Origin of the sequence: Pseudoalteromonas citrea, assembly GCF_000238375.3 — a bacterium.
Lineage (GTDB): Bacteria > Pseudomonadota > Gammaproteobacteria > Enterobacterales > Alteromonadaceae > Pseudoalteromonas > Pseudoalteromonas citrea.
The window spans coordinates 865,074-922,744 of record NZ_AHBZ03000027.1 but is presented as its reverse complement, the minus strand read 5'-3'; the positions used below and the strand labels follow the sequence as shown (position 1 = coordinate 922,744).

The 57,671-nt window shown below is 40.2% G+C and carries 59 protein-coding genes and 1 pseudogene (1 of these 60 only partly in view); 22 read left to right on the top strand and 38 right to left on the bottom strand.

Annotated elements, in window-relative coordinates; translation table 11 throughout:
- Positions 1–775, bottom strand: partial view of a winged helix-turn-helix domain-containing protein gene (locus tag PCIT_RS21985; protein ID WP_010367824.1) — the 5' end (the start) only. The gene continues 1,352 nt to the left of window position 1, outside the view; 775 of the gene's 2,127 nt are visible here — the first part of the coding sequence; its start codon is at positions 773–775; its stop codon lies beyond the left edge, outside the window.
- 253 nt (positions 776–1,028) lie between these two features.
- On the opposite strand from PCIT_RS21985, the gene PCIT_RS21980 reads away from it, so the two are divergent.
- Entirely contained in the window at positions 1,029–1,883 is an 855-nt protein-coding gene (locus PCIT_RS21980) for an alpha/beta hydrolase (RefSeq protein WP_010367823.1), read from the top strand.
- Between the two features lie 173 nt (positions 1,884–2,056).
- On the opposite strand, the gene PCIT_RS21975 is transcribed toward PCIT_RS21980, so the two are convergent.
- Positions 2,057–3,223: a murein transglycosylase domain-containing protein gene (locus PCIT_RS21975; protein WP_010367822.1), complete on the bottom strand. Its 1,167-nt coding sequence runs from the start codon at positions 3,221–3,223 to the stop codon at positions 2,057–2,059.
- A gap of 227 nt (positions 3,224–3,450) precedes the next feature.
- On the opposite strand from PCIT_RS21975, the gene PCIT_RS21970 reads away from it, so the two are divergent.
- Entirely contained in the window at positions 3,451–4,812 is a 1,362-nt protein-coding gene (locus PCIT_RS21970; protein WP_010367821.1) for a hypothetical protein, read from the top strand.
- Between the two features lie 622 nt (positions 4,813–5,434).
- Here PCIT_RS21970 and arsH read toward each other — a convergent pair.
- The gene (gene arsH, locus PCIT_RS21965) at positions 5,435–6,169 is read right to left on the bottom strand and encodes an arsenical resistance protein ArsH (RefSeq protein WP_084622630.1); all 735 of its coding nucleotides are present in this window, start codon (positions 6,167–6,169) and stop codon (positions 5,435–5,437) included.
- Between the two features lie 157 nt (positions 6,170–6,326).
- Between arsH and PCIT_RS21960 the strand changes: the two genes are divergently transcribed.
- Both PCIT_RS21960 and PCIT_RS21955 read left to right on the top strand, forming a co-directional pair.
- On the top strand, positions 6,327–6,635 hold the full coding sequence (locus tag PCIT_RS21960) for an ArsR/SmtB family transcription factor (protein ID WP_010367819.1): 309 nt from the start codon (positions 6,327–6,329) through the stop codon (positions 6,633–6,635).
- A 150-nt stretch (positions 6,636–6,785) separates the two neighbouring features.
- Positions 6,786–7,478: a VC0807 family protein gene (locus PCIT_RS21955; RefSeq protein WP_010367818.1), complete on the top strand. Its 693-nt coding sequence runs from the start codon at positions 6,786–6,788 to the stop codon at positions 7,476–7,478.
- Between the two features lie 174 nt (positions 7,479–7,652).
- Here PCIT_RS21955 and PCIT_RS21950 read toward each other — a convergent pair whose 3' ends face one another.
- From PCIT_RS21950 to PCIT_RS21910, 9 genes are all read right to left on the bottom strand, one after another.
- The gene (locus PCIT_RS21950; RefSeq protein ID WP_010367817.1) at positions 7,653–7,928 is read right to left on the bottom strand and encodes a hypothetical protein; all 276 of its coding nucleotides are present in this window, start codon (positions 7,926–7,928) and stop codon (positions 7,653–7,655) included.
- 128 nt (positions 7,929–8,056) lie between these two features.
- Positions 8,057–8,461: a DUF1801 domain-containing protein gene (locus tag PCIT_RS21945; protein WP_010367816.1), complete on the bottom strand. Its 405-nt coding sequence runs from the start codon at positions 8,459–8,461 to the stop codon at positions 8,057–8,059.
- Positions 8,462–8,886: 425 nt separating this feature from the next.
- Positions 8,887–9,510, bottom strand: a complete 624-nt coding sequence (locus PCIT_RS21940) for a LysE family translocator (RefSeq protein ID WP_010367815.1) — start codon at positions 9,508–9,510, stop codon at positions 8,887–8,889.
- Positions 9,511–9,821: 311 nt separating this feature from the next.
- Entirely contained in the window at positions 9,822–11,153 is a 1,332-nt protein-coding gene (locus tag PCIT_RS21935) for a serine hydrolase domain-containing protein (RefSeq protein ID WP_273542027.1), read from the bottom strand.
- 409 nt (positions 11,154–11,562) lie between these two features.
- Entirely contained in the window at positions 11,563–12,513 is a 951-nt protein-coding gene (locus PCIT_RS21930) for a GlxA family transcriptional regulator (protein WP_010367813.1), read from the bottom strand.
- 88 nt (positions 12,514–12,601) lie between these two features.
- Positions 12,602–13,141 (bottom strand): isochorismatase family protein, encoded by a 540-nt coding sequence (locus PCIT_RS21925; protein ID WP_010367812.1) that lies wholly within the window; start codon positions 13,139–13,141, stop codon positions 12,602–12,604.
- A 610-nt stretch (positions 13,142–13,751) separates the two neighbouring features.
- Positions 13,752–14,285, bottom strand: coding sequence for a GNAT family N-acetyltransferase (locus PCIT_RS21920; RefSeq protein ID WP_010367809.1), 534 nt, complete (start codon positions 14,283–14,285; stop codon positions 13,752–13,754).
- Positions 14,286–14,775: 490 nt separating this feature from the next.
- Complete coding sequence (locus tag PCIT_RS21915; RefSeq protein WP_010367807.1) at positions 14,776–15,114, bottom strand: hypothetical protein; 339 nt, start codon at positions 15,112–15,114, stop codon at positions 14,776–14,778.
- A gap of 469 nt (positions 15,115–15,583) precedes the next feature.
- Positions 15,584–16,144, bottom strand: coding sequence for a hypothetical protein (locus tag PCIT_RS21910; protein ID WP_010367804.1), 561 nt, complete (start codon positions 16,142–16,144; stop codon positions 15,584–15,586).
- 425 nt (positions 16,145–16,569) lie between these two features.
- Between PCIT_RS21910 and PCIT_RS21905 the strand changes: the two genes are divergently transcribed.
- Positions 16,570–17,301 carry an AAA family ATPase gene (locus tag PCIT_RS21905; RefSeq protein WP_010367802.1) on the top strand — a complete coding sequence of 244 codons (732 nt, stop codon included), beginning with the start codon at positions 16,570–16,572 and terminating at the stop codon, positions 17,299–17,301.
- A 287-nt stretch (positions 17,302–17,588) separates the two neighbouring features.
- Here PCIT_RS21905 and PCIT_RS21900 read toward each other — a convergent pair whose 3' ends face one another.
- From PCIT_RS21900 to PCIT_RS21885, 4 genes are all read right to left on the bottom strand, one after another.
- Positions 17,589–18,071 carry a GNAT family N-acetyltransferase gene (locus tag PCIT_RS21900; protein WP_040696642.1) on the bottom strand — a complete coding sequence of 161 codons (483 nt, stop codon included), beginning with the start codon at positions 18,069–18,071 and terminating at the stop codon, positions 17,589–17,591.
- A 141-nt stretch (positions 18,072–18,212) separates the two neighbouring features.
- Positions 18,213–18,644 carry a hypothetical protein gene (locus PCIT_RS21895; RefSeq protein WP_010367799.1) on the bottom strand — a complete coding sequence of 144 codons (432 nt, stop codon included), beginning with the start codon at positions 18,642–18,644 and terminating at the stop codon, positions 18,213–18,215.
- A 172-nt stretch (positions 18,645–18,816) separates the two neighbouring features.
- Positions 18,817–19,410 (bottom strand): Crp/Fnr family transcriptional regulator, encoded by a 594-nt coding sequence (locus PCIT_RS21890; protein WP_010367797.1) that lies wholly within the window; start codon positions 19,408–19,410, stop codon positions 18,817–18,819.
- A 138-nt stretch (positions 19,411–19,548) separates the two neighbouring features.
- Entirely contained in the window at positions 19,549–20,091 is a 543-nt protein-coding gene (locus PCIT_RS21885; RefSeq protein ID WP_157592778.1) for a hypothetical protein, read from the bottom strand.
- A 262-nt stretch (positions 20,092–20,353) separates the two neighbouring features.
- Between PCIT_RS21885 and PCIT_RS23190 the strand changes: the two are divergent.
- From PCIT_RS23190 to PCIT_RS21875, 3 genes and pseudogenes are all read left to right on the top strand, one after another.
- A pseudogene (locus tag PCIT_RS23190) lies at positions 20,354–20,536 on the top strand (IS110 family transposase); the annotation flags it as partial.
- A gap of 487 nt (positions 20,537–21,023) precedes the next feature.
- A complete protein-coding gene (locus tag PCIT_RS21880; protein WP_010367793.1) occupies positions 21,024–21,215 on the top strand; it encodes a signal recognition particle protein in 192 nt (63 codons plus the stop codon).
- A gap of 251 nt (positions 21,216–21,466) precedes the next feature.
- Positions 21,467–22,387, top strand: coding sequence for an IS5 family transposase (locus PCIT_RS21875; protein ID WP_192992837.1), 921 nt, complete (start codon positions 21,467–21,469; stop codon positions 22,385–22,387).
- Here the strand turns inward: PCIT_RS21875 and PCIT_RS21870 are convergent.
- From PCIT_RS21870 to PCIT_RS23365, 3 genes are all read right to left on the bottom strand, one after another.
- Positions 22,384–23,915 (bottom strand): IS3 family transposase gene (locus PCIT_RS21870; protein ID WP_420492141.1). Its coding sequence is split into 2 segments (ribosomal slippage): positions 22,384–23,459 and positions 23,459–23,915, totalling 1,533 coding nucleotides; the frame shifts between segments, so codons are not numbered across the junction. The genes PCIT_RS21875 and PCIT_RS21870 overlap by 4 nt on opposite strands.
- A gap of 6 nt (positions 23,916–23,921) precedes the next feature.
- A complete protein-coding gene (locus PCIT_RS21865) occupies positions 23,922–24,332 on the bottom strand; it encodes a hypothetical protein (RefSeq protein WP_010368079.1) in 411 nt (136 codons plus the stop codon).
- Positions 24,325–24,741, bottom strand: coding sequence for a Hachiman antiphage defense system protein HamA (locus tag PCIT_RS23365; RefSeq protein ID WP_192992843.1), 417 nt, complete (start codon positions 24,739–24,741; stop codon positions 24,325–24,327). Before PCIT_RS23365 ends, PCIT_RS21865 begins: the two co-directional genes overlap by 8 nt.
- A gap of 442 nt (positions 24,742–25,183) precedes the next feature.
- Between PCIT_RS23365 and PCIT_RS21855 the strand changes: the two genes are divergently transcribed.
- The 3 genes from PCIT_RS21855 to PCIT_RS21845 are packed head-to-tail and all read left to right on the top strand — an operon-like array spanning position 25,184 to position 26,351.
- Positions 25,184–25,417: an HlyD family efflux transporter periplasmic adaptor subunit gene (locus PCIT_RS21855; protein ID WP_021032370.1), complete on the top strand. Its 234-nt coding sequence runs from the start codon at positions 25,184–25,186 to the stop codon at positions 25,415–25,417.
- Positions 25,414–25,638, top strand: coding sequence for a hypothetical protein (locus PCIT_RS21850; RefSeq protein WP_010364234.1), 225 nt, complete (start codon positions 25,414–25,416; stop codon positions 25,636–25,638). Before PCIT_RS21855 ends, PCIT_RS21850 begins: the two co-directional genes overlap by 4 nt.
- A gap of 44 nt (positions 25,639–25,682) precedes the next feature.
- Positions 25,683–26,351: a hypothetical protein gene (locus tag PCIT_RS21845; protein WP_010364235.1), complete on the top strand. Its 669-nt coding sequence runs from the start codon at positions 25,683–25,685 to the stop codon at positions 26,349–26,351.
- A 171-nt stretch (positions 26,352–26,522) separates the two neighbouring features.
- Here the strand turns inward: PCIT_RS21845 and PCIT_RS21840 are convergent, their stop codons facing one another.
- Complete coding sequence (locus PCIT_RS21840; protein ID WP_010364236.1) at positions 26,523–27,068, bottom strand: hypothetical protein; 546 nt, start codon at positions 27,066–27,068, stop codon at positions 26,523–26,525.
- 5 nt (positions 27,069–27,073) lie between these two features.
- A complete protein-coding gene (locus PCIT_RS21835) occupies positions 27,074–27,391 on the bottom strand; it encodes a hypothetical protein (protein ID WP_010364237.1) in 318 nt (105 codons plus the stop codon).
- A gap of 737 nt (positions 27,392–28,128) precedes the next feature.
- Between PCIT_RS21835 and PCIT_RS21830 the strand changes: the two genes are divergently transcribed.
- Positions 28,129–28,299 (top strand): hypothetical protein, encoded by a 171-nt coding sequence (locus PCIT_RS21830; protein ID WP_157592871.1) that lies wholly within the window; start codon positions 28,129–28,131, stop codon positions 28,297–28,299.
- On the top strand, positions 28,277–28,456 hold the full coding sequence (locus PCIT_RS21825) for a hypothetical protein (RefSeq protein ID WP_010364238.1): 180 nt from the start codon (positions 28,277–28,279) through the stop codon (positions 28,454–28,456). Before PCIT_RS21830 ends, PCIT_RS21825 begins: the two co-directional genes overlap by 23 nt.
- Before the next feature lie 301 nt (positions 28,457–28,757).
- Here the strand turns inward: PCIT_RS21825 and PCIT_RS21820 are convergent, their stop codons facing one another.
- From PCIT_RS21820 to PCIT_RS21800, 5 genes are all read right to left on the bottom strand, one after another.
- Positions 28,758–29,303 (bottom strand): hypothetical protein, encoded by a 546-nt coding sequence (locus PCIT_RS21820; RefSeq protein WP_040697924.1) that lies wholly within the window; start codon positions 29,301–29,303, stop codon positions 28,758–28,760.
- 1 nt (position 29,304) lies between these two features.
- A complete protein-coding gene (locus tag PCIT_RS21815; RefSeq protein WP_010364240.1) occupies positions 29,305–29,622 on the bottom strand; it encodes a hypothetical protein in 318 nt (105 codons plus the stop codon).
- Positions 29,623–29,984: 362 nt separating this feature from the next.
- Positions 29,985–30,959 (bottom strand): transposase, encoded by a 975-nt coding sequence (locus PCIT_RS21810; RefSeq protein WP_010364241.1) that lies wholly within the window; start codon positions 30,957–30,959, stop codon positions 29,985–29,987.
- A 152-nt stretch (positions 30,960–31,111) separates the two neighbouring features.
- On the bottom strand, positions 31,112–31,621 hold the full coding sequence (locus PCIT_RS21805; protein ID WP_010364242.1) for a hypothetical protein: 510 nt from the start codon (positions 31,619–31,621) through the stop codon (positions 31,112–31,114).
- A gap of 138 nt (positions 31,622–31,759) precedes the next feature.
- Positions 31,760–32,632: a hypothetical protein gene (locus PCIT_RS21800; protein WP_010364243.1), complete on the bottom strand. Its 873-nt coding sequence runs from the start codon at positions 32,630–32,632 to the stop codon at positions 31,760–31,762.
- Positions 32,633–32,932: 300 nt separating this feature from the next.
- Here PCIT_RS21800 and PCIT_RS21795 point away from each other — a divergent pair, with 300 nt between their 5' ends.
- Positions 32,933–33,904 carry an integron integrase gene (locus PCIT_RS21795; protein ID WP_010364245.1) on the top strand — a complete coding sequence of 324 codons (972 nt, stop codon included), beginning with the start codon at positions 32,933–32,935 and terminating at the stop codon, positions 33,902–33,904.
- Positions 33,905–34,108: 204 nt separating this feature from the next.
- Here PCIT_RS21795 and PCIT_RS21790 read toward each other — a convergent pair whose 3' ends face one another.
- From PCIT_RS21790 to PCIT_RS21745, 10 genes are all read right to left on the bottom strand, one after another.
- Positions 34,109–37,243 carry an amino acid adenylation domain-containing protein gene (locus PCIT_RS21790; RefSeq protein WP_010364247.1) on the bottom strand — a complete coding sequence of 1,045 codons (3,135 nt, stop codon included), beginning with the start codon at positions 37,241–37,243 and terminating at the stop codon, positions 34,109–34,111.
- 100 nt (positions 37,244–37,343) lie between these two features.
- The gene (locus PCIT_RS21785) at positions 37,344–39,107 is read right to left on the bottom strand and encodes a carbamoyltransferase family protein (RefSeq protein ID WP_010364249.1); all 1,764 of its coding nucleotides are present in this window, start codon (positions 39,105–39,107) and stop codon (positions 37,344–37,346) included.
- Between the two features lie 49 nt (positions 39,108–39,156).
- A complete protein-coding gene (locus tag PCIT_RS21780; RefSeq protein WP_010364252.1) occupies positions 39,157–39,897 on the bottom strand; it encodes a DUF1796 family putative cysteine peptidase in 741 nt (246 codons plus the stop codon).
- Positions 39,894–40,994, bottom strand: a complete 1,101-nt coding sequence (locus PCIT_RS21775) for a glycosyltransferase family 2 protein (protein ID WP_010364254.1) — start codon at positions 40,992–40,994, stop codon at positions 39,894–39,896. Before PCIT_RS21775 ends, PCIT_RS21780 begins: the two co-directional genes overlap by 4 nt.
- Before the next feature lie 12 nt (positions 40,995–41,006).
- Positions 41,007–42,644 (bottom strand): ATP-binding cassette domain-containing protein, encoded by a 1,638-nt coding sequence (locus PCIT_RS21770; protein WP_010364256.1) that lies wholly within the window; start codon positions 42,642–42,644, stop codon positions 41,007–41,009.
- Positions 42,641–43,318 (bottom strand): glycosyltransferase, encoded by a 678-nt coding sequence (locus PCIT_RS21765; RefSeq protein ID WP_010364258.1) that lies wholly within the window; start codon positions 43,316–43,318, stop codon positions 42,641–42,643. Before PCIT_RS21765 ends, PCIT_RS21770 begins: the two co-directional genes overlap by 4 nt.
- Before the next feature lie 8 nt (positions 43,319–43,326).
- Complete coding sequence (locus PCIT_RS21760; RefSeq protein ID WP_010364260.1) at positions 43,327–44,502, bottom strand: radical SAM protein; 1,176 nt, start codon at positions 44,500–44,502, stop codon at positions 43,327–43,329.
- A complete protein-coding gene (locus PCIT_RS21755) occupies positions 44,492–45,589 on the bottom strand; it encodes a glycosyltransferase (RefSeq protein WP_010364262.1) in 1,098 nt (365 codons plus the stop codon). Before PCIT_RS21755 ends, PCIT_RS21760 begins: the two co-directional genes overlap by 11 nt.
- Positions 45,590–45,591: 2 nt before the next feature.
- Positions 45,592–46,200, bottom strand: coding sequence for a GNAT family N-acetyltransferase (locus PCIT_RS21750; RefSeq protein WP_010364264.1), 609 nt, complete (start codon positions 46,198–46,200; stop codon positions 45,592–45,594).
- A gap of 231 nt (positions 46,201–46,431) precedes the next feature.
- Entirely contained in the window at positions 46,432–46,890 is a 459-nt protein-coding gene (locus PCIT_RS21745) for a winged helix-turn-helix domain-containing protein (protein ID WP_010364266.1), read from the bottom strand.
- 1,396 nt (positions 46,891–48,286) lie between these two features.
- Here PCIT_RS21745 and PCIT_RS21740 point away from each other — a divergent pair.
- The 5 genes from PCIT_RS21740 (at position 48,287) to PCIT_RS21720 (ending at position 50,929) form a co-directional block, all read left to right on the top strand.
- On the top strand, positions 48,287–49,009 hold the full coding sequence (locus tag PCIT_RS21740; protein WP_010364267.1) for an SDR family NAD(P)-dependent oxidoreductase: 723 nt from the start codon (positions 48,287–48,289) through the stop codon (positions 49,007–49,009).
- Between the two features lie 333 nt (positions 49,010–49,342).
- Entirely contained in the window at positions 49,343–49,567 is a 225-nt protein-coding gene (locus PCIT_RS21735) for a DUF4177 domain-containing protein (protein WP_010364269.1), read from the top strand.
- Positions 49,560–49,784 (top strand): membrane protein insertion efficiency factor YidD, encoded by a 225-nt coding sequence (gene yidD, locus PCIT_RS21730; RefSeq protein ID WP_010364270.1) that lies wholly within the window; start codon positions 49,560–49,562, stop codon positions 49,782–49,784. The genes PCIT_RS21735 and yidD overlap by 8 nt, the downstream gene beginning before the upstream one ends.
- A 10-nt stretch (positions 49,785–49,794) precedes the next feature.
- Positions 49,795–50,166, top strand: coding sequence for a TM2 domain-containing protein (locus tag PCIT_RS21725; RefSeq protein WP_010364272.1), 372 nt, complete (start codon positions 49,795–49,797; stop codon positions 50,164–50,166).
- Positions 50,144–50,929, top strand: a complete 786-nt coding sequence (locus tag PCIT_RS21720) for a M48 family metallopeptidase (protein ID WP_010364274.1) — start codon at positions 50,144–50,146, stop codon at positions 50,927–50,929. Before PCIT_RS21725 ends, PCIT_RS21720 begins: the two co-directional genes overlap by 23 nt.
- A gap of 112 nt (positions 50,930–51,041) precedes the next feature.
- On the opposite strand, the gene PCIT_RS21715 is transcribed toward PCIT_RS21720, so the two are convergent.
- On the bottom strand, positions 51,042–51,713 hold the full coding sequence (locus tag PCIT_RS21715; protein WP_010364276.1) for a M15 family metallopeptidase: 672 nt from the start codon (positions 51,711–51,713) through the stop codon (positions 51,042–51,044).
- A gap of 438 nt (positions 51,714–52,151) precedes the next feature.
- On the opposite strand from PCIT_RS21715, the gene PCIT_RS21710 reads away from it, so the two are divergent.
- Positions 52,152–53,135 carry a DUF4097 family beta strand repeat-containing protein gene (locus PCIT_RS21710; protein WP_010364277.1) on the top strand — a complete coding sequence of 328 codons (984 nt, stop codon included), beginning with the start codon at positions 52,152–52,154 and terminating at the stop codon, positions 53,133–53,135.
- Between the two features lie 376 nt (positions 53,136–53,511).
- A complete protein-coding gene (locus PCIT_RS21705) occupies positions 53,512–55,101 on the top strand; it encodes an ATP-binding cassette domain-containing protein (protein WP_010364279.1) in 1,590 nt (529 codons plus the stop codon).
- Positions 55,102–55,135: 34 nt separating this feature from the next.
- Here the strand turns inward: PCIT_RS21705 and PCIT_RS21700 are convergent, their stop codons facing one another.
- Positions 55,136–56,032 (bottom strand): LysR family transcriptional regulator, encoded by an 897-nt coding sequence (locus PCIT_RS21700; RefSeq protein ID WP_010364280.1) that lies wholly within the window; start codon positions 56,030–56,032, stop codon positions 55,136–55,138.
- 97 nt (positions 56,033–56,129) lie between these two features.
- Between PCIT_RS21700 and PCIT_RS21695 the strand changes: the two genes are divergently transcribed.
- Positions 56,130–57,554 carry an MBL fold metallo-hydrolase gene (locus tag PCIT_RS21695; RefSeq protein ID WP_010364282.1) on the top strand — a complete coding sequence of 475 codons (1,425 nt, stop codon included), beginning with the start codon at positions 56,130–56,132 and terminating at the stop codon, positions 57,552–57,554.
- The last annotated feature ends 117 nt before the right edge of the window (positions 57,555–57,671 follow it).

The window sequence follows — 57,671 nt, the reverse complement described above, 5'->3', positions numbered from 1 at the left end:
TTACTGGCGTTGTGCAATCGTCGGCTTCAATATAAATAAGCTGTTTGCCATCGTGAGACAGGCTATGTTCACCATACGTGCCTAATTTATCCATAAGCGGGGTTTCTCGCCCTGTTTCAAGGTGCTTGGCCCAAATATTACTGCGGCACAGCTTTTCAGGATAACGCTGGAATATGACGTATTGACCATCCGCTGAATACACACCGCCATATTCTTTATTATCTGTTGCGGTCAATGAACGCAGCTCTGTTACCTCAAACTCAAAAGGTTTAGAGCCATTGAAGTAACCCATACTACTCAGGCTAATAAATACCCCGCACAACATAGTTAACATAAGACCAGCTGAAATACGCCGCCAAGATCTGTTACCTTTTTGCCTCTCGTTTTCCCCAGCAAGTGCGTGTGTTTCATTAGCTGATTGCTCACTGCGCTTTGTTAGTTTAGGAGTCGTTATATTTGCTTGCCAACGTACCTCACACTCCAAACTGTATCCTTGCTTGGCATGCGTTTTAATATATGACTGCGATTCAAGATTGGCACCCAGTACTTTTCTTAATTGTGCAATACTCCTTTGTAAGGTGTTTGGCGTTACAATGGTATCAGGCCACACTTCGGTCAATAACTCATCTTGACTGACCACCTGGTTAACATTTTTAGCAAGGCACGTGAGTACAGCTAAAGCCTTAGGCGGCACTGTTTGAGTTTGGTGCTCATAGGTAACTTGATTTCGAGAGAGGTCGATAAAAAAACCCCCGACCCAATATTGAACGGACATATCTACGCTTTCCAAAGGTGAATTAATATAAAAAATGCGCTATTTAAGCGAAAAATCATCCTAGCATACCGTTTGAACATTCCAAAACACAGCTTATAAATATCTGATAAATATATTATTAATTTAAATTACTGCTATATCATTCAGAAATCAGTACAACATCAGGTTTTTCCATACTTTTGGCTATACAGTCAGGTTCAACGTTAGGCCGTAAAGCATTTGTTATAATAATAGATACTCAGGAAACACCATCATGACTATACAAAAACACTTCATCCTCGTATTGAGTTATTTAATGACTCTGTTAATGATTTCAGCAACTGAAGCCAAAGAGTTTAGTTTACCCAACACCCACATAGTGCCAATTAATGACACTCAGTTAGCGCGTCAGTACGAGCTTTACATCACTTTACCTGATGGGTATAACAAAAACGCTAAAAAGCCTTACTCGGTGATTTATTACACCGATGCACCAGTTCATGTCAGCTTACTCTCAAGCGCAAGCAATTTCATATTAAACGAGACTATTTTAGTTGGGATATCATGGCAAACAAACACCACTGGCGCACTGAAAGAGCGGGGTGTGAGCGCTAGCCGTGTCCGCGACTATTCTATTAATCAATCGAGTAATGCTCAAAGACAGGCAAAATATCAATATGGCCAAGCCAGTACTCACTTAGCGTTTATAAGAAACACCGTATTTCAATACATAGAAAAAAACTACGCTGCAGACCCTAGCAACCGCACCTACTTTGGTTTTTCATTGGGAGGGTTGTTTGGGGCGTATATATTAACGGCGCACCCTGATTCCTTCAAAAACTACATTTTGGGTAGCCCAGCACTACGCGGTGATATACCCCTGCTTACAAAGCTTAGTAACAGCCATAAGCAGCTTAACGCCAATGTGTTTATTTCTTACGGTGCATTAGAATCTAAGCTCGCAGGTTACGTAAATGAGTTTATTGATGTTTTACAAAAAAGAAATGATAGCAGCTTGCAACTACATACCACTGTGGTTGATGCCGCGGGCCACAGTGACTCATTTCCAATGGTAGGCGTACGCAGTATTATGTGGTTGTCATCGTTGACCGACATAAAAGCGCATTAAAGCAATCCCCCTCACCACAGTGGTGGTATTTAAAACAGTCTTGTGATTAAAGCAGGACAAATTTGCCCGCTTTCATTGCGTTTTTACAACGTACTTAGAGAAAGCGGCGCAAAGCACAATTATGCTAGCAATGCCTATCGATCCAACCATCAAGAGTTAAAGCTAAAAAAGCGCTACAAATACTTTTGCTTCGCTTTAGTCACCTTTTCAAGATAACGACGCGACTCATCGCGAGGATGATCATAGCGCAGCTGTTTATAGACGTTAGCCGGTGATTGTTGATTAATTTTTTTGACCGCCGTAGTACGGTTTGGGTGATAAGTTTTAAACACGTTCCCCGCGCCACCATTATATGCTGAAATAATGGTGTATTCTCGGCTCAGTTGATGCTTCACCCCGGCCAAATAACGAGTATTGAGTATTTTTAAATAGGCAGTGCCAATATCAATGTTTTGCTGTGGGCTCATAAGTGTTGATTTAGTGGGTTGCCCGGCGCGATTCTTCTCCAATTTGTAAACATCGCGCCCCGCCGTTGCCGGCACAACTTGCATTAATCCGTACGCATTTGCATGACTCACCGCATATGGATTGAAGGCACTTTCGGTTTCAATAACCGCATAGATCAGTGCCGCCGAAATATTGTATTTTTTAGCCGACGCCAATACCGAATCACTGTATTTTAAGTGCCTTAAATGCTTGTGATCCGTCACTAAGTTAAACGTCACTTGCGTCATTTTCCGACCATTTTGCTGTGAGGTCGTTAAGTTATTAGCCACCAAGTAACTTGCATAGCGCTTTGCACGCCATTCATAGCGCACCACTTGACCATCTTGGTCACGTACTTGCGGATATAAAAATGGCTCACCTGATAACGTTGGCGATTGACTGGAAAATATATCTGTTTGACTGGGATCATCTGAGGTTAATAATGTTTCGAATATCGCCTGAGAGAGCTTAGGCTTTATATTCTTCGTCGCAATTGTCTCAATGGTTACTGAACCCTGAACAAAATCGACAATTGCCCGCGCTTCATAATCATTCGAATACTTCACATAACGGGTATTACTGGGTAACTCTTTATTTGACTTGCCCCATACCTGCTCAATGATTGCGTCCAAGTCGCCAAATAAACGCTGTATCTTCGCCATATCCTGATTAATAGACTGCTGACTTTTATTAATACCCTCCGCGATCACTGCAACATCATGTGGGTTCTTTTGGATCTGCTCTGCTAGCTTCTTGATTTCTTTCGCTGATTGTAAATTTAATGTGGACTGACATGCCGTTAGCCAGAATATGGCGAGCATGACAGTAATCGCCCGTATCAAACATATCTGCATAGGGTTCGCCTATATAGTAAAAGGTCATTTGTAATTTTAATATTGTGAACCATACACTTAACATTTGCGAGTGCGTCATCACATTGTATGTAATTTGCAGTTTAAATATATGTCACCACAGACTCATCCATATTATATGCACATTGTTAACCTAGTGTTTTAAATGTGAACACCCAAATTCAAGTGAATGGGTATAGCGCTAAGTTATTTCGGCAAGGAGAATACAGATGCCCGCAGATATTATGACATTGCAAGAGTTTAAAAATGCCAGTAGTCACTGGAGTCAAGTGCGTAGCAATCACAAAAACTTGGTAAAGGTCGACAATGCGATTACCTCCTACCACGCAATCGGTAAAGATAAGTTAGAGCAACGTATTGTGTCTTTAACCCTACTGAGCGAGATTGCTAAAAGCTATGCTGACGATAAACGATTATTTGTGTGGCAAGATACCAGAAGAAAACGCAAAATAAGCGCAGCCGATGCAGTTTATAACCAAGCGATCACTAAAATAAAATACTTGCAGCAAGTATTAGTCGCAGAACAGCGCCTACCTGCTTTGCTCGGAGTAGGCGACCAAACGCCAATTCAACGCGCTCATTCAGGTATGGCAAAGTGGGCAGCGGCGACCAAACAAGTACAAGGTCTCATAGAGTATATAGGTAAACCGAGTGATGGTAGACAGCTGGATCCTAAATACTGGACCGAAGCCATCGACCCACTGCATAGGCATTGGAAGAACCCGAGAAACGCCCCCATTTTTACCGCATGGACTGAAGCCCGTTATGAAAAGCATACAACCGTGCTGCCTTTTTACCGCTGGTTAGAAATGCAATCAGATGAGACTATATCAGGACTAAGTAGAGAAGGGCTCTTAAGCACCTCCTATCAAGATGCCGTCGGACGTGAGGAGTATAGGCGTTACTTTCGAGATGGGCTATTAAAGTACCTGCGTTCACCAGCCGAATTTATGCCTTGGAGCTCACAACATTCCCATACCAATTTCTGTGGTACAGGCTGGGCAATTTTTGTTTTATCGCCTGACGATAAGCTCTATACTGGCAACCATGATAGTTCAACAGGGTGGTTCCATGCGGCTTTTTTAGGCGGAAAGCCAGTCAAAGCAGCGGGTGAAATATATGTAAAGAACGGCGTTCCCTTAGTGATCACCGATAAAAGTGGCCACTATAAACCACAATTTGAGCACTTATGTGAAGCTGCAAGGGTGATGAATCGAAATGGCGTCGATGTATCACAATTACAAATATGGTGCAGATGGGTCGATCCCGTTACAGGCAAAAGCTTCGCAGGAAAAGAAGGCATGCGGGCCAACGATATTTGGTACATGGCAATTGATGCTGAACGCTACATAAATACGGGTAATCGTGGCTATGCCATGATCCAAGACTTTTCAATCAAATCAGGTTCTTGGGGGTTTATAAAAATGGCAAGCCCCAACCGCGTAAATCTGCCTGAAGCCCAACAAAGAAGCTATGACGGGGCTAAAATTACCGCAGTTGCTGAGCAGCCTAAAGGTTTTTATCGAGGGTGGTCGATTGATCGCTACTGCACAGCACCACACTTTGTGTAGTGTTGTGTTCCTGTTCATCTGAGTTATTTCGAACCTAAGTTAGTCACTATACATATGTTTTAACAATTCTTTTATTTGAGTATAAAACTATATATGAAAGAAAACTGTATTTTATTAACAGTACAATCCTCTCACCTTCTAGAATAGAGGAAGTTAACAAACTTAAAATCAACACTTGATATTCATTTAAATAATGATAAATTATCAATTGATTTAAAAAAGTAAAAGGAAATTAAAATGAAGTTAACTCTAAATAAAAAAAAGATAAAAGTACTCAACTCTAATAAAAATCAACTTCCTAACTATAACACTCCTCAAATAGCAGGTGGTGGTTACTCTCTGGAGGCTGGCTGCAGAAACACTGACCTATGTACAAACCATTGTATGACTAAGAATTATTACCATGGATGCAACACAAATGCGACAGGTTTAAGCGGTTGTTGCAAAACAACAATCTGCTAAGAATTCAATTTTAGAATTAAGAATGCAAGTGAGAATTTAGTCACTTGCATTCTTACATATACAAAAAATAATTAAGTGAAATTCATTTCATATAATTTAATTAATATTAAATATTTTTAAGCTGAAATTTATAACAGCATGTGAAATATAAAAATATGAGTTACTCACTAATACTTTCTTTTTTTAACACCTCTGCAAGCTTATTGCTTTTTTGTACTCGCTCAGAGTATCGATCAGTTAAATACCGCTTATTGTCACGAGTCAGCAATGTAAACTTCATCAGCTCTTCCATAACATCAACAATACGCTCATAGTAAGACGACTCTCGCATGCGTCCCTGTTCATCAAATTCTTGATACACTTTAGCCACTGAAGATTGGTTAGGTATAGTAAACATACGCATCCAACGGCCTAATACCCTTAATTGGTTGAGCGCATTAAAAGACTGAGACCCACCTGACACCTGCATGACGGCCAAGGTTTTTCCTTGTGTAGGCCGTATTGCTTTGATTGACAAAGGGATCCAGTCTATTTGTGTTTTCATCACACTCGACATGCTGCCATGGATCTCAGGGGAGCACCACACCATACCATCAGACCAAGTTACCCACTCTCTTAGCTCCTGTACCTTGGGGTGTTGTGCACCCTCGGTCGCGCCATGTAACGGCAATCCTTCTGGATTAAATATGTATGTTTCAGCCCCCATTTCTCTGAGTAATAGCTCGGCTTCTTCAATCACTTTTCGGCTATACGACCCTTCTCTTAAAGAGCCATAGAGTAAAAGGATTTTTGGCCTTTCACTCATTTCAGGTAAATCAAACGCTTCACCTGTTGGAGCTATAAATTCAGCTTGTTTGATATTTAATGTCTCTTGCAATAATACATTCTTATTCATAATACCCTGCTCACTCTCTTCAAATAACACATTCGATTTACCATATGTGTTTTATCATATACGATTAAACATATATGTAAAGTCATATGTGATTTGACAGATATGAAGCATCGGCGGTATAAGTGCACCATGAACTCCTAAGCAATGACAGTACCCAATGGAACCATTAATATTTTTTAAATGTTTAGCAGATGAAACTCGGCTGAAAACACTGATGTTGATCAGCTTAAAAGAGTCGCTATGTGTGTGCGATATACAATGCTGTTTAAATCTGAGTCAGCCTAAAATATCGCGTCATCTCGCCGAATTGCGAAAATGTAATTTGGTGATCTCTAGCCGTAAAGGCAAATGGATTTACTACCAATTAAACCCTGAGCTACCCGATTGGGCAAAAGAAGTACTTCAAAAAGTGACGGTAGAACAGCAACCAAATCTAAAGTCATGTTTAGCGGCCTTACAATGCTGATCTCTATGTTAGAAGATAGCTCGAGGTAAGTAAGCTACTCCAATGTACAAATATAACCAGGCAAGGCCAGCCAACTCAAACTGCTTGGCTTGTGAGTACGATTTACCGTACACTCAGCGCAATGCATCCGTTACTTGTTGAGAGGTTTTAGTGACAACACAACAAAATAAACCCACTGGTATTTTTAGCCAGCTACTGTTTAATATTATTATTCCCGTCGTCATTCTGACTCGCTTCTCCGGAGAAGCACATTTTGGCCCAACATTAGGCGTGGTCGTCGCTTTGGCTTTTCCTCTATTATTTGGGGCTTGGGAGCTAAAAAAGACGGGGAAATTTAGCTTTCTGTCCGTACTCGGCATCATCTCAGTATTGCTGACAGGTGGAATAAGCTTACTAGAGCTCGATGTAAAGTATATCGCAATCAAAGAAGCCTTGATCCCAGGCGTCATAGGCACAGCTATTATTGTTAGCCAATATACGAAATACCCGTTGCTTAAAACTTTGTTATTTAACCCCAATACCATGGACATAACTCGTATTGAACAAGCATTAGAAGCTAAAGGGAACTTAAATAAGCTGCCCAAAATACAAATCGTTGCATCAAATATTTTGGCCGGATCTTTCTTATTATCGTCTGTTTTAAACTACGTACTCGCCAAAATAATTGTAGTTAGCCCAGCAGGTACTGAAGCCTATAATAATGAGCTAGGTCGCATGACGGCATTAAGCTACCCCATTATTGCAGTGCCCAGTATGATATTGTTTTTTGTTGCTTTTTATTACCTACTCAATTCGATTAAAAAGCTTTCTGGATTAAAAATCGAAGAAATGTTTCCAGAGTAGGATATATAAAACATAGTACCGACCCTAAACAAGCTTCAAACTATAACAGCTCAAAATTCAAGGGCTTTATTACTCAATCACTAACAGAACAACTGTACTTAATGTGCAGTTGTTCTTTCAGTAAAAGGCCATCAATTTCATTTATAGATCACTGAGCAATGCATTGTCTTTGCTTCATGAAACCCATTGTTGTATCTTAGGGCTACCTACCGTTAAAGCTTTTAACGAAGTCATATTCATAGAAGAAGTCATGCTAGTTAAAGGCATGAAAAACAGCCTCGGCATTAACCCTATACCAATCAACAAGAAAAATACCCCAACTGACATCATTAATTCACTAAACTGCCATGCAACAACCGCAAAGTCATAAATACCAGACACTAAAAGTAAAGTAGCAAAACAAATGCACAGAATTAGAACTGCTTTCTCTCTCACCCGTAAATCATTCAAATTGCCATGCTCCTGTTAAAAATATCATCGGAAAAAATTGATAAGCTCAGCAACTAATTTCAAACTTGTGCCTGAAAACAAACTACCATGGTTAATAACTCCGCGCAATGCAACAATATAACTGGGGATCAAGCCCCTAACAATGGCAAATGCTTGCGCTGTTGGTAAGTTAAAGCAAGCTCTATGCAGTGCGTAAGCACTAACTCAGGAAGAGGATTTGATAAAGTAAGTTGAATCGCCCTATTACCTTGAAAGTCTAATGAATCACCGTGTAATTCTCTAAACGTGTCAACCAACTTAGTTTTACAATTGAAAAATAGATAGTAATGCTCAGGAGACTTCGATTTCCAATCTAGACGAATTGGGCTGCCTGTTTTTACGCTATAACTGGGCTCTCCCCACTTCAGCGACTCTTCAACTTCGTCCAACTCTAAAGATGTGGCCACCGTTAAAATCAAGTGACGCAGTGCAACCAAACGAGCTTTTGCTTCTTTAGGATACTCATCAAATCGACATTTAACAGCTTGGTCCATTAATCACTTCCTATTAAAACCATGTGAGTTTATAAATGCAGAGTGCGTTTATAATCCACCAGCTTTGCTTTGCCTGTTCACCGACAATAGTTCCTATATCAACTATCCACAAACCATCATCATTAGAGCTGCGACATAATAAAACAAGTAACCCTGGCCATCGGAAAATCACCAAATGCAACCCCGAAAGATAACGGAACCGGTAAATAAAACCAACTATTCCCCCCAATAAAACGCACGCTAGTTAAACAAAGAATAACGCAGCGGCAATCGCACCATTTAATCTACGCTTATAAATACTGAGCGAACAATACGTAGGAACAACCACGTAAAACATCGTATAAAAAGCGAGGCTCAGGGCGCTGGCCCATCATTGCTAATTCACATAATGCAGGATATTTTAGATCTATCCAACCACCAAGCCTTTAAGCACTTTTACTCTGTAGTGTCGCGGTGATTGCTCCAGCACCAACAAGCAACCCTCCACTGACTTTATTAAAGCCATTTTGAAATCTAACCGAGCTGACTTTATTACGTAGTACGCCAGAAAATAGGGCATAAGAGGTTACACTCAAAGTTGATACGAATAAAAAGCTCCCACCCATAATAAGCATTTGCGGTAAAGCAGGTAGGTTCGCATCTATAAATAGAGGAAAAAACGCCAGAAAGAATATTACGCCTTTAGGGTTCAATGCAGTGACCAAAAAAGCATGGCAATAAACAGAACCTTTTTCCATTACGGTATGTTCTATGCTGGTAATACTTACCTTAGTGCGAAATGATTTAATACCAAGGTAAAATAAATAGAGCGCACCCGCCCATTTAAAAAGATTAAACAATGTAGCAGAAGTTGCTAAAATCGCGCCCATGCCAAAAAATGAACAAATCATAGCCACAAGATCACCTGACAATGTACCCGCAACTAACGGGGTTACCGACTTTTTGCCATGCGCTAATGCTTGCCCCATCACTAAAAATACAGTCGGTCCTGGTGAAAAACACAAAACCATTGCAGCCGCGATAAATGAAACCCAAACTTCTATACTCAATTCATTCTCCAACAAATGTAAGTAATTAAAAACGTAAGTCGATACTGACTATATGAAAAACCGCTTACGTATCCTATTTGTCCCTAATAGTTACAGTTTGTACCCATAAAAACATAAACACAAGGTCTTTGTTATGAGTTTGGAAGCATAAAAGGTATAAGGATAATTTTTGACACACAGCGAGTGAAGCAGCGTTACTTTTAGCTCAGGGGCTCATCACATTAAGCGGCTTTACACATCAACACTTGTCATATAATAACCATATTTAAAATAGTAAATTTATCAGTGAGGTAAATCTATATGCTTCATAATTAGAACTTAATCAAAGCTTCTTGCTCACCCTGATACAAGTAAATAGGTACTATTTCACTCTTTCCAGCGTTTTCTCGTAGTTGAAAATAATTTTCAGTGCATTCATGAGAAAAAGAGCTATCTTCTCGGGGAATAATCTTCCGTTTAATGTCATCTCCATACTGGGCGTACAGTGTATTGCCCTCAAGAGAAATAGTTAAAACTTTGGAACTTGAAGACTGATAACGACCAACCAATTTTTGAGCTAATTGCTTAACCTTTTGCGAATCAATTAGTGGTTCAGGTGATAACTTTAGCTGCAGTGCAATCATATCGAGTAACATCGGGCCAGGATGTTTTGTATCAGCATTACTAAATGCAGTAGCAAATAAATTATGCTCAGGAAAATGAACATTCCATGAAAAGAATCCAGGCACCATTCCTTCATGGCTTAAGCTATCTATTGTAGCTAATGGCTGTATATTTAATCCCAACCCATATTTGATGTATTTACCACTATTCAAGCGCGCTTTAGTCGCCATTAGAGTAAAGTTTTGAAGTGTAATTACTTCTCCTGACGATAAAGCTTTATTCCACCGGCTCATATCAGCAAGTGTTGAAGCAATAGCCCCGGAAGAGTAGATCCAGCTGCGATCAACTTTCCATGAGCGCGATATTAATTTTTCCGCTTTAATATACTGTTTTGCAGCAGGATCGCGCGTTGTATAACCCTGAACATTTCCTACGCTCAAACCTTTGGTCATAACAAATGTATTTTTCATCTGTAATGGCTTAAAAAATACTTCCTCCAAGTAGGCTGAGTAAGGTAGCCCTGATGCCACTTCTATCACTTTTCCTAATAGAATATAACCTAGATTTGAGTAAGAATATTTCTCTGTGGGATTAGACTGAACAGATTTCCTCGTAATTCTGTTAATAACATCTTCGATCGACGCATACTCACCCCAGACTTGATGTACAGTGGGGTCATCCAGGTAATCCGGTAAGCCCGACGTGTGACTTAAAATATGCTCTAATGTTAGATGTTTATAATGAGGATTAATATTAGGAATGAATTTTCCTACAGGGTCTTTTAACGACAGTTTATTACTTTCCAATAACTTGAATATTGCAGCCGCTGTAAATGTTTTAGTAATTGAACCGATCTGAAAAACATCATCGACTTGAAGCGGTCTCATCGTTTTTAAATCTGCAATACCAATTGCACCACTATAAATCAGTTTGTCAGATTGTTCTAATCTCACCACCATCCCTGGTTCACTCCGTGAGTTATGGCACTGTAAAACTGCGTCAAACTTAAGCGTCTTCGCTAACACGCTAAAAGTACACATCCCTATAACAACACTTAATACAATAAATCTCACCATGAAAAAGCCCTCTTAAACCGTATTTATTAGAAAATTCAGATTACGACAGATTACAAGTGTAATCAATGTAAATTATAGTTATACTGTATCTGTGTGAGTAATCTGAAAGGGACAGCTAAGACTGTTGAATGCTACATAGCACTAATAAAAAGTCATCAAACATGCGCACATAGTTATTACGCGCTGAATGCGCATTCAAAAATTGAAAAAACGTTTAGAAGAAATGATACGAAACTTTCTGCTAGTTTTTTAACATGGCGTTTTCAATAATGGGCTAGCGCCTATGATTTTGTACGTTAGCATAGCTTGCTTCTAGAGTCGCGCCAATCTGATATTCCTTCTTCTTTAAAAGCAGCCGATTTAACTTCAAAAGCTACACGCTGCTATAACGTTGTCTATATTGCTGAGGACTCATGTCCGTAGTTTGAGAAAAAGCGCGCCGAAACTGACGGTCGCTTGAGTAGCCGCAATTTTGCGCCACAACTTCAACGCTACTATTACTGCGTTTCAACAACTGTTTAGCATGCCCAATTCTGATATGTTGAAGGTACTCACGAGGAGTAATGCCCAAATGAATAGAGAACAAACGACTTAATTGTCTTTGTGACAAGTTTGCAATATTGGCGAGTTGTTCAAGCGAGTAATACTGTGTGATATTGCGACAAACAGCATCTTGGACTTTGTGAATACTACGGTGCATATGGTTACGATATTGCAACCAACTACTGAGCTGTGGATCTTGGCCAGTTCGGCGGAAATATACCAGCATTTCTTGCGCCACTTGGGCAGCAATGTATTCTGAGAATCGAGTGCTCACAAAATAAATTGCCATGTCGATCCCAGAACTAATACCCGCGCTACTAATAATGTTTGTATCTTCAACAAATATTCTGTTGTCTAAAACTTGGCTTTCTGGAAATGCAATACGCATTTTATCAATCAGCTGATAGTGCGTAGTGCAAGACTTGTTGACTAATAATCCCGCCTTTGCCGCAAGTACAGCCCCAGAGCAAATGGTTAATACCGTTTGCTCAATGACTACCTTTTTAAGCCACTGAATGGTCTGCTGTGCATCACGGGTTGCATATGCACAAAAAGCTCGGTGACAACCCGGTAGGACAATAATATCTGTGGGCGTTAATGTTGTTGGCAAAGGCGATAGGTTTGCTAATTGCAACCCGCCATCACATCCTAGCTGCTCAGATGCACTAATATATTTGATCTCACACTCTAAACCTAAACGCCTTGCCTCTAAAAAAACTTGAAGAGGACCGGCAAAATCAAGTGGCAGCGTGCCTGCAAGCAAAACAAAATAAATGGTCACTGATTATCGCCATATTTTAATTAGATAGTATATTTATTTCAAAGTGGCGCACACCACTCATAGCTATGGTGTAACGCCAATTTAAAACTTAATAGTCGTGGTGAGAATGAATGGAAGCAAAACGATTAGCAAGCACTAATTCTGTTCTGGCTTTGATTTCATCTGAAGAGTAGTCTGCGCCCGTTATAGGACACTTCATGTCAAAGGTCAGTGTAGCATCAGTGACAAACTCAACCTTAAAACCTAAATCAAAAGCAACCCGTGTTGTGGTTTCGCAACACTGCTCCGTTCTGATCCCTGTGATAACTAATGTATCGATATCATGTCGCTTCAACCACGTTGCCAAACCTGTGTCTGTAAACGCATTGTGCACTGATTTATAGAATATTTTTGTAAATGAACTTGGTAAAAAGTCCATGGGTTCAACCAAACCTGAAGCAGGGTTAAACGGGCTTTCAGCCATATCTTCTCGGCTATGTAGCACTTTAATAATTGGTAGGTTAGCGCTGCTAAAATGATGAGTAAGGCTGAGTAAACTATTTTTAAAATCTAAGAAATCTTTGTCCTGCCAATAATCAGTTTTAAAAAAAGAGTTTTGTGTATCAATGATAATAAGTGCTTTATTCATTCCGTTTGTCCTATATCGGTTACCTTGTTTATTGCTGACACTATAAGAGATTAAGCAAAGTGCGAAGATACCTGTTGTTGACAAATACCGGACAGATTTAGACATACATGAGAATAGCTAATTTATCGTTCATACTTCTGGGTTTTATAAGCTACATAGGTAGTCACTATTGTGGTGGGTGAGACTTAATAATAGTCGGATGTTTGAAGATCTGCACTTCACAAGTAGACGCGATACAAAACAGTATCTAAAGTCGGCACCTATGCAAAAAACAATGCCAATAAATGAAAAGCTCATTGCAACGGCATCACCTGACAGCGCAGCGGAAAATAAGGGGGAGACTGACTTTTCACCATATATTAAACCTGCCACATCATTAATAATACCGTCAGCAGTGGTGAAAAACACAAAACCATAGCCGCATTTTTATTACTCCAGAGTGCACTGACCTATCATTTTTCGAAAAATTAAGATCTAATCCCACTGAACAATTAGCAACCAACAATATAGAACTTAAACATATAGAACTTAAAAATAGTCATTATTATTCATCTTTAAAAAAGTACAAAACCTTGCTCAATACATGAGTTAAGCTGTTTCATAAAGCCCCCTAACATTTACACAAAAGGCCATACATCGCTGAATCTGAGACAACTCCATTAATCTCCCACCGCTGCTTCAATAGGCCCTCCTTTTCAAACCCTAATCGCTCTAACGCTTTACCTGAAGCGGTATTCTCAGGGTCTATTTCAGCCTCAATACGGCGTAAACATAAGGCATTAAATGCATAGTCTATTAGCGCACTCGCAGCCTCAAACACAACACCTTTACCCCAAACATGACGACTAACGCCAAAGCCAATTTCTGCTCGCCTCGACTCTTTTTCATAATTAAATAGCATGACCTTACCCAACAACTCACCCGTATCCTTTAGGTAAATACCTAGAGTCAGTCCTGTGTTACTCTCCATTGCTTGCTCACTGAGAGTTATACAACTTTCAGCTTGTTCGACAGAATGCCATGGTGCTGTATTCCAATACTTCATCACGACTGGATCAGAGAATATGTCAAACAATGCTGTTGCATCACTTTTACCTAAAGCTTTCAACTTAAGTCGCTCAGTCGTAATTACGGTTTCTAACATTGAGTACTCGACCCTCTCTCGCTACTAAGGCATAATGCCGCTTATTATCTGAAATCAAACTTACTGGTAACCAATAGCAAAAACCAAATAACCTATATAAAAAGCCATCGACTAATAAAAAGAGTTATGGCATGTAAAATTCATCACCAAACCTTGGGGAAAATACTAAGAGCGGTTGATCTTTGCTGTTCTATTTTCGTTCTCTTTGAGCGTGCTTTTATCGCGACGCTTAATGTGTGGCCTAGTGTTCTGCGCAAACATTAAGCAACAAAAAGAAAAGGGCGCTCAAAAGAACCGATAGGCAGCGCTTGATTGGCTTTTCTACTATGTTATCGGCTGACTCACATGGAATAACCATGTTACGTAGCCTCTGCCTTGTATAAACCCCAATCAAACTGCTGCAAAAACACACCCAAAAGCCCAACAGCCCAACAGCCTCTAAAGCTTTGGTGATAAATTTGCGCCCAATTAACACGGGCACTTACTACCATTATAATTTTTTGACTATAACTGAAAGCGCGGTATTACCAACACTGATTTTTGCTTCTTGGTCTAATTCCACAACTAAAGAAGGAGATATACTCTCACCACCTACTTCCAATTTAGTGCTGAGATTAACAGTTGATTCCCCCTCGGGAGTTAACTTGAGTGCAAAGCTATATAAATTATCAACTGAAATTAATGCTTCCTCTTTAGGGCTCACTGTTAATGTCGGTGAACTCACTAAGTGTTCACTATTATAGATTTTTGTGCTGACAACAAAGTTATCACTCGCATTTACAAGGGAAGAAAACCCGAGTAACGTAATTAACCCAATCAACTTTTGCATTACTGTCTCTTTATATTTATATTTATGAATTAAGCGCATTCATTATACTAAATTTAACATGTAAAAAGGTCAATAAAGTTTGCAGATTTATAGCGAGGCTTGAGAAAATTTAATATATATCCGTCAAAGAAAGTTGAAACTCTATAGTCGAATAACAAGGCATAAAAGCCTAAACCTAAATATATTTGAAAAGATTGAACCTGATTTAATATTATTAGTGCGACCAACTGACTCTAGCTGTACACCCAAGGAAAACCTAATATGCGATTGATGGGGCATCACCAAAACACGCTTTTTGCACGGCTTCATTGGTTTGTACAAATAGGTACTATTTTATACTAGGGTTTGCACTTCATGCTCTGAGAGTAATAAAGGGAGTGTCTACGCTACATAACCGGTACGTGAAGTAGCGAGATGCGAGTGCCAGCTAAATGTTACGCGTATAAATAAGTTGTCTTGTTGTATAAACCTATAACGAACGCGCCCTTTGCCAGAAATTACGAGCATTAGATCCCTTGCTCCAATGCGTAAACTTCTCACGATAGCTTTCCCATGGCTCATCTAATACTTCACGTTCGTCACTGAGAGAATATGCCATCCCTTCCATGAACCATTGAGGAGTATCAAACCACACCTCTAAGTTACCCAGCTTTTCATGCTGTAAGTGATGAATAAATTCGTGAGAAAGAAAACTAGAATCCCAAGCTCTAGGACCAATAATAATCCCAAACGTGCTCAACGTTGCAGCTCTCATTTCATTAAAGCCAAATGAATTAAAACAGGAAGGGGTGGAACAAAAAATGACCCTAGGATTGTTCTCAAACGAGGTCACCTGTTTTTCAGTGAATGCATGCGCTGATGCATAAAGTTCTAATGCAGTATCAAGTTTAGAAGACGCATCAATACAGATAGTAGCACTGACACAATCCACGCCGTTAAGCTCAGGAGCCAATATACGGATAGGTTTGTATCCGAACCAAAAAGCCAACGGGCTTAGGATCAAAACTACGAGTAGCAATCTCAACTTCATATTAACCTATTCATATAACTATTTAGTATTTATGCTGCGCGCTTTTATGCTGAATAATCGCGTCTAGCTACCACCTGCTCAGCAACTTCAACATTGGAGCTATTTTTGCGACAGATATTTACGTTTAGTGACTTTATTTACATTAAGCCGATTTAGTCAACTTCATCGCAGATCTCTTAGGTGATGAGGTGGACAATAGGCTTTTCATAGTAGCAACGACAGCGGAAAAAGACGAAGTAATTTGCTCTACCTCTCTAAATTTAATCTTGTTGCCGACAACACTGACATAGCGTACCCTAGCCGCCAAATTTATAGAACCGAAATTCAGAACAACAAGTATGCATCTTTTATGGCAAATTACTTTAATTCTATTTCACCTAAGATACCGTCAAAAACCACCAAATACCTAGACTCTAAAGGACCATATGAACCTAGAAGACAGACCATATATCAGAGAGATTCAACTCAAACGTGATAAAATTGAAAACTTCGATATTTACCCTTTTTGTATTCCAGCCATAAAGGAGCTAGAAAGCCTAGAATTTCACCCTGATGTTACTTTTTTCATTGGAGAAAATGGTGCAGGCAAATCAACACTCATTGAGGCCATCGCCGTAGCTCAAGGCTTCAACCCTGAAGGGGGAACAAAAAACTCACTCTTCTCTACGAGCCAAACTCATTCTGAACTGCATGGGCAGATCAAGTCTATTAAAAGCTTTAAACACCCTAAAGATGGCTACTTCCTTCGTGCAGAAAGTTTTTACAATGTCGCTACTATGATGGACGAAACGGGGTACTTGCAAGGATACGGAGGTCAGTCTTTACATGAGCAATCACACGGTGAATCATTTATGGCAACGCTCACAAATAAATTAAGAGGCAATGGCCTATACATTATGGATGAACCTGAAGCCGCATTATCACCGGCACGCCAAATGGCAGCCATATCTGCGATCCATCAGTTAGTAGAAAAAAACTCTCAATTTATTATAGCAACCCACTCTCCAATACTATTGGCCTATCCTAGAGCGAAAATATACCAGTTCTCAGATTCTGGTATTTCTGAAGTTGCCTATGAAGATACTGAGCACTATAAAATTACAAAAGATTTCTTAAACCACCATGAGAAAATGATGAATATTCTAATGGAAGCATAATATGAGAAGTCCAGACAGGTAATGAATAAAAAACAATCATTTTTTTGGGGGAGGTGTATTTTATCTTCATCACTTCGATATTGAATTCAGGCATTAAGTCTACTTAGCCAATCTACCTATCACTTCGAAATATCATCACATTACTCGGTGCTTTTAAGTCTTTCATAACACCTAACTTTAAACGCCTTATTAATTATATTCTGACTGCGCGCTAGTTTTACTAGCGCGCAGTCAGATTTAAAAAGTTAAATATGATAACGACATAATAAGTGGCCTCTGATCGTAAGTTATGCCTTTAATTTCAATATCATTAGTTTTGCATTATGACCATAACTTGGGCAAATTACTGCATCAGGCTGATTTTTAAAACCAAACGTCCCCCAAAAGCCACTTGAATTTTGAACTGCAACCAATAGTATTTTATTGAACCCTTGTGCTTTGGCTATACCAACTAGGTTGGTCACTAACTTTTTTGCAATCCCTTTGCCTCTTGATTCTTTCGCTAAAGCTAGATCGTGTAAGTACAAATTTAAACTAGCAGTTACATGGGATATTTCATGTAATTTGGGAGGTATTTCACTTGGCCACGGGTGTGCTAATAAATAAGCTGAAATAGTGTCACCTTCTTTATATACTGCACAAGTGTTAGGTGATAAAAGCCATTTACTTTTGAGAATATCGACATCTTCTGGCTCAATTTCTAGATAAGCCTCTTCTTGAATTTTTAGAATATCACTCCAAGAGTTATCCGTTATTAAATTAATAGACATAATTCTACCTCTGAGAAATAACACCGCCGCCAACCGATAACCAGAGCACTTATGGACTAAACCCGCGCTTGCACCAAGCGCTAAAAGCGAGATAGGGTAAATCATAACCCGCTTGATGGCTTTGTTATACATTTATAACAACTACCCAAGTATTGGTAGTAATCCAAAAACTAACATAATGCACGCGATTAGTGATAGTAGTGATCCAGTGCGTACCATAATTGTTACCATAAATTCGCTAGTCACTGTTGCTGAAAAACCAGCACCTGCGATTGAAAGGGCTTTACTCGCACCTGTTACAGACGCAATCGTTATTCCCAGCCAAATAAGTATAAATCCCGATGCACAACCATACGCCACAAACATGGCTAAAGATAAAGGCAACACAACCAGAGACCAGATAACACCAAAGATAGCCAGAGCCATTCCACACTGAACAGCAGTCAAATGGCCCGACAGAGCCATCCTAGAATTTTTGACCGCAGGTATCAAAGCACCTTGGATTAAACCAAGTAGGAAAAAGGCAATGCCAATAAAGATAAGTTGCTCACCTATTTGTGTAAGTTCTATCATGATATTCCCCATATATGTATAACACTAGGGGCTATGGCGCTACTTACACTCCTGACGTTGCCAGTGTATAACGGGGAACTTTGTTCATATTGGTTTTTTAATTTTTTACAGGCATTCATTGTTACTCTCCATTGAAAAAACACATGGTAAGCAACAAAATACTAAACCTCATTCACCTAGATTCATTTTTTAATTTACTCAATGTCTGGGGAGCGACACCGAGGTAAGAAGCGATATGATAGGACTTAACTTGATTAAATATAAAAGGGTATTCGTCAAGTAAACGATCATACCTTTGGGCTGCGGTCTCTGACATAAGAGCAAGGACACGTTTGTATGTTGCACAATAATACGTGTCATGTATCCATATTCTCGCCAAACGCTCCCACTTTTTGTCTTGTGATATAAACTTATTAAGATCTACCAGTGACGCGACATAAAAAACCGAATCTTCAAGAACTTCAAAGTGAAGCATTGAGCCTGTATTTTCAGAAAAACTGACGCTATCGTCCATAAAATGGTTTAACCCATGTTTGCTTTTTCCACGAAAGTAAAGTTGCCAAGTATGTTCTTTGCCATTCATATCACTTAGATACGATCTGGCTAACCCACGTTTAATAAACCATATTTCACTAAACACGTCACCTGCATGATGAACCATCGTTCCTTTTTTAACATGCTTTTTATCAAACATTCCGCAAGCACCCGCCCACTCATCATCGTTGACCGGAATATAATGCTCAATCATTTTTCTAAAATATTTCATAGAGCTACAATTTTTTTAATATTAAAGTAAAAGTAATAAATCGCACCCAATCAAAAATGAATGCAGGTTCTCGTGCCACAATCAATTTACGTTGGGTGTTTTTAAATTTTACTGTTAAAAAATAAGAATGGCGATTATTCAATCAGACTGCGCTGACTTGTGCTTGCCTATACTGGCAAATGCTTCAATACCACTAACTATTTTATTTATTCCTTTAGACCCACCGGCCATAAGTGCCCCCATCGTAAACAATTCAAATGCATTGAACAAAATGAGCTGTAAAGTAGGGATCCCAGAAAAAGAAAACACATCTGAAAAAATACGTATTCCAACTAATCCCATCGTTAAACCTATTAAAAACCCAACAATACCGGCTTGTTTTGTTGTTTCTGCCCGATAGCTAGCGAGTAACTCTGTCGCTGAAGCCCGATCAGCTTTGTCTCCATTATCAATTCTATTTACGAGTTTAATTTTTCCTGGCTGCCGATAAGCAATCACGTATAACTCAACTATGCGCTCTACAATGAGAGATAAGAACAATAACCTTAACAATAATAAAAAGAACTGTTGCGGTTCAGTGAATCCAACCCAAGCTAAGTTGTGACCAATTGCAAAAAAGTGAGAACATACCGACAAAGCGAGTACTGATGTAATGCTAACAAAAATATATTTAATGTTCATAATATAACAAAGCAATCCAAGTTTTATATGAGCGCTATCAAACGAATCATCAGTCTGACGTCGGCCATTATTTTTTGACCCTATGATTGAATTTTTTTTACTTAGATTCAATGTTTTATATCTAAAATAAATTTTTTACCTAATGACCATACAATAAAAAACACAATCCCCTAAGCAACATCGAATCTGAAATATCGCTTAAAGCTGTAAACTCAAAAATAGAGAAAAGCTGAACTCATACGCATACATAAGGCACCGAAAAAGTGAATCGGCCGTACTATTGCTACGGCATAATCATAACGCCACCAAATACCTTGAAAAATTACAAAAACGGATGAGTAAAGCCAAAGCATTGTCAGCGCTGACGCATAAGCTTGTTCGATGTGTTTACTATATGCTTAAAAAAGAGACTGTATTCGATGAAACCCGATTCTTAAAGCGTTAGTCACGGTACTGAGTGAGCTGAACGTCTAACTGGATAAAAGGCTGAGCATCAATCAATTGGGTGAGTAAATAGCCATTAAGCTATAACCGGATCAACTGCCTAACTAGCAAAGCCATTTGGCTTGATTAGACGCTCAGTACGCGTGCATTAATACAATAAGCAAAGTCGCTTACACCTGACTTGAGCCTGAAACTAACAGGATCACAATAATGAAACCAGTCGCCTTGAATAGTGCCATAATGAGGTTAACCGATGAATGCTTCGGCTCTGGCATCCTGCTTCGCTCTACTGCCTAAATCCTTTTAGGCATAGTGCCCCTGCGAACCCATAAGGGAATGGAAAAAGTAGGCAGCGATGAGATCGCAATAAGAGAGCCTCACTATGTGTTTGCCGCAAGCAACTTGCTTAACAGCCAGAGTAACAAGTGACACCCAATCAAAAATTTTTTTGATCTTTGAGACGAAACACCCAACATAAGCAATCTATTTTGGATGGGTGTCAGCTAAAATCTGCTTCTGGTACTCAAGTGCAAGACATCAATAAGTTACTTAAACAGTTTACGCAAATGCAGAAGATGATGAAAAAGATGAAGGGCAAAGGCAGCATGATGAAAATGATGCGCGGCATGAAAGGCATGATGCCACCGGGTATGTTTGGCGGTGGCGGCCCTAAGTTTTAATGAATCACATTAAAATATTGACTAGTTAGAATGATTTACCCTAACTTAATTAAGTTAGGTTTTTTTATTTAAAAAGTAAATATAATGTGATTTTCATTGGTTTTTTTACTGCTTTCATGGTTGAATTAATTTTAATTTTTATTAATTTCTCGGTATTTGTTTTATGTTTTAATGGGCCTTGTTTCCTAAATAATTGAACTTCTTTGGTTTGGTGTGATCAGATCATAAAATGCCTTAACCCATGCCTTGAAATGAAGAAGAAAATTAGGAATTGGTCACAGTACAATCGTGCTTTAGTTCAACGCGGTAACATCAATATTTGGCTAAGTGAGAGTGCCATCTCTAAGTGGCAAAATACCGAAAAACACGGTGGCCGTGGTCGTTCAAATTACTATTCTGATTTAGCAATTGAAACGTGTTTAACCTTAAGGGCCGTATTCCATTTGCCACTCAGGGCCTTAGAAGGGTTTGTAAATTCCTTACTTACTACGATGGATACCTCGCTGCAATCACCGGGTTATAGCTGTTTATGCAAACGCAGTAAAACACTTGATGTGCAATATAGAAAAAGCGCAGGCAAAGGCTTTATAGATATTGTGGTCGATAGCACGGGCCTTAAAGTGTATGGAAATGGTGAATGGCATACAAGAAAACATCGTGCGACTAAGCGCCGAACTTGGCGAAAATTGCACTTGGCCGTTGATGCGACAAGTCACGATATTGTGGGTGCTGAGCTGTCGATGGTAAATGTGTCAGATGGTGAAGCCCTTGCCGATTTAATCAGGCCACTGCGCAGGAATAGTGACAGAGTCACAGGTGATGGTGCATATGACACACGCAGTTGCTATGAGGAGGTCGCAGCAAAAGGTGCGATTATGCGGGTACCGCCAAGAGAGAATGCCCAATACTGGGAAGAAGGACACCCCAGAAACAATGCCATATTTATGATGCACCAAATAGGGTTAACGCAGTGGAAAATGAATTCAGGGTACCATCTTCGTTCACTTGCCGAGACGGCGATGTATCGTTTTAAACAATTAATGGGTGATAAGCTGAAAAGTCGTCAATTCAATAGTCAGCATACTGAAACGATGATTAAAGTGAAGGCAATAAATAAAATGAATGGGCTAGGTATCGGTGTTTTTCAAGGTAGTTGTCGCCTGAGCTGTTAAGCTGCTTCTCTTTTGTTCTCTGGATTCAACTCCACATCACTGATTTCATCCCAATTTCTGGTGTGCTTTGACCAGCGGTTAGCATTCTTTTCTTGCGCTTTTTTATATAACTCACGGCGCTTTGCCAATATCGCTCTATCTTCCCCACTATGACGTTGCCCGGGTGTCACGAACTTGATACGACTATGCCTGTGTGTGTTGTTGTACCAATTCGTGAAGCCTTTCACCCAGCTTCTTGCATCTTCAAGGTGCTTAAAACCTTCACTTGGCCAGCGGTGGCTATATTTAATCGTGCGAAACAGAGATTCCGAATATGGATTATCATTGCTGACACCTGGACGGCTACGAGAGCCTATTATCCCCATTTCAAGCATCTTGGCCTGCATCGTCAGGCACTTCATCGGACTACCGTTATCTGAGTGCAATACAACATTTTGTTTAACGCATTTCTCAGCCCAGAGTGTACGTTCAAGTAATTCCGCAGCATATTCTCCTGACTCACTATCATGAACTTCCCAACCCACAATTTTACGGCTGAAGATGTCGATTATCATGTAGAGGTAGAAGAAGCGACCAATTACTGTTGAAGGGCAGTAGCTGATATCCCAAGTCCAAACTTGGTTTGGCCCTGTCGCCGTATACCCCCTAGGCTTAACTCGGCTATTATTAGGCTTTGCTTTACCTCGATGAGTCAATTGGTCATTGGCTTTCAGCACACGATAAAAGCTTGATTCAGATGCGATATACTGCCCGCTATCTGCCAGCATTGGCACTATCTGGCTCGGCCCTAAATTGGCGTATTCCTCTTGGTTGCTGATATCTAATATTACTTGTTGCTCTTCCTCTGTAAGCTTATTTTTCGGCTCTGGTCTTTGCGCTGTTGGCCTTTTATCAGGGATGATTTCACCCTGTTCTTGCCAACGCTGTAACGTCCGTATAGACAAACCTATTTCTTCACAGGCTCTCTCTTTTCTTGCGCCAGAGGTCACGGCATCATCAATCAAAGATGCGTAATACTGTCTATCTGAGTGTGAGGTTAACTGTCCTCGTCTTCCCCCCAGTAGGTATTTAACTTTTTTCTTAGCACCAATAATGCCGCGGTTTCAGCAAGGGCTGCATCTTTACGTTTAAGCTCTTTTTCTAGCTCTTTGATCCGCTTACGATCAGCTTTTCGCTCTTGGGTTAATTGCTTACGCTGCTGGGCTTGCGTCTGATTACCTTCAATACAGCTTTGCCTCCATTCTTTAACTTGCTCAGGGTAAAGCCCTTTTTCACGGCAATACTCACTTAACTCAATTTCGCTCAATGCTGCTGTTTCTAAAACAATTGAGAACTTCTGCTCTGGTGACCAACCATCTAAACTATTACTCTCTGTCAAACTAGACCCTACTTTTAAATACTTATCTCGCCATGAATACAAAGTAGATAAGTTGATACTTTCTTGCTTTGCGAATTGACCTAATGATAAGCCACTTTCAACCAGCTTTCTAATGACTGCTTGCTTATGGTCTTCTGGATAATGCTTCACTCATAACTAACTTACCGCTCCCTGTTTTATTTTATGAAAAACTGAGGCGACAACTATCCTGACACAGGGGGCAATTAAACTTTCATTATTAAGAAATGAGTGCTCTATATTTAGAGAAAAAAGCCCCATCTTATAGAAAACTGTAGATGAAACCGCTTTGAAGTAATCCTCATTTTTATGAAACGGTTCCATCATACTTATAATATGATGGGCTATACTTCTATCTGTATTTCGGTTGGAATTTATTAGAATGTTAATAAACCTATAAATATCCGACTTTTCTTTTTCTTTAAGACCTCGTCCCACTTTGTTAAAAACAATATGTTTGGTGTACTTTTTAACTACAGATATAAATATCTTTTTAAAATATTCATCTGTGAGAACTTTTTCTGCTAACACATCTCCAAACCTAGACATACAGTTCCTCATCGACGCTCTTCTTGAACTCGGAGATATTCTCAAACGGTATGAAAAACACCTTAACTTCAGAGTCCATAGATTTAATTTTTAAAAGGTATTCTTTTAACTTACCGAGATTATTAGCAACAACAGTTTTAATTTCATCATGAAGTGATTGTCGAAATTTTTCTACACTTTGGAGTTTATCCAAAGTTGAAGAATCAAATTCGAAACCAACTAACAAAGCATAAGAATCACTTATACTAGGACCATTTGAAGTTTCACTAGGCAGCAAAATTTTAATAAGGTTCTTTTGCTCATCTTCACTAAAATGGCTTTCTAGGATTCCAGAGCTGATTAAATCTGCTGGTCCGCTAACGTTCGTAGCTCCCCGACAGAGCTTTTCGATTACATTTTCAAAACCTATATTTAGTTCCCTAGTTAAATTTGAATAGCAATAATATCAGCAACAAAGTTAAAACTGAGAAATTGATTGGTAGTTAGCTATTTGATCAACAAGGCCGTTTTAATGTAATTTCATTATTCTCCTTTCTTATTTTTCTTTTTTGTTGTTGTAAATGGGATTTTCATGTTTTTTCATGGACTTCATTGAAGTTGGCAATATTATTTTTTCTGTGTATTATTGCTGGGTATTATATGTAATTATAAAACCTGCTATAAAATGGAAGATAAAAAACCTTCAGAATTTGAATCTGAATTAATTTTCTTAGCTCTTATTAGTAAGTTTAATAATAAGAGTTTTAATATAAGTGAGTTGCAAAGAGAGTATTCGGATTCAAAAGTTTCAGATGTTAAGTATTCAAAAATACAACTTGTTAGAGTTGCAAAGTCTTTTTGTGGAACAGAAAATGCGATTAATTGCACCATTTTCGGGTACAGTTGAGAATTTAAGCGTTACGACTTTGGGTGGCGTGGTAACCCCAGCTCAGGAGTTGATGCGGGTTATCCCAGAGGACGATGAACTAATTGTTGAAGCGGGTTTATTGAATAAAGACATTGGATTCACTTATCAGTGTCAGAGTGTTGAAGTTAAAGTGGAAAGTTTTCCATTTACACGATACGGCGTATCACTGGCACTGTGATAGACGTTTCAACAGATGCCATTGAGCATGAGCAGCTTGGGCTTGTTTTCCCGATTAAAGTGAAATTGGATAATCATTCATTGAATATTGATGGGCGTACTGTGCTGCTCAGTGCTGGCATGAGTGTGTCTGCAGAAATAAAAACAGGTCAACGCTATATTATCGAATTTCTTCTATCACCAATTATGCAGCATGTCGATGAAGGTGCTAGAGAAAGGTAGTTTATTTTTACTCGTGTGAATTATATAGGATAGTGATTTTTTGTATGGGTTATTTTGAAAGGGTTAAACATAAATTGAATCAGCCATATTGTGAGAGAGTATTAACCAATAAAACCTGGAGGTTTTCTCTTTTTCTTCTATTTTTTTTATTTATGCTTCTACATTTTTTAATATTTTATGTGGTGGTTGATTTTTCCGTATTCTTAGAGTCTGGTGGCATTCTCGGTTCGCCGGAATGGTACCGCTCTATTATTGATTGGCATGCCTCTTTTAACCCTCACCTTATCGAACAAGTAAAAGCTTCGGGTAACTTAATGCCTTATCATGGAGGAATATACAGTATCTGGGTTTTTCTATTTTTACCAGTTTTCTTTATTGGATTCGTAGGCGGAGATTTTTCAAGACTTATAGGTGTGATAAAAGCTGAAATGGTCAAAGGTGAATTCTTAAAAAATATAATTAAGTTTTTATTCTACTTTTTTTCTTTCCATCTTATGGTCCTCTTTTTGTATTACCTTTTTTTTGAAATGGGGGGAGTTTATATCAATAGAGAAGGGATTGAAGATAGGTTTTTTTTATTTGAATCTAAGGGTGTTCTTATTGTTTTAGGAGCACCGGCAATCTACTTGATAACACTTTTTTCAGGCATGTTTTTTAATTTCTATGCTAGATTTTTCTTCGTTTTGGTCTCAGAAGTTCAAAATAAAAAATAAATTAACCAATAAAGCTATAAGGAATATTAATGGCAACATATAACCATCCATATTATCAAAACTACGACCTGGCAATTCCTGTTGTCCCTCGAGAATACACTTTGCCTGATTGTACTAAAAAACAGTGAAACAAAAACTGGACTTCCCAGACTTTGCTAGACACCCAAAGAGTTATATTTCCGGTAGGTTTAATTTAGAAATTAAGTCTGTTGCTTCTTGAGTAGTGAACTCCCCACCTACATGATATATGTATTCTTCATTTGAACTATGTATGATAAATATTTCATCAAAACTTCGGGTGTTACTAACTAATGTATAAACGTGCCACCCCTGCCTGTTGTACTCAACTATTTCACTTGGTGATTTCAATTCGTGTACTTTATAAGGGATAGATAATTCCAAATCAGATTCGTTTTTAACAAGGCTTGAAAAGTACTCAGGAAGAGAAAGGTTATACTTTTTATGAAGGTCACCATTAACATTGTATGGTGTTTGCTTCAAGAAAGTATAATCTTTTCCTCTATAAACAATTGACATAGAAGGTAGTTCAGAGTTAATTACTTTGATACTGGTAATTTGTTTTTTATCTAGGCACATATTCATTTGGCTAAATTCAAGCCAATTTGAATTGTTGAGACATGTACTGCTAGGCCAACTATTAGCATTTACCAAAAAGGGAATTGAGAATAATGTAACTATTGATAGTTTTTTTAGCATGAAAACTAGACTCCCATTGCAGCTAAATGGAGTGGTGACTTGAATCGCAAAACAGCTGTTTTAGCGCAAATTAATGACTGCCCCTCTTCAAGTTGCCTTAAGACACTACGGGTAAAGTTTTTAGCAACCCAAGAAATTGTCGCCTTACCTCCAGTTGGGCGAGGAACCCAATTTAAAGCTGTTGTGCATTTTTGAGTTTCAATAATCATTTTACCAAAAATTTCGGCGACTTTGTTATTGATACTCCCATTAAACTTTATATTTAATCCCGCTACTTTATAAAAGGCATTGATTGCATTTTCGACAGATTTTTGTTCGTTCATATTTAAAATTCCATTTTAAAAAGTAATAACTATTATTGTGACTTAAAACACATCCAATTAACCTAGTGCTAACAAGCATTAACCGTGAATGAGTAAATATAAAGCCGCATTAAGCGGACAAAAATAGTGGATTAAAATGTGTAGCGAAGCGAAACGTAACCCACTGTTTTAGTTCCGGCTTAAATTGACTTGTGTACGCCCGACATGGGCATTGACTCATGAGGTGAAAGTCCTCTGTAGGAAGACCACCGTTTAAATAACATACTGTTATTAAACGATAGACACTCGCAAATGGCAAGGGCTAAATCGCGAGAGATAGTCTGGAGGAAGCCGCTAGCAAATCTGTGAGCTGATGAACAAAAACATCATATGAGGCGTAGGCTGGAGACGAGCTAGCACAAGATAGCGAAGTCATGTGATCTAACGGCCACCGTAAATGATGTAGTTGTGCAGAGAAAGTCGATGCTCCTTATTCGGGGAGATCTGATAAACACGCATCCGCGCTAACGCTTGGAGATCACCAGTTAGGAGCTGATTGATCAATCCTTGGTACTTTGGTTGCTGCGACCTACAGCGAGCGACATAGCAGTAAACAAGCGTTAGTTTAGACGCGCTTTATCGAGTAATCGCTAGAGTGATTTATCAGAAGTCAGCAGACGGCATAGTAGCCAAACGCCCATCGTAATGAAGGGGACACGGTGAAGGCCTGAACATCTTTACCAGAGGAGATACTACAAATGAACTTGAATTCACATAGATCACCGTGTTGTGATAGTGACGAACAGCGTTCTACTGTGAATAATACCTCGAATGAATATAACCAAACAGATCATGACCTGATGGCAATGGTACTAAGCAACCACAATATTGGTGCAACATGGCAACATGGCAACATGGCAACATGTTAAGCGCAATAAAGGGGCTGCGGGTATTGATAATATGAGTATTGAGGAATTTAATCACTTCGCTAAATTACATTGGCTGGGTATTAAACAACAATTACTTAACGGCACTTACCAGCCATTGCCAGTCAAACGCGTGATGATATACCAGAGTAACAAGTGACACCCAACATAAGCAATCTATTTTGGATGGGTGTCAGCTAAAATCTGCTTTAATAAAATTAGAGTTTATGAACGACTGGCCATACCATGCGGTATTACTAGCAAGGGGCCTTGTCGAAGCTCAAAAACAAAAGGAATTAACATTGCATTAGGCAATGACTACTTAGCTTCACAAGGTTTAGTCTCATTGAGAAATATTTGGATCAATATTCATTACGGGAGATGAACCGCCCATTGCGGACCCGCATGATGGGTGGTGTGGGGGCTGGAGGTTAGAGACCTCCGGCTACCCGATTATATTTTTAATAGTCTACCCTTGAAAGTATTTCTAAAAGTTCTTGTTCATCAAACTCACCAGTTATTTGATAAATTACATCACTGTCTACTTTATTAAGATAAATCCTATCGTAATCGACATTACTTCCAGTAATAGTAAAAGCAAATAAATCATCTTTACGATAAACCTTCATCTTATTAAAGCTATCTATATCAAATGCTTCTTTTATTACACTTAACTTGTCAGTTTTTAATGAATTTGCGTATAAATTCAAGAAGAATTCATGCACAGTTATATTAAATTTTTTATGAAGGTTTGATATAGCAACATCTGGAGGATTAATGCCTATTGTCAATTCTTTACCATTATTAAAAATTGTGACTGTGTGGTCAGATAACCCAAGAAAACTTATTTTTTTTAAATCATCTTTCATAGGGCAGAAAGATACATCAACAATATTTAACTGTAAGGTACCTGCTGAGCACTTTGAATTGGGGAATTGTTTTACATTATTAGTTGCAAATACATTGTCAGATATAATTAATAGCAAAAAAAACATTATTATCTTCATCTTATATACCCAATGCAGCAAGCTGTAATTTAGTTCTATAATTACGTACTACTTCTTTAGCACAAGTTAATGATTGCTTTGATTCTATCTGTCTTAAAACACTTTGAGAAAAGTTTTTTACGATCCAAGATATTGTTGCCTTCCCTCCACTAGGACGTGGAACCCAACTTAATGCAGCTGAGCATTTCTGAGTTGCAAAGATCATTTCACCAAAGATTTCTGCTACGCGAGCATTAACATCTCCTTTGAAAGTAAGGTTTAAACCAGCTCCTTTATAAAAAGCATTGATAGCATTTTTTACTGACGTGTGATCAGTCATATTAAAACTCCATTTTTAATTTGTAGGTAAGATAAGATTGTTAAATTTTAAGTCTAAATGATACGTTGATTTGAACTTATAACAATATCATTATCAACGATAAGATCAGAAAAACTGAACTTATCCACAGCAAAAAAACAGAGAGAAACAGTGACAGAGAGAAACAGTGACACCCATTCAAAAAACCAATAAGCAGGCAATGTTCAACCTGAGATATCGTCTAGTTAATAAAATTGAGTTAACTACATGTGCTATAAGCTCAAAATAGAGAAAAACTGAACTCATGCTCAGCAATAAGGTACGGCTAAGCCGCCAAACCATGCTGTATTGGTTATATAGAGATTACCTTGGTGGCCTAAAAGTTAAGCCAGTAACTTTTCACACTGCTTATAATTAGCCCGCCGTTTTATTTCTAGGCTCGCACAATAATTATCAAGCTTTTGAGGCCGACCTACTGCGCCATGGAATACTTTGGTAAATTGTGTAGTGAGTTTTTGCCAGTTTTCTGGGGCTATGTTGAGTCTGTCTAGAATTGGAGAGTTGATTGGGCTTATAACGCCTCGCTTATCTGCTCGCATACATCTGCCTGTTAGCTCTACCAGCTCTAAGTACGACTTTAATTCAAACGGTATACCTTTTGGCATGTGCTTTCGGGGGCTGCCTGCAAAACGTGCTAATTGCTTAGGTTGTTTGCCCTCTTTGGCATGTTCACAGCGTGTTTTAGCACTGGTGTAGTCTGAGGTTTCTGGTGTGTCTGCCATTTTCGCTCTTATCGGGTTTAAATCAACATACGCCATACACGCCGCCAGTGCGGCTTCATCAAGCAAGGCTTGTGATTTAAAGCGCCCTTCCCAAAATCTGCCTGTACAGTTATCTTCTTTATTCGCTTTTCGAGCTATGCTTTCATTCAGCACCCGCATAAACCAACTGATACTCGATAAGCGTTCTCTAAATTGTTCAATGTCTTTGTTTAAAAAGTATTGCTGCGCTGAGTCTAGCCGTTCACCTTGAAGGTACTTATGAGACAGTATGGTACCTTTAAACAGCTTATGCCATCTGATAATAATCGCTTTATCACTCAGTCTTTTAGACTTTATATCATCTACATAAAGCACAATATGAGTATGGTTACTCATCACCGCATACGCACACACATCAATACAAAATACTTTTGCAAGCTCCAGCAGCTTTGCTTCTATCCAACCTCTTCTGTGTTCATACGATTGCCCTGTTACCTTATCCTCACCACACAAATACGCACGACGAACACACCGTGAAATACAATGGTAATATTTGGTGTCGGTTAAACTCACTTGTCTTTTTCGTGCTGTTGCCATGAATGAGCCGCCTATCTTTTAAGCTGAATTAAAAAGATAGGCAATGAATGAATAACAATCAAATTTGCGTGGGTGTCAGTTAAAATTTCTACTGTATAAAAACGGCCAAAAAGAACATTAGTGCCTATTGACAGAGTTAAGGCTCATATGTGTTATAAACCTTGCTTATTATGCCTGAAACCGACTTCTTTTTTTTGAACAATACATCCTGTACCTGCGGTCATTAAAAGTAGTTTTGCACCATTTGGATCTTCAAATCCCGTAATGTTTTTATTAATCTCCGTTTTATATTTTGAATTTTTCATATATTCTTCTTTAGTTGTAGCCATGCAGCTTTTTTCAGTAAAGAACGTTCGAGTATATGTATAAGAACATGAGCCGTCCTTTGTTGGTGCAATTGTAAAGTCAACTAAAGTGGAACCATCATTATGGGTTAACTCTAAAGTTGCATTCACTATTTGATCGTCAGTTCCTTCTTTAGCAACAAACGCCCAAGAACCATAGTTACTATCTTTTGCGAAAAAGTTCTCAATATCAGAGACTGCAGTTAAGCATGAGCTATAACCTGATTTTTTTGCATAACTAGAAACTTGGTCTGCAGCCATTAAAGAAAATGATGATAGTGAAAAAGCCAAAATAGGTAAGATTTTATTTTTATACATGTAATTACTCCTTGGGATAAACTTGGTTTATAACGCCCACTTAAGCGGACAAAAATTGTTGGCTATAATGTGGAGCGAAGCGAAACGTAGCCAACTGTTTTTGTTCCGTTTAAAGTGCTTGTTATACAAACGTTTACGCTAGTTCAAGTCCAGCATCTGCTCACGAGATAACTCACCAGAACCTTTGCACGCTTTACAGCGCGAAGAACCACTAGTACATTTAGGGCACTTATTGCTTTCGTACTCTTCGAGGTCAATTTGATCATTGTTGTATCTCGATAATGACCCCATCCCTCTGCAAGGGGGACAATCATCGCCACCAAACTTACCTTTACCATTACATAATACACATGTAACGGGGGACTCGTAAAAATCATCATCAACTTCATAAGGCAAAGCTTCTTTGATGGAAGCTGATTGGATTTTTTCAAACTCTATGATTTTACGTCGAACAAATTTTTTAAGAGCCTTAACATAATGTTGAGGATTATTTTTCCATCCAGATGGAGATACTCTAACTGGATTGAAGCCCTTTTCTTGAAGTATACCTGCATCTCGGATATAGGCTTTTTTTACACCGCTTTCAAGGTAATGATCAGAGTGACCATCATACTCAAAACCTACAATACCAATTTGATATTCACGATCACCAATCTCTGTAAATAATTCTAATACCAAGTCAACAGACCAGTTTTTACTGCGGTTAGTCCTAGATGTATCTGGCTGTCTAACAGTGTACTGAGGTAAAACACGTAGTTTATAGCTATTCTCTACAACAGCCTCGAGCTCCAAAGATTTTGGGGATACAATATAAGATTTTATTTTAAAAGGAGAAAATGGGGCAATTAAATTAGCAACGAAGTCGATCTCTTGTTGAGATGTATTACTCACACCCTGCATGCTTACAAGAGCAATTGCGACTTCGGAACCAACACTGTCTTTTATATTCCTAAACACACGCTGTTGATTGTTACTAAAAGACTCAGCTACTTCATCCAGTATTTTCTTCATAATTCCGCCCCCCAAGACACCTAACCAATATGGGGATTAGTCAGTCAAATTCAAGAGGTATCTGACCAGTTTGTATAACAGCTTTTTAGAAGGACGCAGGCCTTGTTTTCTATCGCTAAAATCAGGTCAGTGTCCCGTTTAATTCTGTCAAAATAATATAAAATAAGAACAAATACAAACGCTTATTTTGCGGGCTCATATTAGTCCGGAATAGCCCCGATAAAATAGGCACTGTTAACACCTTGCAAAAAACCGTTATCAAACTACTGTTTATTTAAACATGCATTTAGGTTTAATTACATGGCTAACTCACCCTTTCTCAATGCGCTTGAGCGCTATATGATCACCCGAAGATACGCTAAAAGAACCATTAAGAGTTATGTCTATTGGGTCTATAAATATATTTTATTTCATAATAAACAGCACCCTAAAGATATGAAAGAGCGCCATGTAGAGCATTATTTAGCACATCTGGCGAATGAGATGAATGTAGCGCCCAGCACGCAATCCTTGGCCTTGAATGCATTAGTGTTTTTATATCGAGAGTTTTTAAAACAACCGTTCAAACATACACTAAACTTTAATCACAGCCAGCAACCCACCAAACTGCCCGTGGTGTTAACACAATTAGAAGTTAAAACCCTACTTACGCATCTTTCCCCGAATGTCTTATTACCTTGCCAGCTTATGTATGGCAGTGGTTTACGCGTTATGGAAGTCACACGCCTTCGAATACAAGATATTGATTTTGACTACTCAAGTATTAAAATTTGGCAAGGAAAAGGCAATAAAAATAGAATCGTTACGCTTGCTCCAGAGCTAAAGCCTGCACTTTTAGCGCAAATAGAACAAGCAAAAACCGTTGCCCAGAACGATTTAAATGTAAACAATTATGCCGGTGTTTGGCTGCCTTTTTCACTTAGTAAGAAGTATCCAAATGCAGCCTATGACCCACAATGGCATTATTTATTTTACTCACAAAAGCGCAGCTATGACTCCCATAGTCATAATGCTGTGCGTCGCCACCATATTGACGAGTCAGGCTTACGAAAGGCCATTAAAAGCGCAGCTAAAGCAGCACTAATCACCAAAAATGTTAGCTGCCATACATTGCGGCACTCTTTTGCAACCCATTTACTACAAAGTGGTGCTGATATTAGAACTGTACAGGAACAGCTAGGTCATAGTGATGTAAAAACCACACAGATTTACACCCATGTTTTAGAACGCGGTGCTAATTGTGTCACGAGTCCATTATCGGCACTTTTTTAAAGAGGCCTACTCAATACCATTACTGTATCACTGTAATTTAAATCAACTATCTATCAGTTTTCGCCGTAACCACGGGCCATTTTTTGCAGGTGAACACCACCCTATATCCCTACAATAAAAACTCACAACTATACACCGCCTATCTCGGTACTATTTCTCAACGTGCCAAACCAATACAACACGACTAACATACTCCCCCCTGAACTACACCAATTTCGTCAGTGCAGCCACGGTATTATGTAACATGCGCTCAATGATCTGCTCATTTAAAATATGTTTGGATGCTTTAAAACTGATACTCAAACCTGCATTTTCACATTCAGTGATTGTCACTTGTACTAAGTGATATAACACCTCATCAGGCGATAACGTCAGCTCGTCGAGCAACTTGTGTGCACTGATCCCAAGGCCGGCTGATTCAAATAACGTGTCGAGATTAAACAAGGCATTATTTTCATATATCACATGTACATAGGGCCGTGCTGTTTTTACTTTTTCCGCCAAGGCATGATGCTGCGCAAAATAAAGGAGCTGTAAAAAGCTATGACCGCCATTAGGCAATTCAGTAACATCTTGCTTAGCTTGAGCTAGCTGTAATGCGGGATTGGCATGACGCGTAATTAGCAGGGGTACGCTATTGGCAAACCACCCGACGGATTGGCTAACATCCACACACCCAGCTTGATAAGTACGCCCATGTACATCTTGTGATAACAACAGCTCACTTTCTCCGGTTAACCAATAAAAAGTCTCGGCCAATGCCGCGTACACGCCATGCACTATGTTCACCCCTTGCGCTGCTAATTGCGTGCGAATGTCGGCCATTTGAGTGGCTGAAAATACCGTTTTTTTAGCTACATACTGCGCGCTGCGAGTATTCTGTTCTGGCCTTTTATTAAGTTGCTCAAAAAACAGTGAGGCATGATCCAACGCATTAAGCCAATAATCTGCTTGGTCATTAAAGCCGCCTTCCATCGCAATACCATGTAATTGCTTTTGCCAGTGAAATAACCCTAAATCGGTTTTTCGACAAAACTGCGCAGGCGAATGCAACAGTACCATCATATCGCTCGATAGCTGCGCTAGGCTCACGTCATCCACCAGCATATGATTAATCGCAAAGCAAATATATTGCCCAAATGCGCTATCGAATACCTGCACAGTCAACAAATTATCGCTAATACCCATTCGCTCAACGTGCGCACTAAAGTGCTGCGTAACTAAGGCTTTAAATTCAGTGTCGCTTTCACAATCTAATGGGTGATACCCCACTTGCGTAAACGAAGTGAGCTGCTGAGATGGCTCAGGATGTATGTTAAAACACAGCCTTAAGCTTGGGTATTTACGCAGCAATATGTTCAATACGGTGGTGATTTTCTTTACCTCAAACGCCTGTACGCAATACAAACTGAAGGTCACTAACCATTTAGCCAATTCGGGGCTTTCAATCATTGAAAGTTTATTGGGCAGGGTATAATTAAGTAGTGCGTCATCAAATTTACTGCGTTGCTGCACCGAGTGTTCTTGCGGTAATGAACCTAATGGTGAGTCAGACAACAGTTGCCATATTTTTACCGGTACATCACTGTGTTTGCAGCGCGCCTGTACTGCTAATGCCCGCAATGAATCACCGCCATTATCTCTAAAGCTGCGCGATGTATTGAGTTCTGCTATGGGGATATTTAGCACCTCCGCAGTGGCACTCAATACAGTGTTTGGTTGGTGCTCTTGCGTTGATTGTTCCTGAGTGCGCTGTATAAGTGCGTGTTGTTCATACTTGCTATACAGCGCTTTTTTATCGATTTTACCAATCGGTGTAAGTGGTAACTCACTTAATACCTCAACAAAATTAGGGTGCATATATGCAGGTAACAGGGCTTGCAGATGCGCTCGCAGCTGCGCGTGATCTAATGTGGTGGTACAGGTTACATAAGCAATAAGCTGGTTTTCAAAGCAAATAACCGCGCTCAACGTTACTTGCGGATACTTTTCAAGCACAGCTTCAATACCATCTAGCTCAATGCGCTGGCCCATAATCTGTATTTGGTTATCAAATCGACCCAAAAACGTTAAGCAGCCTGTACCATCTTGCTTCACCAAATCACCTGTTCGATAGTACCGCGTAAAGCCATTACCACTGGGGAGTTCAACAAATTTTTCTTGAGTTTTAGCCTCATCATGTAAATACCCAATCGCAAGGCCGGTGCCGCCAATGTATAACTCTCCTTCACTAGCTGGTTGCCCAGCCTTATCAAGAACAAGTAACTGACTGTCGCCCACAGCATGACCAATTGGAATACGGTTTAAATGCCTATCGTCAGGCTGTACTTCATGAATTGCAGAAGTAATTGTCGCCTCAGAGGGCCCGTACTCATTCACCAAACGGCACCGCGTAAACAAGCCCAGCATATGCCACTTTTTAACAATACTGAGGTTAAGTTCCTCCCCCCCGAGCACCAATGTTTTGAGCGACAAATACTGCCACCACATGGTGGCGCGTTCATCACTTAATAACGATAAGCAAAAGCTAGGGGCTAGGTCGGTAAACGTAATATGATGCAACTGACAAAACTGTACAAAGTCTTCTGGGTCAACCAAAGAGCGGTCACTAAAGTGCAAACTGGCCCCTCCGAGTAACGTCATCATACATTGCTGAATAAAGGTATCAGTGCAGCACGACACCATGCATAATGAACGGTCTGACTCACTCAGAAAATAAAAGTTACGCGCGCACTCTAGTTTATGCGCTAAGCTCGCCCGAGATATTTCAATACCTTTGGGCTGCCCGGTCGTGCCTGAGGTATATACAATGTAGGCCACCAAGTCCGCTTCATTTTGATATTTGTAATCATGCTGATGCCGTCCCCACGCAATATTCTGCCCCACTAAGCACGACAAACTATCATGATCTTTGTCAGGTTCCGTGATCGGCACATACAAACTGGGCACACTAAAGGTTAAATGCTGACAGTCAGTCAATACCCACCCCGCTCGGCTGTGCTCTAGCATATAATCAATGCGCAGTTGCGGAAAACTTGGGTCTAAGCATACAAACGGCGTACGGCGGATCATGCAGGCCAGCATACTCGCCAATACAACGCGTTTATCATTGCTATAAATACCTATTGGGCGAGTATGACACACCAAGTTGTCATCCATTAGCCTTAGGCATTGAGCAACTTGTTGCCTTAAATGTGCAAAGCTAAAAAGCCATTGCTGACTCACAACCGCTGGGGCGTTTGGGTTTTGCGTCATAATATCTAACACCAACTGATCAAGTGTTACATGGCGGTGATTGACCTCACTAAGACGCTCGGGCTGCTTTGATATTTTAGGCATAATACTTCTACTTAGAACAATACAATTTCATCATTGCCAGACAAACAACGCGCGGTTTATCTGGCCTAAAAGATAGGTGGTGTTACAGTCACCCACACGGTTAAATTTCTACGCTTTGTGCCGATGTTGCTTCGGCCTGAGGCGCTTTCGACTCACTCACTACCAAATATGACCCAATCGCTAAATAGTCAATTTTGGTCCGCATCAGTGTATTCACGGCATTTTGCGGCGTGCACACAATAGGCTCTCGGTCATTAAATGAGGTATTAAGAAGCATGGGTACACCCGTGATGCGATTAAATTCGCTGATCAAAGCATGGTACTTGGCGTTACTCACCTTATCGACGCGCTGAATACGCGATGTGCCATCCACATGCACCACAGCTGGGATCTGCGATTTTAATAGGCTATTAGCTGGGTATGCCATCAACATATATCGAGATGCTTCTGCTACTTTTTTAATATCAAACCACTGATCGGCATACTCGGTTAACACTGAAGGACAAAAAGGTCGGTGGTCTTCACGGTGTTTTACTAACCGGTTTAAGCGCTTTACCATTTCAGGGTCACGCGGATCAGCCAATAAAGAACGATTACCCAGTGCTCTTGGGCCAAACTCCATGGCGTCTTGGAACCAGCCCACCACTTTTCCTTGCGCTAATAATGGCGCAACCTGCTGGGCTAAATTGTCGTGCTTGGTATAAGACACCTCGGCATTATCGAGTACGGCGAGTATTTCATCGTCACTAAAGCACGCGCCTAAGTAAGTATGTTCCGGCTGTGCTACTCGTGTATTTGGTTGCAGCACACTGTGATACGCCCATAGCGCAGCACCTAAAGCGGTTCCAGCGTCGTTTGCGGCCGGTTGAATGTATAAATTTTCGAACGGGCCATCTTCAAATAATCGCGTATTCGCCACGCAGTTTAGTGCCACGCCACCAGCCATGCATAAATTGTTGCTGCCTGTTAATTCATGTGCTGATTGCGCCAAATGTAAAAGCATATCACTGGTCACACTTTGCAGTGCTGCGGCAATATCATGATGAACAGGTAATAATGGGTCATGCATGTCGCGTTGGGCTACGTTAAAAAGTGCTTCTAACTGACTGTAATCTTCTAATCTAAAGCATAATTTATCCGCATCTACTGCAAAACCAAAACCCTCTGGGTAGAGTAGCGTTTGCATTTGTGACTTATACCGAGCGCTGTCGCCAAATGACCCAACACTCATCACTTTACAGGCATCGTATTCAGAAAAGCCTAAGTACTTGGCCATTTTTTCCCATAAAAAACCAATTGAATTTGGATAGTCTATATGGTGGGTAAATTGGATATTATTGCCCTGCGCATATCCAATAGATGCGGATTCAAATTCACCAATACCATCGATTGAAATTATTGCACTTTGTTCATAGGGGCTGGGGTAAAATGCGGATGCAGCATGGGCCATTTCATGATCTACCCACATAAATTGCCCGGCAAACCCTTGATCAGCAAGTTGGCGCGGAACGGTCATCAATTTTTCAAAATAAGCGCGTTCAGCCGTAGCTGTGCCCCAGCCACCTTGCTCACATGGCTCTACCAAATTACGGTGCTTGGCTAGACGTTTTGCAGGGTTAAACGAAAACGCAATGATGTCTACTTCTTGTAAGGTAATATCAGCAAACTGCAAGCACTGCGCAATGGCGTTGTGGGGCAACACATGCGGGTTACCTAGCCCTGCGGGCTTAGCATGTTTAACCCGATTCAACCGTTCTTCTTCTATGGCAAATTGTGTTTTACCATCAATTACAATTGCTGCTGACGACTCATGATACACGCCGTTTATGCCTAAAATCACCAGTGGTGCATTGTCACTTTTCATACTTAGTATCCCTATTTTCCTTGATAAAAATCTGTGTAAACGACCATTTTTAGCGTGTTGTTGAGCAATGGATAAACCCTGAATTAGAATGGCTCAAGGTGGTGTCTTGCGGCACGCATACCCCGGCTAACATGCTTGCCCATAATTGGTATTCAGCCCCTTCCATCCAAGGAGTGTCATCAGCAAATGTTTGTTTAATAACAAAATGCGTGTGCGCCATCGTATGTTGTGCTAACTGCTCATGAAAGGTAGCCACTAACAAGGTGGCTTCACCACCACACAAGCTGGTTAAACAACGCTGCAATTGGGGCAGTAAGCTCAATAGTTCAGTAATAGATTCCGGTTCAAAATCAGGGTGACTTTCAATGCCAATATTTAAAAAAAACAACACCCGCTTACTGTGCTTAATATGCGTAAAAAACCGCGCGCTGATCCCATCAAACTTGGCTCTAAATGCGGGGTATTCACGTTCTAAGTTACCGTCGATTAACGCAAAGTCATGGGTTGATAAATACTGTGACACCGGATCCCAATATTTTTTGTATTCTTTACATTGCGTATCGTAAGGTTCTAAGTGCGCTTTTTTGAGTACATGCTGGCACTGGCTCTGCAGTGCATCAATTAACGCTGCCACTGACCGGCCTCCAATCCAATCGAATGGCCCCCGTCGGCTTTTTAAATCCAAATATTTCATAATGTGACGAGGGCGGCAGTCCATGCCTAAGCTATAAACACAATCATATTCACCTGCCGCAGGGCTTAACTCTGTCACAGCTAGATGGTCACTCATGACACCCTCCCACGACGAAGCCGCTGCCAAACCATAGCGCTGGTTACACTCCACCAAGTCGGCACCTCCAGCATCAAACGTGCAAAAGGCATCAATAATAATTGCCAGCGGTGCTGCGGGATTTGTTTAAATTCTTGCTTGGCTACCCGATATACCGAATAGGTTTCAGCGATACCGATTAAGCTCCAAATTGCCAAAAACCACCACCCAACGGTATCGCTTACATTAAACATCAGCAGTAACAACAAGGGCGCAATTAAGAAGGTGCTCACCGAAATAATATCGAGTAAATGGCGACGCCCAAGAATGGTTTTACTGCGCATTTGTTGTTTATAAAAGTCACTTTTATTTATGGCCACTTCAATAAAACCACGCGACCATCGCACTCTTTGCTGGTACAACGCCCAAAAAGATTGTGGCGGTGCGGTCATGGCAACCACGTCAGACTCATAAAAAACCGTGTAACCTTGCTCTATACCCAATAAACAGGTTTCTCGGTCTTCTCCACTGCGAAGCCCACTGTGCTGCGCTAGTAACGCTTTAATAATGGGTCGCTTATACAAACAGCCAGCCCCTGGCATAATAGGCACACTGCCTTCATGGGCGTTAAAATGATACGCGGCCCGCTCTAAGGCATATTCTAAAACTTGAAACTGCACCACTGGCTTACGATTAGCGATCGGCATCATTTTAAAATAACAGCCCATGCAGTTATCATCCGCGGCTAACTTTTCATACGTTTGCTCTAAACACGCTAAGTTTTCAAGCTCAGTATCAAAGTCAGTAAAAATAATATAGTCGTGGCTCAATTCATCGATGGTGCGCTGTAAAGCACCAATTTTTTGCCCATTCGGGCTAACCTGCGCAACACTTAGCCGTTGATAGCTTTGCTGCACATAATTTGCCGGAGAATCATTTGAGCCATCATCAATGAGGATAATATCGACTTGTTCTGGCAACGAATTTGCCAGCTCGTCAAAATAAGCAAGGCGCTGCTTAAAGTGTTCGCTGTCGCCCGCTTCGTTGAAAAATGGCACTAATATCGCGGTGGTATTCGCGCCGGTATTTTGGTGTAACCAAGATAAAGAATAACTCATCAGCTCATTGCTCTACATTGCATTAATAAGTGATTGCCCAGAAGAAAGATACGGATGTAACTGCCCTTCTCGCATTAAATAATGTTTGTCGCACACTGAAAAATAGGGCTCATCGTGCGTGATCACGAACACTGTTTTTCCTGCGGCTTTTAGTTGTGGTAACCATAAATGGTAAAACGTATGCTTAAACTCAGGATCAAGGTTGGCGGCAAATTCATCCAATACCAAAAAAGGCCGGTCTTCCATTAAAGCTTGTACTAAAGCAAGGCGCTTAAGTTGCCCCGTCGAAAGCTCTGTGGTTGAAAATCCTTGCTCTGTCCAGTGCACTTTGTCTGCCAACTTAGCTTGATTCAGCCAGTGTAATAGCACTGCTTTATCGGTATTTTGCGCCCCATAAAAAGGCTTAAATACCATGCTATCGGCGAATACAGTGGCAAATAATTGTCGATAACCGTGTGCATACTGAGCTTGTTCTAACACCTTGCCATCTAAGCGTATGCTGCCTTGCGTTGGCGCATACAAGCCCGTTAACATTTTCAGTAACGTGGTTTTTCCCGAGCCATTTCCTCCAGAGATAAAAATGATCTCTTTGGCATTAACGCTAAAATTAATTGGCCCAATATTAAAAGCACCATCGCTGTCGTATTGAAAGTGGGCTTGTTCAAAACTCAAGGTTTTTACCGAGCTGTTAAGTGCAGTATTTATTTCAGAAACGGGTTCTTTGGCTTGCTGAGTTTGTTCATACAAGTTATCTAAGGTGGCTTTAGACACGCGCAGTTGCGCCAGCACCCTAAACAGTTCCATACTGCTGTGAAAGGGGCTCACCAAAAATAAAATGATGATCACAAAACTCATACGCTGCTCAGGGCTTAGCACACCATAAAACGGCACGATAAACACCACCACCGCGACCACTAAATACATGGTCGCCATCAAAATCATTTGATTGTTAATAAAGCGCGTATCGGCCCAGACTTTATTGTCTCTGACCTTATGCGCTTGCTCTGATATATCGTCAAACAACGCATCACTGCGCTGCTGGTTTTGTTTGTTCTCTTTTATGCCGGTGAGTAAGCTATGCATCGCGCCAAAAAAGCCATCTTCGGCTTGACGGCCATCAGCCATGGCTTGTTCTATTGCACTCAATCGGTATTTGTATGCCAATGCCGCAAGTACAAACAAGACCGAGGCGATCAGTGCACCCACCGGTAACACCACGCATAAGTACAACAGCGCTGCCACCACAGTAAATAGCTGGCCAACACTGACTACCACAAATCGATTAAGCTGACTCATCACATTCGCATCATACGCAATGGCAGATAAAATCGTTTGCGGGCCTAATTTTTCAACGTTGGCAAGCTTTGCACTGCGTACCGCATCTAAAATCGCAAGCCTCACCCGCATAATGGTGTTTTCGGTGAGTGTTAAGGTACGGCGTTGAAAAAACAGCTGCGTAGTAAAGTAGGCAATAAACGCCACACTAAATACCAAGCCACTTTGATATAAACTGTGCGTATCGTGATACGCACTTTGCAGCGCAATATTAATGCTGTGTACAATACCCAATGTGGTAATGGCACTGATAGCACTGACTGCCATCAAGCGGCCATTTATATCAGCAAAAAGTAACTTAAATGCCGTGATCATGACTTAGCCCCCACAAAACGGTGATACCAACTTGGGCAAAGCTGCCACAACGCAGACTCTAACCATAATTTACTGTAATAGCGGAAATACCCATGCTCTTTAAACTTACGCTCATTGTGCACAATATGGCTGTCGTCTAACCAACCAAAGCAAGCACCTAATTCACCCAGTCGCTCCCCTAGATCAGTGTCTTCGCCTTTTTTCAACGCACCATTGAATCCGCTTAGTTGTGTAAATAAGCGTTTTTTAACAAAGCAGTTTCCACCAAAAGTGCCATGGCGCTGATTGAATTGATTAATGCCCTTTGCCACCCTGTTTCCTAGCCAATGGCCTGAGTCACTCAGTAGCGGAGCACAGCCATAGTCTGTGCCGCGTAACACTGCTGCTTTAATAGCTAAAAAATAGTTATCCGCGCACTGTGTATCTGCATCAACAAACACCAATATCGGGTTATTTGCTTTTTCGGCGCCTAAGTTACGGGCGAGGGCCGCACTACCAAGTTGTTCGCAATACACCCGTGGCGTAAAAGTGCTGGCAATTTCAGCACTATTATCACCACAGGTATCAGCCACAACGATGAGTTCATCTTCTGAGGTTAACTGTGCAGCTATGAACGCCAGTGTATTTGACAACACAGGCGCTTCATTATGCGCAGGCACTATGACCGATAACATCAATGCCCCTATACTAAAAAGTTATGCGCATCTGGGCAGGCATTGAGCACACGTAATGAGCCCTCTCGCATAGATTTGGCTGCGCGCTGGTATGCATCAGAAGCCATTAAATCTTCTAAGGTGTCGTCTAATACACTGCCAAAAACAAGGTCTGGAAACTGCTTAGTCATGACTAACTTACCACCAATATCAACGTCTAATTTCACGCCCATTTTTAAGTAGTTTTCACGGGCAGGCATCTTGCCTCGATAGTATTTACGCAATTCATCATCGTTATAATCTGGCCCAAATAGCACTGGGATCTGCGCAGGGTATTCACGTAATGCACTCAGTGTGGCAATCACCTTTTCAATATATTCATGACTGAAATCACCCATATCAAAACCTGTATAGGAGTTAGGCACTACGTCGTAGTCTTCACAAAACTTGTGGTATTCACTGCGCGCAAATAAATCAACAACCCATAAATGATTGAAAATCATCCAGTCTACTCCATGCTTTTCACAAATTTTCAGTAACTCAATTGATTGATCTAAGTTCTTTGCCATCAAGGTGTTTTCAACCCCTATCAACCAGCCTTTGCCCTCTTCTTTTTTGCCCTTGGCCAGCATTTCAATACCTTGAATGGTTTTTCTGAAAGTGCCTTTGCCACGAATAGAATCATGAATTTCACCTGGGCCATCAATCGAGATTAAAAATGCGAGCTGATCTGAAAATTCACTGAATAACTCAAAGTAACGCTTTATCAGCAAACCATTGGTACAGATATAAATAAAACACCCAGCTTCTGCTAAACGCCTAAAGAACTTAGGAAAGTCAGGGTGTAATGTGGGCTCACCGCCGGTTAAGATAATGTCGCATTTATTGCGGTCGATAAAATCAAACAAGTTGCCACTTTCATCATAAGGAATAGCCGTTGGATCGAGGCCATTATGAAAGCCGCCTTCACGCCATTGAAAGCACTGCTCACAGCGTAAATTACAACTGCTGGTCATTTTAACGACCAGCTTGCAAATATTTTGCTCTTCCACTACTTCTGACTCCGCATAGCGAGATAGCGCACTCGCAACACGTTCAGAGCTGGCTCTGTGATGTTTAATAAAGCTTGGGTTACGCTCGATAAAATTCAGGTGCCCCTGAGGTAAATCGGCTGTTTCTAAATGCGTGGCTTTTTTAGTCCACATGACGGTTCTCCTGGTGATGGTTTAAAAGCACATTGCAGATGTAATCAGGCGCATCGTGACGCACTAGTGCAGCGGCATTATTAGTTAAAAGCGTTTTTTCTTCGGTGTTACCAATAAGCCTGACAACCGCTGCGAGTAATGACTCGGGCGAATTTGCCGTCACGACCGCCTTGGCTTTTTTGAATACTGCTCGATTATGTTGTTCTTGTCCGGGCAACGCAGAGCTCACCACTACACATGTATTGGTTAACGAGGCTTCGGTTAAAGTGATCCCACCCGATTTAGTAATTAATACTTCCGCTTCTTGATATAAATGCGTTAAGTCATCAACAAAGCCTAATACCTCTAAGCGGCCTGACGCTATATCTTCATTAAACATCGCGGTAAGCTGCTGTTTGAGAGACTCATTTTGTCCGCAAATCACTTGTAATCGCGTGATTTTTTGAGCGCTGAGTAATGTATGTACTGTGGTTGGCGTGATCCCCAACCCCCAACCACCACCGCACAATAAAACACGGCCAAGTTGCGTACATCGTATTTGTTTATCATCTAGAATATGCGCCGGGATCCCACTGGCATGCACGGGGGTGTTGCGCGTTTTATGCCACTCAAAAACAACGTTGTCATAAGCGTGCGAGACAAATAAGTTATCAACAGGGGTCTGCCAACCTGATGAAATACTATAATCTCCGAGTACCCCATGAATAGGCCGTTTTATAGCTAGCTTTTGACAGTAGTAACGCGCAAAAAATGCCCCGTAATAACTACATGCTAAAACTTGTTGATGCTGGGTAAATAACGCTTTAGCTTTGGTTTTTTTGTCATTGCCCCTGAACCACAGCATCAAAGGTAATAACTTATACAACACAGGGTAAAACCAACGGCTGCCGTATAGTTTGCTATGGTGCTGCTTACCTTCTAAACACCAGTCATAGTATTGATCAAACAACAGCTTGGTTAGCCAAACCGGTAAAATTTCAGACAACGACACCAGCGTCGAAGGCTCACCACGTTGCTGCAATCGCTGTTGCATGGTTAATGCCAGTGCTCTTGAGCCTGCCCCAGACTCCACATACAAAATCAACACGGCTACTGTACCTGTAGTTGAGCGCTGGTCAGTGATAACCAATGTTGACGCAGTTCATCAAGCTCCAGTTTCATCACCACCATATCTTGCTGTGGCCCATAGAAGTTTTCAAAACGAGACAGCTCCGTAAACAGCAAAGATTGATATATGCCTAAAATGTTCGACTGGGTTGTATCAGCAAACACTTCTATATAAAGCTGCTTATAATCCGTCTCTTCTAATAACACTTTTAAGGTATCTAATAGCATGGCAATTTTGGTCATGGCAGACGCATTAGGCTGAGCAACAAACCACCCACCCCATACGATACTTTTAGGATCCCATAATCGATAATGAAACCCTGATAGGCCAATAATTTCATCGTCTTTTTTCATACACCAGTATTGACGGCCATTATCAATGTCGGCACCAATACAGCGCTGATGAAAATCAATGGTTCTTATCGCATCTTCGTTTATACCGTCAACCATTGCTAAGCGAATAAAATCAAGCTGCTCCCCCGCAAATGTCACAGGGACTTTTTGAATGTTTTGTCGCTGCATAAATAAGTTAGTGCGGGCAATTTTATTAGCTAACAACGACGCTCTTCTATCAACAAATTGTTGTTCCATAGTGTTGTGCTCTTTGTAATATTTGAATAAAAAGTGGCTCAAATTTCGACGGGCACAAGATTGCTTAATGCAACAACAATGTCGCTTATGAAGGGCATATTTTTGCTTATGACATGACAATTTTGCCTTAGGAAAAGCTTATGGACTAAAAAACAAACAAAAAAAGAGGCCAAAGGCCTCTTTTATGAAAATATTAATATTTAAAGTTAGTTAAAAAAGTCATTGTGAACGCTAAAGGTATATCACCAATTGTAAAACTATGAGCAATAATAGTAGTAAAAATATTTGAACGTTGTGGCGTGTTAAAGCTCGTAAACCGCCACGCATCGAATCAAGTATATTTTTTGGATCAAACTTTACATCAAGATTAAAACTGTACCCTTTCCTATAATGAGTTTTGATAGCATTTTCAGGCAATGCATCATGCGATAGAATTCTCCTTAATTCTGAAATCGCGCGATTGATTGAATTGTTATCTACAAACTCTTGTTGCCAAATTTTTTCTCCCAGCTCGTCTCTAGAAATCACTCGATCAGGATTGAGCATAAAGTATACGAGCAATTCAAAAATGAGTGGCTCAACTTTGACCAAAGTATTATCAATCTTTAGCGTCTGGGATCGGTTATCAAGTGTAAAAGGGCCAAACAACGCTCTTTTAAACTGATTTTTTTGTGTTTCTTCATAAAACATGACAGCGCTTATACTTCCTTTCTATTAGATTATAAAAGCACTTACGATTTTACTCTCATAAGCTTTAATAATGAATATAACTTATAACTAAAACCCATGATTTATTCTAATAATTGTTCTTGATCATAAAAAACCAAAATAAGTCATAAAAAAAACATAAAAAGAACATAACCGACTAAAAAAGATCGAAATTCAACCTATTTATTGGGACTATTACATTAATCAATGAAAAGTCCCCAATTAAAAAACAATCCCCACCAAAAAACAAACATAAATATGCAACAAACAACCAAACGAACAACAAAAAACTTGAACAAAACTAATACACTATAAAAACAATAACCACACATAATTTAACAAAACGTAATTAACCGCAAAAATAAAATACCACTAAAAACCAGAGCGGCAATGAATAAAGCAATAAAAAAAGAGTTTTAAGACAAGTTAATTACGCTAACTGTATACTATTCACACGAACTATTGCGTTTATTTTCTTGCTTATACGTTACTCATCATGCTCTCAAAAAGCTCACATAAAAGGATGAGCAGGAATACAGCGAGTCTTGTTGATCCAATAAACCTTTTATAACCAATGCTTTAATTTTAATGCTAATACTTAGGCATATTTAGCCCGTTTATTCTATTTATTACTTTAAGTTTAATCATCGCTTTAGTGTGCCGCCGATTAAACTAACGACTTGTAAGCTTATCACCCATTAATTTTTTAAAGTGATACACCGCCGTCTCGGCAGGCGCAGTCACCTATACTCTATCTATATTCCTGCATAAAGACGTGATTAAAGCTCTAAGAGCTTCACTATCAGATCCATTGAGCGTCGCACGCTTTCGATATAGCACACCAAGTGTTTTGTTTAGCCCGTAGAGAAAGTATGTGTATGAGAAAACTACTGTGCTTATGTAGTATCTGAATAGGATACACAAAGAGTGATTAAACATTGTGGAAGGTCAATAAACATAATTACCGTATTGCTTATGCTTATGGCTGTTAATGATAGATTAGTGTACTTACACACAAAACCTGAAAACGGAACGTTGCATATTTATTAAATAAATAGTTCCCAAGGCTTGAAAAACTACATCGAATAACTATACAGATTAATATATAACCAGTATGATTTGGGTTAATTTTGTACTCTTTTAGACGAGTAATAGGGTGTTGGGACAAAGAAATATAAAGCAGCTAGATGCCGATTAAAAATTCATTCTTAACCATTAACTCGGTAACTATAAGTCATATCACAACGACTGTAATTCAACACAGCTAAGCTGGCTTTTAATGAGTAGAGCATAAAAATACACGTTATATCGTTAATATAGCGAGAGTTAAGGCGTATGGAGTGTACGCCTAACTGTTGAGTTATCAAGGAATGTACACATGAATAAAACAGTATTAATTACTGGCGGTACACGTGGCATAGGTAAAGCGTTAGTAAAGCAGTACGTAGACAATGGCTATAATGTTATAGCCACTGGAAGCTCATCAAAAAATCTACAACGCAGCAAAATGGTCTACCCTGAAGTCCGATGGTACGAATGTAACTTAAAATCAATAGACAGTGTAAGAGCGTTCGCACATTCTTTAGCATGTGAACCATTACATATGGTGATCCACAATGCTGGGGTGCAGCAAACACGCAATTTATTTGTTGCCAGTGAGGAGTTGATCAGTATTGAAGAAGAAACCATGATCAACTTTACAGCCCCCATTCTACTCTCTCGTTTGTTGTTTAAAAATGTCGACCGCGTTGCTGGTACTTGGGTTTTTGCTACCTCGGGGCTAGCCATTTCGCCAAAACAAAGCTCACCGATTTACTGCGCTAATAAAGCAGGCCTTAGAGCATTTTGTAAATCATTCAATGGTCAGATCAAAGTGCATAAAAGTGACATTAAAGTCTGTGAGGCCATTTTGCCTTTTGTAGATACTGACATGCCGCATGGGCACAACAAAGGAAAGATCTCACCCTCTCAAGCAGCTCTAGAAATTTTTGAAGGCGCAGCAAAAGGGCAAAAAGAAATACATATAGGTCAAATGCGCTTAATGATGAAAATGCGTGCTTTATTCCCAAACCTAATTGAAAATGTGATGCTAAAGCGCTAAATACATCATAAGAGAAGCGAAAGAATCATACTTTTAATTTCAAGGCTTAGAGTTTGCCTAGATCAGATTATTATCCATTCACAACGCGGTATGTATCTACCTATGCGCTGAGTATTCAGGCTTATTAACACCAAACTAAACAATTTTCGCGCATATCTAGTAGAAATAATTATTAGTCAACTAACTGAGGCAACGACATTTATTTTTAACGAGAGGACCGTTACTTAAAAGCTATATTGTTCCTAAATTGCCAATTAAATTGGTTGAATCAACTAATAAGTAAATATAAACTCATAAGATACTTAATTAATATAAACAAATCAGGGAAGTACTATGAGCCAATTTGATGAATATAAAGTGATCCACGTAGTTGAAGGTGGGTGTGGTACCTTGTTGTTAGGCTCAAGTGGTTTACCATTAAAAAAGCTGGAAGCAACTCTGAACAGAGAAGCGCAAGACGGCTGGCAGCTCGTGTTTCAAGTAATCGAGAATAAACGTTTTTTACTCTTTTGGAGCCGTGAAGCGGTTATATTAACACTCGGTCGTAAACGTGCTTAAACACTTTGTGCTGCGTGCCATTCGCACTTATCAAGCGAATGGCGGTGCCAAATCACATTTTAACTTGTCTTGTAACTTTACCCCGTCATGCTCTGAGTATACCTATCAAGCCATTGACAAATATGGTGTGTGTAAAGGGGGGCTACTTGGCTTACGCCGTATTAAACGGTGTAACGATCCAGACTGTATTGACGTTAAATCAGACCCACTACCTTAGGAGGTAAAGCATGGATGAATCTAGATTAAGATCGCGAGAAGAAACACTTCGCCAGGCTGTTTCAGAGTTACCTGAGGATACCAGAAAGCGCTACTACCAATTAGAGCTAGAGCTGGTTAAAGATCCAGACACCTACGCTGTACTCAACTACTTTTTTGCTGCTGGATTACACCATTTCTACCTTGGTAAAACTCTGCGAGGTATAATTAATCTCGCTCTAATGCTTATTGGCCTTGCGACCCTATCAACCATTGGAATTTTTGTAATCTTATTCGTCATCGTTATAGAGTTGCCTCAGCTGTTTCGCAGTCAAAAAATAATTACTGAGCATAATATTACCGTTATGGAAGACGTGATCAATGAACTCCAGCCTAGAGAGTAGAGTAAAAAAGAATAAGCAAACGCAACGATTATGGATCCTCACAACCACATTAATCGTTACACTTTTTGCTGGCTATCAATTTTATACGCAATCTATTCCGTATTTAGCCGAAAAAATAGCAACCGCCATTCCTGAGCCAATTTACCGTATTGTTGATGAAAGCAGCCTTGACGCATTAGACGAGTCAGAATTTAGTGGTTCACAATTGGATGAGAATAAACAAAAAGAAGTCCAAACACTATTTTTGCAATTAATAGAAAGTGAGCAAACCAGTCAGAGACAGTTCACTCTGGCACTGCGCCATTGGCAGGGCCAAGCCAATGCCATGGCGTTAGCCAACGGCTCCATCATTATTACAGATGCCATGGTCAACTTAGCAGCTGACACACAAGAGTTAAGTGCAATTTTACTCCATGAAGTAGGGCACGTGAAACATAATCATGTGATGGAGTCTATCGTCAGCTCATCAATCGTTTTTGTTGGCTTAAGCGTGGTTTTCGGCGATATTTCTGCACTGTCAGACATAATATTACAAGGTACAATGACAGGGGTTTCCCAAAGTTATTCCCGACAAGCAGAACTGGAAGCCGATAAGTATGCCGCACAACAACTGACTGCGTTGTATGGCAGCCACGAAGCCATGACCGAGATATTTACCAAGTTAGAAAAACAGCACCAAGACGGCCCGAGCTGGTTAAGCACACACCCAAGCTTTAACGAGCGTATTGAGGAAATATCTAAAAACACACCAATCACTGATTAAACATCAACGGTGCTGTTGATTGCGTGAGTGAAAACCCAATTACGTCATAATATAAGCAAAGGTGGCATCTACATGCTGAGCAAGTAAAGCCTAAATCACAAACCTACCTTGGTCACTTGGTGATCTCTACATCAAAGTACTGCGTTTTAAAAGGCTCATTGCTCAAGGTAAAATGCCACCACTCTTCTTTTAGCCCTTTAAAACCGGAATTTAACATAACTTTAGCCAATAGCATGCGATTTGCGCGTTGCTGTGTATTTACTTTAGTAGAAGAAGGCCATGACAATGGCGAGAAGTAGTCCCAGCTTGTGCCCATATCAAGCTCAACCCCCGAGCGCGCATCAATCAACGTAACATCTAACGTGCTACCTCTTGAATGACCCGATTTAGCAGCAATATAACCTAGTTCAAATAGCGCAGACTTATCGACCTCTGGATAAAACTTCGCTTTATTTTTGGTATCATTTAAATCTTCAGCCCACTTAACAAAGTGATCAACTGCTCGCTGTGGTCGATAGCAATCATATACTTTGAGGCTAAGCCCAAACTGTTGTGCCGATGTTTGTGCCACTTTAAGCGCAGCTACAGCACTTAGAGAGAGTAAACACTTTGGTGCGGAGTACCCATCAATAGCTGTACCGACAAAGTTATCCGTACCAAAATAACGTATATCAGTTACCAGTGACGGAATTGCTTTTTTAACATCATATAGGTCTTTCGCCTGCACAGATAAAGCAATGTAAGATGCACCAAATATCACGCCATACCTAATGAGTTTATTCATAAAAAGGCCCTAAATATAATGTAGTTAAAAACTATCAAAATAATATGAATGAAGTATGGAGTGTATTTTTCATCATGCAAATCAAATACAACCTCCTTATGGCAGTAATAAATGCAGTTTAGGATTAACACAGCCATTAAAACTGAACCGCAGCGGCGCGAGTCGCCTAAAAATCGGAAAAGAGCATTATTACGACCCATATTAACTGCCACTGAGCGAGGTCACTATGTTACGCACGCTAGACCCGCCATTTCGATGAACTTTATACAGTATGATTAAGTTGACCACTATTTGTGTTAAAAAACCACTTTTTGGTCAAAGTCATCAATTTAATTTTTTGAATTAAAATAAAACCATATTTAACAACAGCTTAAAACTTGGCATCATAGTTGCTAAAGTATGAACAAATAAAAGTATAATAATTTTAGGAACAACACGATGATGAAACTACTTACTCCAATATGCGCAGCGTTCATGTTAAGCGGCTGTATTGTCCACGTTGGTGGTTCAGCAGCACATGCAGATCAACACACAGAGCAGCAATTGGTATTAGATGCGGCGCAATTAACCACCTTGAACGCCAACTTAGAAGCAGGTTCATTAACCATCATTGGTTCACCAACAGCGACCGAGATAAAAGTAAATGCTGACATTTATACCTTTAAGAACTCAGAATACACTTTGACCTTAGACAGCTCAGGTGACACCGCCAAATTAGTTGCAAAAACAGCATCTCGTAGCGGTAATGTATGGGTAGTGGGTGGCCAAAGCCCCCGTATTAATCTGGCAATAACAGTGCCTGAAAGTTTAATTTTAGATATTGAAGATGAGTCTGGTGATATCAACATACAGCGTATGAAAAACCAAATTAAGATTGAGGATGGCTCGGGTGATATTACCGTTAATGGTGCTCAACACGTTAGCATTAGCGACGGCTCTGGTGACATTGACATCAATGAAGGTGGAAACATCAATATAGATGATGGCTCTGGAGACATTGAAGTTTATGGTGTACAGACGGTTAATATCACTGATGGTTCAGGCGGCTTATTCATCAAAAATGCGCAAGGAGACATCAATATTGTCGATGACTCTGGCGACTTAACCGTGCGTGATACCCGTGGTGAAATAACCATCGAAGATGGGTCTGGTAGCCTTGAAATTAAAAATGCACTTGGCAACATTAAAATTGATGACGATAGCGGTGACTTATCGATTGCTCACACCAGTAAAAATGTTGATATTGAAGACCACAGTGGCAGTATTTCAATTGAACAAGTATCAGGTAAAGTAACCATAGACGATGGTGCTGGTGATATTTATATTAATGGGGCTGGCAGCCTACATATTGCAGATGCAGGCCCAGGTGATGTCAGTATCGACAATATCAAAGGCAGCGTATCAGGTGATCTTAGCCGCTAACTGCAGCCGATATTTAAGCCGATAATCCAAGCGACCTATCTAGTCATGGGCAAATTGATAATACGTTTGCCCGTGCAATATAACTTTACGTCATACCCTCTCCTTGTTCGATCACATTTAACTAAAACAAACTAACTCACATTCTGAGTTCCTTGAAATTACCCCACGAAACGCTTTACACTAGTCGCCTATTCTTATTTTGGAGTATGCGCCGTCATGAACAACTAAGTCCTGTTATCCGAACTTTTCATTCTTTTTTTGGATCTACAGGGTTAGTGGGCGTAGCTCTATACCTTTCATATTTTCGTGTGGCATCTATGCTGCGCTTAGCACTTTAGCTACCTCACTGCGCCTGTTTTATTTCAGGAGGCAATAGATGCCCATATTTCAAATTCACACTATCAGCTTTAATTTGACTCAAGGTGAGTCGCTTTTTCATAATCTATCTTGGAGTTTAAACGCTTACCGTTCGGCACTTATCGGGCGTAATGGCGTCGGTAAATCAGTACTTGTAAACATCATTCGAGGCAGGCTTTCACCCTCACAAGGCAGTGTAACTTGCCATAAAAATATCGGTTACTTTGCACAGCAACATGATGAAATCGCACCAGACTCAGCAATCAGCATCGCGGCATATTTAGGATTATCATTGCCATTACAGGCACTTGAAGCCATTGCCAATGGCAGCAGTGACCCGCAAGACTTTGCTGCTGTGGGTGACAATTGGCGCTTAGCTGAACAATTAAAAGCGCAACTGTTGGCACTTAATCTTCCAACTGATCACTGGCAACACTGTAATACACTCAGCGGCGGTCAACTTACGCGGTTAAAGCTCTGGCAGCTATTCAGTGCAGATCACTCGGCACTTATTTTGGATGAACCCTCAAACCATTTAGACCTGCAAGCAAAACACTGGCTAATAAATCAAATAGACGCCTTTGATGGGCCAATATTGATTGTTAGCCATGACCCTGTATTACTACAACACATCCCATACATTTGCGAGCTTACGCCCCATGGCATCACGGTGTTTTCAGGTAATTATGACGACTTTACAGCCGCTAAAAAACGTACCACACAAGCGTTAGAGCAACAAATTAGCCAAGTAAAACGTCAGCAACGTAAGCTTCAATTAGAAACTCAAAAAAACCAAGAGAAAGCCCAGCAACGGGCAGCAAAAGGTAAATCGCTGCGCAAGCAAGGTAGCCAAGCAAAAGTGCTATTAGATGCCAAAAAAGACCAAGCGACTGCCAACAGCAAACGCCAAAAAACCAATGTTCAACAACAGCAGGTTAAGTTGTCAGACACTGCCAATACCTTACTGGCTAAACAGATCAAACCCGAGAATACGCATTTTTCTCTACAAACACAGGCGGCTCATAATAAAAAAGCCATCGTACGAGCTCTGCAACTTACCCTACCTTATGGCACACGTGCCGAGATAGATCTTGTCATACATGAAGGAGAAAAGTGGCATATTACTGGGGAAAATGGCGCAGGTAAATCAACGCTTTTTAATATACTACAACAAAAAATATCGGCCATATCAGGTACATTACAGCTTAATTCAGCGGTTTTTTGCCTCGACCAACATTATCAATTACTTGAGCTTAACCGCAGCGTGTTAGACAACTTAAGCGACTTATGCCCGACACTCTCTACCTGCGATGCTCGAACACTGTTGGCTGGCATTGGCTTTAAAGCAGAGCAAGTGTACATAACCGCCGACAAAATAAGTGGTGGTCAAAAAATGAAATTGGCCATGCTCATTGTGAGCCACCAGCCAAATCGGCCCTTACTATTACTCGACGAACCCGATAATCACCTAGACACCGCCAGCAAACAACATTTAGCGGCAGCGCTCTGTGATTACAATGGCGCCTTATTATTAATCAGTCACGACCCCACGTTCATTGAGCAAGTTGGAGTTGATTGTACACTCAACCTATCATTGCACGGTCTATAATTTCTCACCTAATTAGCACGGTGTTAGCGTATTTTTAATCACTGGCACTGTGCTTTATAAAATGAATGAATGCATTCAATGCTGGGTTAGTTAACCTTGCTTGTGCATACACCAATGACACGTCTAAAGGTGGCGTATTAAACTCAGTTAAAATAGGCACCAACTGACCACTGTCTAAAAAAGATTTCATCATAAAACGTGGTAACCTCGCCATACCGTGGCCCTGCGCTGCAAAATATGCCACGGTTTCACCGTTGTTAAGCTCGAGATCCCCCGTGACCGTCACCGTATGAATCTCTCCCCCCTCACAGTAACGCCAGCGCCAAGGTTGACGGTTGGAGGCTTCTATAATACACGGTAATTTGGTCAGATCTTTAGGGTGCACAGGCGTACCATGCTGTTTTAAAAACTGTGGGCTTGCCACCATCAGTACCTCTTGCTGTGCGAACCGCTGTGCTACTAACGTCGAATCAACCAATGCCCCAATACGAATCGCAACATCAACGCCTTCATCGATGACATTGACTTGATCATTTTGCTGTTGCCAACACACTTTTACATGCGGGTAAGCGGCCATAAACCGTGCTATTTTCTCATCAATCATCAGTCCGCGTGCATTTTCTGGTGAGGTTATCTTTAAGCGACCAACGACCTGCTCTTTTCGACTTTGCACGCTGTCTTTGAGCAGCGAAAGTTGACTCAGAATATTCTTAAATTCGATCACAAACCGCTCACCTTCAGCCGTCAGGTGCATAGTGCGTGTGCTACGTAATAACAATTTACAGCCATAGTAAGCTTCTAAGTCCGACACCTGTTTGCTCACCGCCGAGGTAGCTAAATTAAGCTTGCCCGATGCACCGCTAAAGCTGTGTGCTTCAACCACGGTTAAAAAAATCCGAATCGCTTTTATTAAATCTATTGTTCTTTGCAACAGAAAGGTCCTTTCTCGATTTACTGCTACTTAAATTATGCGCTTCACGCTACCCTTTGTACATCTAAATGAAACAGTTAAACCCCAAGGATACGATTTGAAAACCCTGAATGCTTATTTTTGCATAAGTCTGTGTGCTACCGCTTTTACTGTCCACGCATCTGACGCTCATACCGTCATTAGTAAACTCAAACATCATTATGCATTTGCACAAAATCTCGATAAGCTCGCTATAAGCTACACCAGTCAAAGTGAAACGCGCTTTCAAAGTAACGACTTTCGTACTCCTTTTACCATCCATAGTCGCTATGACATACAACTAGACACCACAAAACAGCAGTTCTTTTTCCATGATCAACACGTTTTTCCTGGTAACTATATCTTCGATGAGAAAATCGTCCACCAACAAGGAAAAACGATTTTATACGACGTGAATGGCTTCACCAAAGGAAAGCAATTGCGCTTTATCGACTACTCTTTGCAAGACTTAAAAGAAGATATGAGCATAGAAATCGACTTTTTGGCCGCCTATGCCTTTTTGCATGATGGCACCGAGAAAACAGCGCAGTTTAACCATGCTAATAACTGGGTCGAGTTAACTCAGCGTGATGATGAAGAAGAACAAATCACTTATCGCTTCACGCTAAGCCCCATTAATTTGTCTTCTATCAGTTATAAAAACTCTGCTAGTTCAACCGTATTTAGCGCCCCCCAACACAGCCATAACTTTACCTTCGCAAGCGCTGTACAGCATATTGAAAACAACACTTTACAAGAAACCGTTCACGTTACTCGGGTCGCGCCTATTACGCACATACACCCTGAACTATTAGAAGTGCCACAAGGTTATGGACCGTTCATAGACGACCAAGAAAAAAACTTACAATGGGCTCAAATTGCCCCCACATTATATTTAATCAATTACGTCGCTGGAAATCGCCACGTACTTGTACAAGAACACTCTGATGGCTTGACGGTATTTGGTGCGCCCAGTTCGCGTGAAGTCTCTGAACAAGTGATCGCGCTAATACAAAAAAAGCTACCTCAAAAACCTATATCGCAAGTTTATATAACACATGGACATAGTGATCATATGGGCGGGTTAGCAGCCTATGGTGAGCGCGGTATAACCCTTGTCGTTGACCCACACAGTATTGCAGCGATTAAAGCGTATCCAAAGTTCAGTCAATATGCAGCGAATTGGCGCTTTAAAACACTAACACATGGACAAACACTAGATGGGGTAAAATATTATTTACCAGAAAACTCCCATGCTCATGGACAAAGCTTTGCCTATTTCATCGATAGCCAAATTATTTATCAGGGGGACTTTTTAGAGATCCCCTTTGATAATACTCTACCAACCCATATGGCAGATGTTGAAAAAGAGTTTATTGAGTTCTTAAAATCAGAAAAAATTGTGTATAACCGAATTGTTGCACACCACCGAAACAACAATATCAGCCCTGAGGTTGTTGATGCCTATTATCAGGCGCATCATGGCAAGGTCGCGATAAAATAAGTCAATCACACGCTAGGTACTGTAGGTAAAATTGCATTTAAGGTGAGCAGGCATATAAAGCACAAAAAACTGGCTCTGTTTTTTTATTGACTTAGATGACTTTAAAACCGTCAATGA

Excerpts from the sequence above, each read along its gene's own strand:
- PCIT_RS21980 (WP_010367823.1), top strand. The coding sequence starts at position 1,029 with ATGACTATACAAAAACACTTCATCCTCGTATTGAGTTATTTAATGACT.
- PCIT_RS21975 (WP_010367822.1), bottom strand. The coding sequence starts at position 3,223 with ATGCAGATATGTTTGATACGGGCGATTACTGTCATGCTCGCCATATTC.
- PCIT_RS21970 (WP_010367821.1), top strand. The coding sequence starts at position 3,451 with ATGCCCGCAGATATTATGACATTGCAAGAGTTTAAAAATGCCAGTAGT.
- arsH (WP_084622630.1), bottom strand. The coding sequence starts at position 6,169 with ATGAATAAGAATGTATTATTGCAAGAGACATTAAATATCAAACAAGCT.
- PCIT_RS21960 (WP_010367819.1), top strand. The coding sequence starts at position 6,327 with ATGGAACCATTAATATTTTTTAAATGTTTAGCAGATGAAACTCGGCTG.
- PCIT_RS21945 (WP_010367816.1), bottom strand. The coding sequence starts at position 8,461 with ATGGACCAAGCTGTTAAATGTCGATTTGATGAGTATCCTAAAGAAGCA.
- PCIT_RS21935 (WP_273542027.1), bottom strand. The coding sequence starts at position 11,153 with ATGTGTACTTTTAGCGTGTTAGCGAAGACGCTTAAGTTTGACGCAGTT.
- PCIT_RS21925 (WP_010367812.1), bottom strand. The coding sequence starts at position 13,141 with ATGAATAAAGCACTTATTATCATTGATACACAAAACTCTTTTTTTAAA.
- PCIT_RS21920 (WP_010367809.1), bottom strand. The coding sequence starts at position 14,285 with ATGTTAGAAACCGTAATTACGACTGAGCGACTTAAGTTGAAAGCTTTA.
- PCIT_RS21915 (WP_010367807.1), bottom strand. The coding sequence starts at position 15,114 with ATGCAAAAGTTGATTGGGTTAATTACGTTACTCGGGTTTTCTTCCCTT.
- PCIT_RS21910 (WP_010367804.1), bottom strand. The coding sequence starts at position 16,144 with ATGAAGTTGAGATTGCTACTCGTAGTTTTGATCCTAAGCCCGTTGGCT.
- PCIT_RS21905 (WP_010367802.1), top strand. The coding sequence starts at position 16,570 with ATGAACCTAGAAGACAGACCATATATCAGAGAGATTCAACTCAAACGT.
- PCIT_RS21900 (WP_040696642.1), bottom strand. The coding sequence starts at position 18,071 with ATGTCTATTAATTTAATAACGGATAACTCTTGGAGTGATATTCTAAAA.
- PCIT_RS21895 (WP_010367799.1), bottom strand. The coding sequence starts at position 18,644 with ATGATAGAACTTACACAAATAGGTGAGCAACTTATCTTTATTGGCATT.
- PCIT_RS21890 (WP_010367797.1), bottom strand. The coding sequence starts at position 19,410 with ATGAAATATTTTAGAAAAATGATTGAGCATTATATTCCGGTCAACGAT.
- PCIT_RS21885 (WP_157592778.1), bottom strand. The coding sequence starts at position 20,091 with ATGAACATTAAATATATTTTTGTTAGCATTACATCAGTACTCGCTTTG.
- PCIT_RS21875 (WP_192992837.1), top strand. The coding sequence starts at position 21,467 with ATGAAGAAGAAAATTAGGAATTGGTCACAGTACAATCGTGCTTTAGTT.
- PCIT_RS21865 (WP_010368079.1), bottom strand. The coding sequence starts at position 24,332 with ATGTCTAGGTTTGGAGATGTGTTAGCAGAAAAAGTTCTCACAGATGAA.
- PCIT_RS21855 (WP_021032370.1), top strand. The coding sequence starts at position 25,184 with ATGCGATTAATTGCACCATTTTCGGGTACAGTTGAGAATTTAAGCGTT.
- PCIT_RS21845 (WP_010364235.1), top strand. The coding sequence starts at position 25,683 with ATGGGTTATTTTGAAAGGGTTAAACATAAATTGAATCAGCCATATTGT.
- PCIT_RS21840 (WP_010364236.1), bottom strand. The coding sequence starts at position 27,068 with ATGCTAAAAAAACTATCAATAGTTACATTATTCTCAATTCCCTTTTTG.
- PCIT_RS21835 (WP_010364237.1), bottom strand. The coding sequence starts at position 27,391 with ATGAACGAACAAAAATCTGTCGAAAATGCAATCAATGCCTTTTATAAA.
- PCIT_RS21830 (WP_157592871.1), top strand. The coding sequence starts at position 28,129 with ATGAACTTGAATTCACATAGATCACCGTGTTGTGATAGTGACGAACAG.
- PCIT_RS21825 (WP_010364238.1), top strand. The coding sequence starts at position 28,277 with ATGGCAACATGGCAACATGTTAAGCGCAATAAAGGGGCTGCGGGTATT.
- PCIT_RS21820 (WP_040697924.1), bottom strand. The coding sequence starts at position 29,303 with ATGAAGATAATAATGTTTTTTTTGCTATTAATTATATCTGACAATGTA.
- PCIT_RS21815 (WP_010364240.1), bottom strand. The coding sequence starts at position 29,622 with ATGACTGATCACACGTCAGTAAAAAATGCTATCAATGCTTTTTATAAA.
- PCIT_RS21810 (WP_010364241.1), bottom strand. The coding sequence starts at position 30,959 with ATGGCAACAGCACGAAAAAGACAAGTGAGTTTAACCGACACCAAATAT.
- PCIT_RS21805 (WP_010364242.1), bottom strand. The coding sequence starts at position 31,621 with ATGTATAAAAATAAAATCTTACCTATTTTGGCTTTTTCACTATCATCA.
- PCIT_RS21800 (WP_010364243.1), bottom strand. The coding sequence starts at position 32,632 with ATGAAGAAAATACTGGATGAAGTAGCTGAGTCTTTTAGTAACAATCAA.
- PCIT_RS21795 (WP_010364245.1), top strand. The coding sequence starts at position 32,933 with ATGGCTAACTCACCCTTTCTCAATGCGCTTGAGCGCTATATGATCACC.
- PCIT_RS21790 (WP_010364247.1), bottom strand. The coding sequence starts at position 37,243 with ATGCCTAAAATATCAAAGCAGCCCGAGCGTCTTAGTGAGGTCAATCAC.
- PCIT_RS21785 (WP_010364249.1), bottom strand. The coding sequence starts at position 39,107 with ATGAAAAGTGACAATGCACCACTGGTGATTTTAGGCATAAACGGCGTG.
- PCIT_RS21780 (WP_010364252.1), bottom strand. The coding sequence starts at position 39,897 with ATGAGTGACCATCTAGCTGTGACAGAGTTAAGCCCTGCGGCAGGTGAA.
- PCIT_RS21775 (WP_010364254.1), bottom strand. The coding sequence starts at position 40,994 with ATGAGTTATTCTTTATCTTGGTTACACCAAAATACCGGCGCGAATACC.
- PCIT_RS21770 (WP_010364256.1), bottom strand. The coding sequence starts at position 42,644 with ATGATCACGGCATTTAAGTTACTTTTTGCTGATATAAATGGCCGCTTG.
- PCIT_RS21765 (WP_010364258.1), bottom strand. The coding sequence starts at position 43,318 with ATGTTATCGGTCATAGTGCCTGCGCATAATGAAGCGCCTGTGTTGTCA.
- PCIT_RS21760 (WP_010364260.1), bottom strand. The coding sequence starts at position 44,502 with ATGTGGACTAAAAAAGCCACGCATTTAGAAACAGCCGATTTACCTCAG.
- PCIT_RS21750 (WP_010364264.1), bottom strand. The coding sequence starts at position 46,200 with ATGGAACAACAATTTGTTGATAGAAGAGCGTCGTTGTTAGCTAATAAA.
- PCIT_RS21745 (WP_010364266.1), bottom strand. The coding sequence starts at position 46,890 with ATGTTTTATGAAGAAACACAAAAAAATCAGTTTAAAAGAGCGTTGTTT.
- PCIT_RS21740 (WP_010364267.1), top strand. The coding sequence starts at position 48,287 with ATGAATAAAACAGTATTAATTACTGGCGGTACACGTGGCATAGGTAAA.
- PCIT_RS21735 (WP_010364269.1), top strand. The coding sequence starts at position 49,343 with ATGAGCCAATTTGATGAATATAAAGTGATCCACGTAGTTGAAGGTGGG.
- PCIT_RS21725 (WP_010364272.1), top strand. The coding sequence starts at position 49,795 with ATGGATGAATCTAGATTAAGATCGCGAGAAGAAACACTTCGCCAGGCT.
- PCIT_RS21720 (WP_010364274.1), top strand. The coding sequence starts at position 50,144 with ATGAACTCCAGCCTAGAGAGTAGAGTAAAAAAGAATAAGCAAACGCAA.
- PCIT_RS21715 (WP_010364276.1), bottom strand. The coding sequence starts at position 51,713 with ATGAATAAACTCATTAGGTATGGCGTGATATTTGGTGCATCTTACATT.
- PCIT_RS21710 (WP_010364277.1), top strand. The coding sequence starts at position 52,152 with ATGATGAAACTACTTACTCCAATATGCGCAGCGTTCATGTTAAGCGGC.
- PCIT_RS21705 (WP_010364279.1), top strand. The coding sequence starts at position 53,512 with ATGCCCATATTTCAAATTCACACTATCAGCTTTAATTTGACTCAAGGT.